Source organism: Streptomyces sp. NPDC001153, from assembly GCF_053598315.1.
The window spans coordinates 226,045-282,006 of the sequence record NZ_JBSFJZ010000001.1 but is presented as its reverse complement, the minus strand read 5'-3'; the positions used below and the strand labels follow the sequence as shown (position 1 = coordinate 282,006).

Sequence of the window (55,962 nt, the reverse complement as noted above, 5' to 3'; positions counted from 1 at the left end):
ACACGCCCGCGGACCTCGGGCGCGAACAGACCTACCGCGACCGGCCCCGTCACGGCCCAGAACAGCGCCTGGGCGAGCGCGGTCAGCAGCCGTGCCACCAGGAGCAGCCAGTAGGAGGTGGCCAGCGCCGCGACGACGCTGGACACGACGAGCGCGGTCAGTAGTCCTGTGAGTACATGACGTCGGGGCACGGCGCGCGTGAGGTGGGCGAGCGGCAGAGATGCGAGAGCCACCGTCACGCCATAGCCGGTGACCAGGAGACCCACCACTGGCACTGACACCCGAAGGCTTGCGGAGATGAGTTCCAGCAGGCCGATCGGCAGGCTTTCCGCCGTGTTGAAGGTGAAGGCGGCCAGCATCAGGGCCACGAGCACCGCTGATCTGTGCCATGGAGCCGACTGCCTGGTGAGCGTGTGGACCCACCCTGCCGTCGCTCGTTGCTCCTCCTCGGTGGCGCCGTCCATGGGATTCACCTCACCGGGCACGCGGGTCCCGTGGCAACCGAATTCATCTGCCGCAGTGCGCTCACATGATCAAGCGTGGCCTTCAGCACCGTTGGGCCCGTTGTGAGAGCACGCGCCCGGATCATCTGCCGCGGGCTCGTGGGGGTCGCGGCCAGGTCTCGCTCGAGCTCCGGCACAGGGCGCGTGCCATCGCTGACGCTGACCGGCGTTCCTCCTCCTGAGCCCGGCATCCCCGCAGCTCTCGATGGCCCGCGTGCCCGTAGGCGGATGTGGCCGTGCTCGTATTCCGCCCGGCTCGATCAGTGCGGCGCCGCCGCGGGCCCCGGCGCCATGTCCTGCGTACCGATGACGGAGAGTAGTTCCAGCTGCGCGGCGGCTTCGGTGCCGGGCGGGGCGGTGAACCACAGCAGGCGCTGGCGTCCGTCCTCGCTGAACAGGCTGTTGCAGTCCACCGCGATGACACCGAGGGCCGGATGGACGATGCGCTTGTGGTCCGACCGGCGCAGGCCGACATCATGGGTGTCCCACAGCGCGGCGAACTCCGCGCTACGCCGCCGCAACACACCCACAAGACCGTCCACTTCGGCATCGCGGCCGCGCCGGGCGGCAACCGCCCGCAGGTCGGCGACGAACACCCGGGAATGGTGCGGGTGTTCGTCCGGCGGGTAGATCGTGCGGGAAGCGGGATCGGTGAACCAGCGGTGGATGAAGCTCGCCTTGGCCCCGCGCCCGGTCGGCTGCCGGCCCACGAGCGCGATGGCCGCCTCGTTCTGTACGAGGGTCTCGTGCAGGTCGGTGATGATCTGCGCGGGAGTCGCCGCGAGCCGGTCGAGGAGCGCCAGCAGCCCCGGCGTGATGTGCGCGGTCAGGCCGCTCGCGGCCGGGGGCACGGGACGCTCGGCGAGGTGGAACAGATGGTCGCGCTCGTCGCCACCGAGGCGCAGCGCACGGGCGAGGGCGGCCAGGACCTGCGCCGACGGCTGAGTGCCGCGCCCGCGCTCCAGCTCGGTGTAGTAGTCCGCCGACAGGCCCGCGAGCTGAGCCACCTCCTCCCGCCGCAGTCCGGGTACCCGGCGCCGGGGCCCGGCGGGCAGACCGACATCGCCCGGCCGGATCCGCGCGCGCCGGGACTTGAGGAACGCGGCGAGTTCGGAAAGGTCCATGCCCGCATCGTGCCGTGTACGACGCGTGCGAACCAGGGGGCGGCAACCCCAGGGTGTGCACAGCCTGGCTGCCGTCCGCAGACCGGGTGATGGTGGAAGGGAGGGCGGCGAGCGCACGACGCCGCGGCCCACCCGTCCGAACCCTGGCAGGAGCGAACCCGATGCCGTACGCGAACTTCAAGGTCCCCGCAGGCACCCTCACCGAGCAGCAGAAGGCGCAGATCATCGCCCGCACCACCGACCTGTACACCGAGATCTACGGCGAACGTGCCCGCGCCACCACACTGGTGCTCGTCGAGGAGGTGCCCGACGGCGGCTGGGGCATCGGCAGCCACGTCCTGACCGCCGCCGAGATCCAGCAGCCGCCCGCCGGCTGACCGCACCTCCATCGGCGCCGGCCCGGCCGGCGCATCCGTAGCCCGATGGGCGACGCAGGCGGCCACTACCCAACCGCGGGAGCGAAAGGCAGGACGAGACGCACCGACGCGACGTTCTGATGCGGGCAACGGGCCCTGCCGGCCGCACCCGCCGTGCCGGCCCCCGCCCATCCCGGACCCGGGATCCCACGGCGTCTTCCCCGACACCGAGGCATACGACACCACGCGCGACCGCTGGCAGATCCGCGTCGACCTGGAACACACCACGGGACGTGGATACCTGCGTGGCCTGCCGCATGCGGACATCATCCGGCAGGCGGGGTGAGTACGGTACGGTCGAACGGCCCGCCATGCGCGGCGGCGTACTCGACGGCGTCGTTGACAGCGTCGAGCGGGAAGGTCCGCACCCGTTCGGCACCGAGATCGAGCGCGCCCGAGGCGATGAGCCGGATCATGCCGACGTTCGCGGCGCGGGGGAACACCCACTGCCCGCGCACAGTCACCGAGTTACGCATGATCCACGGGTAGGGAAGGGCGAGGTCGGCGCCGCCGAGCATGCCGACGCCGCCCATGAGGACGACGCGGCCGTACTCGCGGACGGTCATGGCTGCCGCGCGCACCGTCGAGGTGGGCGCTGCGGGTGGGAGCAGGTCGAGCACGATGTCGATCGGGCCCTGGGCTGCGGCGGACATGGCCGCACGGTCGGCGTCCTCGTCGCCGGTCAGTTCGACCGGGCGCACACGCGAGCCGAACCGGTCGGTGAGGAGGTCGAGCACGGCGCGGTTGCGGCCCGGCGCGATCACCCGGCCCGCCCCCATCGCAAGGGCCACGGCGACCGCGGTGCTGCCGAGGTTGCCGGTGGCCCCGCTGACGAGCAGCGTCTCGCCGGCTTCCAGCCCGCCTGCCAGCAGTCCTCCGTAGGGGATGGCGTACACCCCGAGCGAGGACCAGCGCGCCGGGTCGTCCTCCGCTTCTGCCGGCAGGGGGTGCACGTTCTCCGTGGGTACTCGCATGAGCTCGGCGAACGCCCCGTCGTGCAGGTGCCGGGCGAGCCTGGCGCCGCCGTCGCCGCGGGAGCTCCAGCCCTGCAGCGCGATGTCGGGGGTCAGCGCATCGTCGCGAGAGCGGACCGTGCAGTCGCACCACACCAGGTCGCCGACGCGCAACCGGGTGGCGTCCGGGCCGACACTGACGATCCGGCCCACGCCACCGGTACCGGGGACCACCGGGGGTTCGAGCGGGTAGTTCCGCCGGCCGCCGAAGACCTCCTCGGCGTACGGGAGGACGCCAGCCGCCAGGACCTCGACCACCACCTCACCACCGCCCGCCACGGGATCGGGCAACTCCCGCACGGTGAGCGGGGCACCGAACTCTGTCAGGACTGCTGCTCGCATCTGCTGCCTCCTTGATCGTCCGTCTTGAGGCTAAGAGCGCGAGGGGCATGCGCCAAGCGACGATCTGGCATCTGTGGTATGCGTAGTGCGCATGGACTTCTCCAGTTCGGCTCTACGGGTTCTGCGGCAGGTCGCCGAGTCGGGGAGCTTCACCGCGGCGGCCTCTCAGCTCGGCTACACCCAGTCGGCGGTCTCACGCCAGGCGGCGGCCCTCGAACGGAGTGCGGGCGCCGTTCTGTTCGAGCGCCGCTTCGACGGGGTGCACCTCACCCTCGCCGGCCTGACCCTGCTCCGGCACGCCCGCACGATCCTCGACTCCGTCGCGGCGGCCGAGCACGAGCTCACCGGCACCGCCGCACAGACGGAACCGGTACGGCTGGGAATCTTCCCCAGCGCCGGGGCAGTGATCCTGCCGGGTCTGCTCACACGTCTCGCGACGGCCGGCCCGACCGTCACGGTCACGACACGTGAGGGCACCACACCCAGCCTGCTCCGGGCTCTGCGGGCAGGCTCGATCGACATCGCCTTGCTGACGTCCCGCCCGCCGCACCGACCGTCGGACGGCGAGTCCCCCCGGCTGCACATCGAAACCGTGGAGGACACCGAACTGCTCGTGGCAGCTCCGGCCACCGGCTCGTTCGCCGGTCGCACCGAGGTGCACGTCGACGAACTCGTCGACGCCCCCTGGATCGCCGCCCCGTCATCGAGTGCCGAGCCTCTGCTCGGCGTCTGGCCCGGCCTGCCCGGACGGCCGCGCATCGTCCACACCACGAGGGACTGGCTGTCGAAACTGCAGCTGGTCGCCGGCGGTTTCGGCGTGACCACTGTCCCGTCCCGTATGTCGCCGGTGCTGCCGCACGGCGTGACCCTGCTGCACGTGGCCGGCGTCCCCACCGAGGTCCGGCGGATTCTCGTGGCACGGCTTCCCGGCCGCCCCGGCCCGGGAATCCCGGCTGTCATCCGAGCGATCACCTCGGCCCGCTGACCCGTCGCCGGAGCCCACCGACGCCGTCAGCCTCAGGTGTTCCATGGCCCTGTCCATGCCCGTCACCAGGATTGCGGAACGGCGTCCCGGATCGGCCTCCTGGCGGCCGTCGCCGTCACCGACCCGGGTGGATGCCCGAGGGCAGGCGGCGACAGAGGCGGCCCGGTCCCACGGGCGCGACCGCCGATGCCCCCTGTCTCCGTACCCGGCTCCCGGCCGCCTGCTCCCTGAGGGCGCGGGCCAACGGATCCACCGAGCGTTGTGCGTGTATGGCCAACATCACACTCACCGGCATACCTACTGGTCGGTACCCTGCGGCGAAGCCGTGAACGAACAGGAGGCGTGATGTCTGCGACCAACCGCCAGATCCGTCTGGCAGCCCGCCCCGTGGGCGAGGTCAAACCCGGGGACTGGCAGGAGTGTTCAGGGTCCGTCGACGAGCCGGGCCCGGGCCGGTTCGCGGGCCGGACGCGCGTCATCTCCCTGGACCCGGCGATGCGGGGCTGGCTGGACGACCGTCCCTCCTACCTGCCGCCGGTGGGCATCGGCGAGGTGATGCGTGCCGGATCGGTCATCGAGGTGACCGCGTCCAACCACCCCGACTTCCAGCCGGGCGATCACGTGGTCGGCATGTTCGGCGTCCAGGAGTACGTGGTCTCGGACGGCAAGGGGGCCATGAAGGTCGACACCTCCCTCGCCCCGCCCTCGACGTATCTCGGCGCGCTGGGCATGCCCGGCATGACCGCCTACTTCGGTCTGCTGGACGTCGGCGCACTGAAGGAAGGCGAGACCGTCGTGGTGTCGGGGGCGGCCGGGGCGGTCGGCAGTATCGCCGGCCAGATCGCGAAGGCCAAGGGCTGCCGGGTCGTCGGCATAGCCGGAGGGCCGGAGAAGTGCGCCATGCTCATCGACGAACTGGGATTCGACGCGGCGATCGACTACCGCGCCGAGGACGTCAGGAAGGCGCTGCGCCGGCAGGCCCCCGACGGCATCGACGTCTACTTCGACAATGTCGGAGGGGACGTCCTCGATGCGGCCCTGACGCGACTGGCGATGCACGCACGAGTCGTGGTCTGCGGTGCGATCAGTCAGTACAACAACGCCACGCCGGTCAAGGGCCCGTCCAACTACCTCTCACTGCTGGTGCGCCGCGCCCGCATGGAGGGCTTCGTCGTCTTCGACTACGCCCAGCGCTACGCGCAGGCTGCCCAGGACATCTCCGCCTGGATCGGCACCGGCCGCATCAAGGTGAAGGAACACGTGGTGAGGGGGAGCGTAGGCGACTTCCCCGAGACTTTGCAGATGCTCTTCCGCGGGGACAACGTCGGCAAGCTCGTCCTGGAGCTGGCATGACCACCGTCGAGAGGGACACCGCAGTCCGGCCGGGGCAGACGCACGGCGCGGTGCTCCGGGGCAAGGTCGCCATCGTGACCGGCGGTGCCAGTGGACTGGGCCGGGCCACCGCACTGACGCTGGCGGAGGCGGGGGCGCGCGTGGTGGTCGCGGACCTCGACGTGCGGGGCGGCCGAGAGGTGGCCGACATGGTGGGCGGTCATTTCCGCGCCTGTGACGTCTCCGACCCGGACGCGAACCGTGCGCTGGTGGACTTCACCCAGGAGCACTGCGGCGGCGTCGACATCGCGTTGCTCAACGCCGGGGTGGCGACCGGATGCGGCCTCGGTGAGGACTTCGACCTGGCACGCTACCGTCGCGCGATGGGAGCCAACCTCGACGGCGTGGTCTTCGGCACCCATGCGGTGCTGCCGGCACTGCGGGCCCGCGGTGGAGGGGTGATCGTGGCGACCGCGTCGCTGGCGGGTCTGGCGGCCGTACCGCTCGATCCCCTGTACGCGGCCAACAAGCATGCGGTCGTAGGACTTGCTCGCTCCCTGGGGCCGGCTCTCGCACCGGAGAACGTGCGCTTCAACGCCGTCTGCCCCGGGTTCGCCGAGTCGCGGATCATCGATCCGCTGCGCGACGTGCTCTCCGAGCAGAGACTGCCGATCATCCCGGCCCAGGTCGTGGCGGACACGGTGCTGCGGATCGTCACCGGCGACGGCACGGGGGAGTGCTGGTTCATCCAGCCCGGCCGCGACCCGGAGCCGTTCCGTTTCCGTACCGTCCCCGGTCCACGGAAGCTCGTCGGCACATGAGGGCGGGAGTCCGCAGGGACTTGTGCGCACCCCGCAGCCACCTCTGAGACAGCGCCGAGGGCCCGGACCACCGACAGGTTCGGGCCTCGGCCTGGCCGGGTACACCCTCAGGCGTTTCCGGAGGGGTTTTGGTGGTCTTCCCCCTGCCCGGCCGCCGCAGTGGTGTGCTTCACGTCCGCGACACACTCCGGTGCGCGCTCAGCCCCGCCAGCGCGGTCAGCACGGTGTCGTTGGCCTTCCGGGTGCCGACGGTGAGCCGGAGTCCCTCGCCGGGGTAGTGGCGTGCCTGGACACCGGCGTCGGTGAGCGCTGCTGCGCCCTCGCCGACCGGATCGGGCGTGGCGAGCCATACGGAATTGGCGTGGCCGGGGGACACGGACCAGCCGAGGGACACGAGTTCACCCCGGAGCCGCTCGCGTTCGGCCACGATGGTGTCCACGCGCTCGCGTAGCTGGCTCTCGGCCCGCAGTGAGGCCTTCACCGCCGCCGTTGCCACCGCGTTGATCCCGAAGGGCAGCTGCTGCCGCCGGATCCGTGCCACCAGGCCGGAGGCGCCGAGTGCGTAGCCGACCCGCAGGGCGGCGAGGCCGTAGGCCTTGGAGAAGGTGCGCAGCACCAGCAGGTTGGGATGTGCGTCCAGGAATGTGAGCGTGTCCGGCAGGTCGCTGTCACGGGCGAACTCGATGTACGCCTCGTCGAGGAGCACGATGACGTGTCGGGGGACCCGACGCAGGAACGCCGCCAGTGCGCCGGCGGTGACGAGGCTTCCGGTGGGGTTGTGCGGATTGCACAGCACCACGACGCGGGTGCGCTGGTCGAGCGCCGCGAGCAGGGCACCCAGATCCTGGTGTCCGTCCGGCGACAGGGGCACGGGGACCGCTCGGGCGCCGACCATGGTGGCCAGGAGCGGGTAGGCGTCGAACGTGCGCCAGGCGTAGGCCACGGTGTCGCCGGGCCGGACCACTGCCCGGAGCAACTGCAGGGCCACGCCGACCGATCCGCTGCCGACCGCGACGCGGTCGGCGGGCACCCGGCACCACGCGGCGATCCGTTCGGTGAGGTCGTCGGGGTGGAACTGCGGGTAGCGGTGGGCCTGTGCCACGGCCCGTCGCATCGCCTCACGCACCGAGGGCAGCGGGGGATACGGACTCTCGTTCAGGGCAAGCCGGTGCAGCACGGGGATGTCCATGGCTCAGTCCCGTCCCCCGTGCCAGCGAACGGCGACGGCACCGGCGAAGTCGCCCGCGTGGGCGAATCCCCCGAGCACGATCAGGTCGCCGTCCGTCACCTGCCCCGAACGGATCGCGCGGTCCAGGGTGACCGGGATCGCCGCTCCGAACAGGTTCCCGTAGACATCGAAGGTGTCCAGGTGCCGCTCGGCCGGCAGTTGCAGCGCCTCTCGCCAGTTCCGCAGGAAGGTGCGGTTGGGCTGGTTGGTGATGAGGGCGTCGATGTCGGTGCTCGCCACGCCGAGCCGCCGGCACAGGTCCGTGACCACCTCGGGGACGAGACGGTTCCCGCGTGCCAGGACCTTGGCGACGCTTGCGTCGGAGAACCCGATCCGCAGCTGGGACGATCCCGGCTCCCAGTACTTGCGACCGTCGTCGACCGCCACGGTCATGTCACCGGCGTACGCGCCGATGTGGCGGGTCTCCACGTCGAGGACCGGCGACCGTGCCGACCTCGTCACGTACCCCACCCCGCACCCGTCGCCCGGGATCGCCGCCTGGGCGAGCTTGCGCACCTCGGACTGGGTGAACCACTGCCCGGCGGCACTCTGCGCATTGCATATCAGCGCGGTCCTCGCGTCGGTGGTGGTGAGGATCTGCCGGGCCAGCTTCACCATGTACACGAAGGACGCGCAGCCCGCGTTGGCCACGTCGACGAGCCACTCCGGGTTCAGGCCCAGCCGCCGGGCCACCTCGGTTCCGGCGCCCACGAACGGCAGGTCCGGCAACTGGCTGTGCACCAACAGCACGTCGACGCCCCGGATCTCCACCGCGCCGTGCCGTTCGATCAGGGGCTGTACGGCGCGCTCGACCATGTCCGCGTTGGTCTCGTCCCTGGCCACGTGGTGCCGTAACGGCGGGACCCTGAACATGGGATGGTTGCGGAGCTTGTCCTCGGCTCCGGGGAAGTCCGTGTAGAACTCCGCGGGAACCGGCTCGCCGGGCAGGTAACTCGCGACGTCGGTGAGGCTGACCGTGGTCACCGCGCCACCGCCCGCGCCGGAGCCGAACCGACCGGCAGGCCGCGCCGGTGGCGGTGTTCCAGGATCGCCTTGAGGTTGTGCATCTCCACGGTGTGCCCTGCGTAGAAGAGGTCCCAGTAGTCGCCCACCCAGGGCCGGTCCGGACGGGGAGCCAGGTCGGGGCGCGGGTTGGCGTCGTAGTAGGGGTGCCGGCAGTTGGTCCAGGTGATCACCGAGCCCGGCTTGTCGAGCACCAGCTGCGCCGGGACGACCCGCATCAGGTAGATCATCCACAGCTTCTCGCCCTGGTCCCAGGAGCAGTGGTAGTCCACGGTCATGGCCTCGGGGTTCGCCAGCACCCTGCAGTAGATCCTGGTGTCGTCCTCCAGCCGGTCGTGACCGACCCACAGCCCCGGGGTGCCGGTGGGCGCGAAGTCCCGCAGGCTGCAGGTCCACTCCTCCAGGTGGTGCCCCTGGCGCAGGTAGTCGTAGGCCTGCTCCGGGGGGCAGTCGACGTACTCGTGGATGGTGCAGTACTGCCCGTAGACCTGGTGGTGGGGATAGACCGCGTGGGTCAGCTCCATGCAGTGGGCGGTCAGTTCCTCCTTGCCGGCGTTCTCGATCCGGACCAGGCCGGGGATGTCAGCCAACATGGACGACTCCTCGCTCATCTGAACTCTCCTTGTTCTCATGGCCTTTGGGGACTTCGGTGAAGGACTGGAAGGGCAGGAACGGGGGGATCTCCCGCGGGTCGCAGTCCACCGCGACGAACGCCGGGCCGCCGCGCGCGTTGCCGCGCAGCAGTGCCGTGCGCAGCTGCGCCGCGTCGGCGGCTCCCGTGGCCTCCAGGGAAGGGAAGGCGGCGGCCACTCCCGCGGCGAGGTCGCTCCGGGCGAACAGGTCGTCGCTGCGGACGCCGCCCTGGAGGAACTCCTCCCGCACAGCGCACATGGCGTGGGCGTTGTTGTTGAAGATCACGAACGTCACGGGTGCGTCGTACTCCACGGCCGTGTGCACTTCCATCCCGTGCATGAAGAAGGCCCCGTCGCCCGCGAGGACGTAGGTGCGTCGGCCGGTGGCGAGCGCGGCGCCGATGCCGGCGCCGAAGGTGTAGCCCATGCCGCCCATGCCGACCGCCACCACGAAGCGGCCGTGGCGCGGTGCCGGGAGGAGATGGATCGCGCTGGCGCCTGCGTTGCCGGCGTCCACGAAGACGTGTGCGTCCTGGGGGAGTGCCGCCGCCACCGCGGCGACCGCCTGGGCGTGGGGGACGGTCCGCTCCCGGGCGTGGAGGAGCGGACCCGGCAGGGGTGTGGGAAGGGGGCCGGTGTGCGGCGGGCAGGGGCGGGGGCGCGACGGCAGCCGGAGGGTCACCGCGCGCAGCGTGTCCCGCAGGTTCCCACCCAGGGCGGTGCCTGCCACGAACGGTGGCTCGGGACCGAGGGACACGACTTCGGTGGTGGCGAGGGCCCGGTCGAGGCCGCCGCGTGCCAGGAGCGGCAGCCGGGTACCGACCAGCAGGCACAGGTCGGCCCGGCGCAGACATTCCTCGACGTTGGCGTGGCCCATCACCCCGGCCACGCCCGCGAAGCGTGGATCACGGTTGTCGAAGACGTCCTTGGCGTCCGGGGTGACCGCCACCCATGCCCCGAGGCGCCGGGCCAGTTCGGCCAGTTCCCCACGCGCGTCGGCGGCGGCGACATCCTCACCGGCGATGACGAGGACGCGACCGGCCCCGCGAAGGGTGTCCGAAACGGCCCTGACGGCGGCTGCGTCGAACCGTGCCGCGGATGCCGTCGCGGGACCGCCCGGTGCCGGAGCCGTGTCGCGGACGGGCACCCGGATCCGTGCCTGCTGCACGTCCTTGGGCAGCAACAGCACGGCCGGCCCCCGTGGATCGGCCTGCGCGGCCGCGACGGCCCGGGGCAGCAACTCCCTGAGCGAGTCCGGGTCATCGACCCGGGCGCAGAACCGGGACAGGGGCGCGAAGACCTCCCGCGCGTCGAAGGAGCCCGCCCTGCCGCTGGAGTCCTGGAAGGCCCCGTGCCCTTCCTGGCCGGTCGGCGGCTGGCCCACCAGGGCCAGCACGGGCACCCGGGAGGCGTACGCCTCCGCCAGGCCCGGTACGAGATTCATCGCCCCACCGCCCGAGGTGGCGGCAACGACGCCGAGGCGCCCGGTGGTCCGTGCGTATCCGTCGGCCATGGTGACGGCGGAGAACTCGTGTTTGGCGACGACGCCGCGTACGGCGCCGCCGCGGTGCACTGCGTCGAACAGGTCCTCGATGTTCGCGCCGCCGACGCCGAACACGTGGGTGACGCCGGCCCTGGCGAGTTCCCGGGCCAGACAGTCGACCAGGCGAACCGTTTCCGCCTCGCGTAATCCCGGGGTCTCGGTCGTCATGCGGGGCTCCCTTCCCGCTCGTGGTGCCGGTCGATGAAGCCGCACGGTGAGATCACCTGGAAGCGGTGCCGGTATTCCCGGGGAGTGAGCCCCAGGGTTCGTCCGAAGGAGCGGAAGAACGTCTCGGTGGTGGCGAATCCGCAGCGGCCGGCTATCTGGCCGATCGTCAGGTCCGTGGTCTCCAGCAGTTCGCGGGCGCGGGCGATACGCGTCCGCTCGACGTACTGGCCGGGTGTCGTGCCCACCTCGCGCCGGAAGACCCGGGCGAAGTTGCGCTGGCTCATGTTGGCCTGCCGCGCGATCTCGCCCACGGGCAGCGGACTGTCCAGGTTGTCCAGGATCCACTCCTGTGCTGCCCGGATCGGCGGATGGTCGGCCAACTGGGCGTCGAGGACGGCGCTGTACTGGGACTGCCCTCCGTGCCGCTTGAGGAACAGCACCAGAAACCGTGCCGTCTCCAGAGCGAGCGCCGAACCGTGATCGGCCTCCACCAGAGCCAGCGCCATGTCGATGCCCGTCGACACCCCCGCGGAGGTCACGAAGGGGCCGTCCCAGACGAAGATCGGCTCGGCGTCCACCGTCACATCCGGATAGCGGCACGCCATCGCCTCGCTGTACGCCCAGTGCGTGGTGGCGCGTCTGCCGTCGAGGAGACCCGCCTCGGCCAGCAGAAAGGAACCGCCGCACACGGAGGCGACTCTGCGCGACCGGGCCGCTGCCCGGCCGATCCAGGAGACGAGCGCCTGGTCCCGGAGTGCCTCGTTGAGACTCCATCCGCCCGGCACGAGGAGCGTGTCGATCGGGCCCTGCCCCGCCTCCAGGGGCGAGGCCTCCACCACCATGCCCGAACTCATGCGCACCAGTGGTGCGTCGGCGGAGATGAATTCGGTCCGGTAGGGGGTGCCCGAGGCACCCAGGAGCCGGTTCGCCGTATCGAACACTTCTATCGGTCCTGTGATGTCCAGGGCCATCGCGCCCGCGTACACCACCACAACAACACGTCGTTCCAACACGGTCACAGCCTGTATCGGATGCCGTACTGGCTGCAATGACAGATTAGTGACGTATCCGGCCAACAAGCGGCGTCGCACGGGTACGCAGGGCGCTGGTGAGGCGGTTCGCGCACCGGGCGGGCGGCGATGGGTGAGGCAGGTCACAGGTCGGTGGTGCGGCGCCGCCGTCGCCGGGCGATGGCCGATCCCGGCGGAGCCGTCTTCGGCACCCCCGCGCGGCCCGCGCGGTGGAGGCGCCGTTCTCCACCTTCCGTTCAGGCTGGACCCGGGCAGCGGTGCCGCGGCGAATGCCGGCGGACTCGTCAGGGCACCGCCGACTGCCGGCCCGATGGCAGCCGGCAGCGGGATCATCCGCTTCGCAGCTTTCCTGCACGACGACTGACTGCCCATCGCACACCACTGCCCTTCACCACTGCCCTTCGGGAGGCCATTTCCTCTCCTTCCGGCCGTCGTTCAGGAAGGCATGGGCACCCCACCGATCCTCGTCCTCGGAGCCACCGGCTCCTCGCGCCGCCGCGTCGCCGCGCACCTGCGGGCGCTGGGCGCGCCGGTCAGGTCCGCGTCCCGGCACAGCGCCACCCGTTTCCGGACGCTGACCGAGGACGGGCACGCCGGCCGGTCGTACGAGCTGACGGGACCGCAGGCACTGTCCTTCGCCGAGGTGTGCTCCGTCATCGAGGACGTCACCGGCCACCCGATGAGGTTTCACGGAAGCGAGGACGCCTACCGCGCCGCACAGACCTCCCTCGGCCGGTCCGGGCAGGCGATCGAGCGGGACATCGCCTCCTACGCCGCGCTCCGCGGCCTGGGGGACACCGAGCCCCTGGACACGGTGCCCCGCCTGATCGGGCGCCCCGCCCGCACCTTCCGGCAGTACGTCACCGCGGCGGTGGCCGACGGCAGTTGGCCGCGCTCCGGGGACACCACCGGAACGCCCTGAGGCCCATCCCCGCAGCACTGGCCTCGTCACAGGCCTCGAAGTCCGCGTCAGGGGCGGAGAGCAGCCAGATCCGTGCCGGGCAGGTGGATCCAGCCCTCCTGACGGGCGGCCGCGCGTTCCTCCGCGGAGCGCGGCCACAGCGTGTCCCCGACCAGGACGGCGCGGGCGACCAGGGCGCAGACCAGGGCGTCGAGATGGTCGTGGCTGTCGACGCACCGCGCACGCACGGCCTCGGGAAGAGCCGGGCCCAGACCCGTCTCGAGGGAGCGGACGATGTGCTCCCGGACGGCGCGAGCCCCTGGCGTGGGGGCCTTGTAACTGGCGCTGAGGCGGATCCCCCAGCGCCGCAGCGCGGCGGCGGGATACACCTCGGCGACCGGCCCGGACCCGTCCCTGGGCACGGGGACGCCCGATGCCGCGAGCTCATCGATGAGGTAGGCCGCACGCAGCGCCACGACCCCCAGCAGGTCGGTGGACACCGACAGCGGCGGCCGCAGTGACGTCGCCTTCCAGGTCAGGTCGTCGGTCAGCCGGAACCGCAGGGCGTCCAGACCGGGCCGCCCGTCGGCACGGTCCTCGAACCGGACCGGGGGCGGCAGCCGCACCCCCTGGTGGTGGGCCTGAACCGTCGCCACGAAGTGGGACGGCCAGCCGAGGGGACAGTCGAGGCCGGTCTTGTCGGCCGCCCGGACCACAGCGAGCAACTGCTCGTCCGCGTCGGGCACGACGAACTCCACCGCCAGGCCGTCACCGGGTCCCCAGACCACCCGGCACACGGCCGTGCGCCGTGCACGGGCGGCCAGATCGACGCCGACCGTCACCACCTGTCGTCGTACCACGCCCGTCACGTGCCCCAGATCCTCCGGTACGCCTCCCGGTAGCCCGAGGGGTCCCAGGCCGTCGCCCCCTTGCTGTTGTGCTCCGTGGAGATGTGGACGGGCGCGACATAACCGCTGGCCGGACGGCCGGAGAAGGCGCGGTTGAACTCGTCGAGGATCTGCCAGCCCTGCAGCGACAGCGGTTCGGGGACGGTGGCCGCCTGGTACTGCCCGCTGTCGATGCGCTGGAAGGCGGACGGGTCGCCGTCGCCGGCGCCGATGTTGAAGGGCGGCCCGGAGCCTTTCGTCCCGGCCGCGCGGAAGGCGGGGGCGGCGTCGGCGAAGTACAGGTCGTTGATCGCGACGGAGTCGGTCCAACGGCTCCCGAAGCGGGCGAGCAGGAACGAGACCTCCCTGGGGGTACGGCTGCTCGCGTCCGGGATCGGGATGTTCTCGTACGTCAGCAGCCGCACGCCCGAACAGGCCGCCAGCGCCTTCCTGATCAGCTCGGACTTGTGCTTGGCGAAGGGGATCGAGGCATCGGTGAACAGGACCACCCCGGCATGGCCGTGGGAGCGCGCGATGACCCACTGCGCGCTGATCGAGGCGACGTCGCCGACGTCGGTGGTGACGTTGGAGAACAGCCTGGGGTGGCCGCTGGGGCCGGGGGACGCGACCGCGTGCCAGCCGACGAGCGGGATGCGTGCCGCGGTCGCCCGCGCGAGCTGCTGCGAGGTCGAGTCGGGGTCGAAGCCGCCGATGACGATGCCCGAGGGTCTGAGCGCCACGGCGTCGCTCAGCGCCGCCTGGATGCCCGCGGGGGTGCCCTCGCCGTCGATCACCCGGACCTTCCAGCCGATGACCCTCGCGGCCTCCTTCACGCCCTGTGCGACGCCGGCGACTCCGGGGTTGGTCATGGTCTGTGCGACGTAGACGATCGTCTTGCCGTGCACCGCGGCGGGGCCACTGGTCGGCCCGTTCCAGGGGACGTCGGTCTTCTCCGCCCGGGTGACGGCGGCCTGGGCCTCGGCCTGCACCGCGGGGCAGCCGCTCGGGCCCGTGGCGGCGGCCCCGGGGCCGTTCGACGAGCCGCGTTCGCAGCCGGCGAGGGCGGTCGCCGCCACCAGCAGGGCGAGGGAGACCGATCGCGCCGTGACGACGCCGGGGACGGCCTTGCGGTTGCGGTGCACGAGAGCTCCTCGCGGCGGGGTGAGCGGAGGGGAGGACGGCTCAAGGGGGTGGGGTCGGCGCGTCACGGGGCGCGGCGGCCCCGGTCCGCAGGCGGCGGGCGGAGTACCCGGCCAGGCCGACGGCGAGCAGGAGGGTGCCGCCGTAGAACAGGGGGATCGTCCAGAAGTCGGCGCCCATCTGGCCGATGCCGGTGAGGCCGACGGCGAGCACGGCGACGGCGACGAGCGTGCCCAGGGCGTTGGGGCGGCCGGGTCTGATCGCGGTGGATCCGAGGAGGGCGCCGACGAAGGCGGGCAGCAGATAGTCGAGTCCGACGCTGGGATTGCCGATCTGCTGCTGGGCCGCGAGCAGCACACCCGCGAAGCCGACGATCAGTCCCGACGCACCGAACGCGTAGACGGTGTACGTGCGGGTCGGGATGCCGACGAGGTCGGCGGCGCGCGGGTTGGAGCCCACGACGTAGAGGCACCGGCCGAGCGGCAGCCGCTCCAGCACCAGCCAGAGGGCGACCGCGAGGGCGAGCACGTAGAAGGCGGGAACCGGGAGGCCGAGGAACCTGGAGTCGTACAGATCGGTGAAGGCCGCCGGGAGACCCTGCGGGCCGGGGACGATCCGGCCGCCGCCCGTGACCCAGCCGGTCACGGCGTACATCATGCTGCCGGTCCCGAGGGTGGCGATGAAGGAGTCGATCCGGCCGAACTCGACGACGACACCGTTGAGGACGCCCACGACCAGCCCTCCGGCGACCACCGCGAGGCAGGCCCACGGCCAGGGCCACCGCTCGTTGACGACGAGCTGCATCACCATGACGTGCGCCAGACCGAGGCCGTAGCCGAGGGAGAGGTCGAACGCGCCGGTCACGATGGGGACCATGGCGGCCAGCGCGAGGACGGCGGGGATCGACTGGTTGGACAGGATCGAGTCGACCGTGTCCCGCGTGGGAAACGTACGCGGCAGGGCGAGCGAGAAGACCAGGAAGAGCACAGCGGTGAGGGCCAGCAGGCCGTAGGCGCCGAGGAGGTGTCCGAAGGGGCGCCGTCGGTACGGCCGCGACGGGGACGCGGAGGAAGGGGGCGGGGCGGTCATGAGTCCGTCGCGGTTCCGGGAGGGGGCATCGCCGATGCCGCCCGGGTGAGCCCGGCGACCGTGAGGGCCGGACCGCTCAGCTCCGCCGTCACCGACCCGCGCACGAACACCAGGGCGCGCCGGCACACGCCCGCGACCTCCTCGAAGTCCGTGGAGACGAGCAGCACCGCGAGGCCGCCGGCCAGCACCTCGTCGAGCAGACGGTAGACGGCGGCCTTGGCGCCGATGTCCACGCTCGCGGTCGGCTCCTCGAGGATCAGCAGGCGCAGGCCCACCCGGAGCCACCGGCCGATCATGACCTTCTGCTGGTTCCCCCCGGACAGCGTGCCGATGGGAGCCTCGCTGTCGCGGGGACGCACCGAGAACCGTTCGATCAGCTCGGCCGCCTCGGCGCGTTCGCGGCGCGGGGCGATCCACTGCAGCGCCGGCCTGCCTCCGGCACGCGGGTTGGCCAGGAGGTTCTCCCGTACGGTCAGCTCGGCGGCGCACCCCTCCCGCTGTCTGTCACCGGGCACGAAGCCCACACCGAGGCGGACGGCGTCGGCGACCGTGCGGGGGCGGTACGGCCGGCCGCCGAGGAGCACTCGGCCGCCGAGCAGGGGACGGGCACCGGCGAGGGCCCGGCCCAGGTCCATGTGCCCGGCGCCCGAGAGGCCCACCAGGCCCACGACCTCCCCGGCCCCGAGTTCCAGGCCGACCGGTCGCGTGCCGGCGGTCCGTACGCCGTCGAGCGTCAGGACGGCCGGGCCGCGGGCGGGGACGGCGGCGGGGCGGTAGCGGGCCGGTTCCTCGCCGACGATGTCACGGACCAGCCGGGCCGGGCCGTGGTCCGCGAGGGTGCCGTGGCTGACGAGACGGCCGTCGCGCAGGACGGCGAAGGCGTCGGCGACCTCGTACACCTCGTCCAGGCGGTGGCTGACGTAGAGGAGGCCGTGCCCCTGGTCGCGCAGGGCGTGCAGGACGCGGAAGAGCCGGGCGCAGTCCGTGGCGGGCAGGCGGGCGGTCGGCTCGTCGAGGACGACGAGTTCCGCCCGGGCGGCCAGGGCTCGGGCGATGGCGACCAGCGAGCGCTCGGCGGGGGAGAGCCGGGCGACCGGCGTTGCGGGGTCGAGGTGTCCGGCGACGAGCCGCAGGGCTTCGGCGCAGCGCTCCCGGGTGCGCCGCCAGGAGATCAGTCCGGCGCGACGGTGGTATCCGATGCTCAGGGCGATGTTCTCGGCGACCGTCATCCATTCCACGAGACCGAGGTCCTGGTGGATGAAGGACATGGCGCGGGAGGCGGCATGACTGCCGAGTGGCTGCCCGTCCACCGTGACCTGTCCCGCGTCGGCGTGGTGGACGCCGGCGAGCACCTTGATGAGGGTGGACTTTCCGGCTCCGTTGGGGCCGAGGAGGGCGAGGACGCTGCCCGCGTGGACGTCGAGGTCGACCCCGTCCAGCGCGAGGGTCCCGCCGAACCGCTTGGCGAGCCCACGGATGCGCACCAGGGGTTCCGCAGAGGTGTCGGGAGGGTCGTGCACGGACATCTCCGGAGGTCGGCCTGGCGAGTTCTTCCCGACTGTCGCCACTGAACGGTCGCCACCGATCCTAGGGGGACGATCTATGGCATATCGGATGATTTCGGACATTCACTGCTTTCCGTGACTCCAACGGGCCAGCGGCGCCGCCGGTCTCAGACGCCGTCGAGGCCGCACTCGGCCCAGATGACCTTGCCCTGGGGCAGGTAGCGCGTCCCCCAGCTCCGGGCCAGCTGGGCGACGAGGAACAGGCCCCGGCCGCCCTCGTCGGTGCTGGCCGCCCGGCGCAGGTGCGGGGCGGTGTTGCTGGTGTCGGAGACCTCGCAGATCAGGGTGCGGTGGTGGAGCAGCCGTACGCGGATGGGTCCGCAGCCGTGGCGGATGGCGTTGGTGACCAGCTCGCTGAGTATCAGCTCCGCGGCGAAGGCGGCTTCGTCGAGTCCCCAGTCGGCCAGCCGGCGCAGGGCGCCTGCGCGGACTTCGCTGACGCGGGCCGGGTCGGGCTGCAGGTCCCAGGTGGCGATCCGGTCGGGGGCCAGGGCGCGGGTGCGGGCCACGAGCAGGGCGATGTCGTCGCAGGGGTGGGCGGGCGCCACGCTGTTCAGGACGGCCTGGCAGGTCTCCTCGGGCGCGTGTTCCGGGTGGGCCAGGGCCTCGCGCAACTGGTCGAGGGCCCCGTCGAGGTCGCGGTACCGGTCCCTGATGAGCCCGTCGGTGTAGAGGACCAGCCGGCTGCCCTCGGGGAGGTCGGTCTCGACCGCTTCGAAGGGCAGGCCCCCCAGGCCGAGCGGAGGCCCGGCGGGCAGCTCCGCCAAGGACACCGTGCCGTCGGGGCGGACCAGCGCGGGGGGAGGGTGCCCGGCGCGGGCCATGGTGCACCGCTGTGTGGTCGGGTCGTAGATGGCGTACACGCAGGTCGCGCCGATGATGTCCGCTCCGTCGGGGTCCTCCCGGTCCAGGCGTCCCACCAGGTTGTCGAGGTGGGTGAGGACCTCGTCCGGGGGGAAGTCGAGTTCGGCGAAGCTGCGTGCCGCGGTGCGCAGCCGGCCCATGGTGGCGGCGGAGAGCATGCCGTGGCCGACGACGTCCCCGACCATGAGGCCGATACGGGTGCCGGAGAGGGGGATGACGTCGTACCAGTCCCCGCCCACGTCGGATTCGGCGGGCAGATAGCGGTGGGCGACCTCGACGGCGTCCTGGTCGGGCAGCCCGTGCGGGAGCAGGCTGCGCTGCAGGGCCAGGACCATGGTGCGTTCGCGTGTGTAGCGCCGGGCGTTGTCGATGGACAGGGCGGCCCGGGCGGCGAGTTCCTGGGCCAGTGAACGGTCGTCGTCGTCGAAGGGGGCCGGGTCCCGGCCGCGGTAGAAGGCGGCGACGCCCAGGACGACCCCGCGGGCCACCAGCGGGACCGCGACGAGGGAGTGGACGTGGGTCAGCAGCTCCTCGGTGTGCTCGGGGTCGTGGGCGAGCCAGCCCGCGGCGACCTTCAGGTCCGGTTCCAGCACCGCCTCCCCGCCGGTCAGGGAGCGCAGCTGTGGCGTGGCCGGACCGTAGTCGACCTGCTTGCCGACCGGATGGAAGGGGCAGTCGTCGCGGATGCCGTGGACCACCGTGCGGCGCAGGTCGCCGTGCGGGTCGGCGGCCTCCTCGCCGTGCAGTACGGCCTCGGGCAGGTCGATCGTGACGTAGTCGGCGAGTCGCGGCACCGCCGTCTCCGCGAGTTCCTGGGCGGTGCGGCGCACGTCCAGAGTGGTGCCTATGTGCGTGCTGGCCTCGGACAGCAGCTCCAGGCGGCGTCGTGCGGCGAGAGCGTGCCGTCCCACCTCCGGCTCGCCCACGAGCAGCAGCCCTCTCGACGGGGGCGCGGAGGCAGGGCGAGCGTCCTCCGCTCCGACCGGTGCGACACTCCTGCCGCCCGCGGCGACGTGACCGGGTGCGGCGAGGGAGACGGCCCCCGACGTCAGGACGACAGGGGAGGCGGCGGGCTCGCCGGGGAAGCCCGGCGACTCGTCGAGACGCCGTGGGGAGACGAGCAGATTTCGCGGCGCGGCGCCGGGCAGGACGGCCTCGATGGCCACTCCCTCCACCCCGGTGGCACTCGTCATCGGGCGGCTCAGCAGTGTGACACTCCGGCCGTCGGACAGGGCGACATGGACAGCGGCCCGCTGCCCGCAGGAGATCAACTCGGTGGCCTTCTCCATGAGGACCGCACGGTCACGGGGATGCTGTCCGAGGGAAAGGTCGTCCAGCCCCATGGTGCGGTGCCGGCCGGCGGCGGCTTCGGCCTCGGTGTCCAGGTACGTCCGCAGCAGAGCACGCTCGCGTGCGGAACTGTGGCTGAGCAGCCGCCGTTCGATGGCTCGCGCCGCCTTGCGTATCACGGTGGCCAGCGCGGGGTCGTCGAAGCTGCGTGGATAGCCGAAGCACAGGACGCCCTCGATACGGCCGCTGAGCGGGTCGCGGACCGGGAGCGCGCGGCAGGCACTGCCCTGGGAGCGCTCGGCGAAGTGCTCGGCGCCGTAGACCCGGATGAGCTGCCGTTCCGCCAGCGCGAGACCGATGCCGTTGGTGCCGGCGACCTGCTCGGCGAACACGAACCCCGGCACGCGCTGGATCGCCGGGAGGCTTCTGGCCAGGGACGGCTCTCCGAATCGGCGCAGGAGGACCGTTCCGCTCGCGTCGGCGACAGAGATGTTCATGTGACTGCCGGCGAACCTGTACTGCAGCCGGTCGAGCACCGGCACGGCCGCGCGGATGATCCGTGCCTCCGTGTCGAAATCCTCCCGGAAGGGCAGGTCGGACTGGTCCGGCGAGAGCCCCAGGGACCGGCAGCGCTGCCACGAATGAGAGATGGCCGTACGCACGCCCGCTTCGACCGCCCCACCCTCCAGAAAACGCTCACGCGAACGAACGGGTCCCGTGCCGCCTGTCGCACGCCCCGCCGGAGTCGGTGCCCCGTCGAACCGAACCACGCTGCGCCTCACTCGCGATAGTCCGCTTTCCGGAACGAATCTGACATAGATGAGAATACGGAAATCAGGGGCAAGATTCACGGTCAGGGAGAATCTGATCCTTCATGCGCATGACTCATCGGTTCGTTCGTCACAGGACCGCCACCGGGTTCACGGGCGAGCCGGTCCCGCCCGGCACGTTCAGCGGCGCCACGACCAGCAGGAACTCATACCGACCGGCCTCCGCGGCCGCCGCGGAGAGGGCTTCCAGATCGAGGTTGTCCAGCAGCGGCACCCCCATCGCGGCCACGGCCAGGACATGGACCGGCGAGTGCACGCCCTCCACGGGCGAGGGCCGTACGTCACTGTCGCCGTCCCCACCGAGCAGCGCGACACCACGCTCCGCCAGCAGCGGTACGGCGTCCACGTGGAAGCCCGCGCTCGCCGTGTCCGGGTCCCAGGCGCCGAGCTCCGTGCGGCGGCGGACGTGCCCGGACCGCAGCAGCACCGCGTCACCCTCGGTGATCGTCACACCGAGCGCCCGCTCCGCGGCGGTGATGTCCCGTGCGTGCACCGCCTGCCCCGGCTCCAGCCAGCGCATCCCGAGGACGGCGGGGAGGTCGAGGAGCACACCCCGTGTGACGAGCGGTCCGAGCGCCGACACCGCTCCGAAGCGGGCACCCGCGGTGCCGACGACGTCGCGGGCGGTCCGGCCGTCGTAGAGCTGTCCCCGGTAGGCGATGTGGCACAGTGCGTCGAGGTGCGTGACGCCCTTGCCGTGGTAGTCGGCGGCGATGAAGTCCTTGTGGGTGGAGGGTTCCGGGCTCTCCACGTCACCGAGATCGGTCATGTGGTGCAGAGCGGGCCTGCGGTTGTCGGGGCCGGGCCGGGTGTTCCAGGGCAGCGCCAGCGGGACGACCACCCCGGACCGCACGCCGGCCGTGGCCCGCCGTACATGGTTCGCGGTCACACGGTTCCAGGCACCGCGGTCGGCCGGCATCCAGCGCCCCCACGTGCGGACCGCCTCGAAGAGCACGTCGAACTCCCGGCGGGACACAGCGGGCCCGTTGCCGGTCAGGGATGATCCGGGCTCTGGGGCATCGGCGGACTTCGCCGTCATCGGTACTCACCTGCACTCACCTGTGCTCACCGTTGTCCGGGCGTGACGCGGAGGAGCGAGCCCGGCGCTCGTGATCAACTCCAGCTTTGCACAGCGGCCGCGCCGCTCGGTCGTGCTCGGCCGCCGGTCTGGGACGACCATGGATAAAGGCAGCACGCTCGCCGGTGGGCCAGGAGCCCAGGCGCCGAGCGGAGGGACAAGGAACCATGGGCACGACGGACTCCTCCCGAGCAGGCCCCGGCCGGTCGGTGGCCGGTTCCGCCGCGCCGCCCAGCGGCCTGCTCGACCTGCTCAGCGTCGCCGCGGTGGTGCTGAACCCACTGGGCCAGGTGGTCTTCTGGAGTCCGAAGGCCGAGGAACTGTTCGGCTACACCCCGGCGGAAGCGCTGGGGCAGTACGCCGCTGAGCTGACGGTCCACGAGGAACACCGGGACGAGGTGGTCAAGCTCTTCGCCGAGGTCATGGAGTCCGGCGCCGACTGGGCCGGGGCCTTCCCGATCCGGCACAAGGACGGCAGCACGCGACTGGTGGAGTTCCGCAACATGCGGCTGCTGGACGACCTCGGTGACACCTACGCCCTGGGCCTTGCGGCCGACCAGGCGGCCGTGGAGCGGGTCGAGCGAGATGCCTCCCTGGCCATGCGCCTGGTGTCCCAGTCCCCGGTCGGGCTGGCCATTCTGGACCCGGACCTGCGCTACCTCGCCGTGAATCCCGCCCTGGAACGCATCACCGGTCAGTCCGCCGCCGAACGTCTCGGCCGGACGGCCGGCGAGGTCCTGACCTACCTGGACACGGATCCCGAGGCCCGCCTGCGCCGCGTCCTGGAGACGGGCGAGTCGGTCGTGGACCGCGACATCGTCTGTCATCCCCCCGCCGACCCGGACCACGAGCACGCCTGGTCCGTCTCGTACTACCGGCTGGAGGACTCCGGTGGGCGGGTGCTGGGCCTGGCCTACTCCGTCATCGACGTCACCGAGCGGCATCGCGCCGCTGCCGAGGCCGCACAGGCCCGGCAACGGCTGGCCCTGATCGCCGGCGCTTCCGCCTGCCTGGGAACCACCCTCGATCTGGAAACCACGGCGCGCGAGCTCGCCGACATCGTCGTACCGGTCCTGGCCGACGTGGCAGCCGTGGACATACTCGACAGCGCCCTCGACGGCCGGACCGCGCCCCATGAGGGCCCGGCCCTCTTCCGCGCCGTCGCCGTCAGCGCGGCCCACCCCACCGAGGCCGTCCACGCGGCCGACCCGCCCGGGGAAGTCGCCGCCTACGACAGCGACCGCCTGATCACCCAGTGCGTGCGTACCCGCCAACCGGTCTTGCTGCCCCACACCACCCGTCGGGACCTCGGGCGCATCGCCCGCCACGGCGAGGCCGCCTCCCTCCTCGCGACGGCCGGGGTGCACTCCTACCTGGCCGTGCCGCTCATGGCCCGGGGCGAAGTCCTGGGCGCCCTCGACCTCAAACGTACCCGGAACCCCGCACCGTTCGATGACGACGACGCGCTCCTCGCCTGCGAGTTGGCCGCTCGAGCCGCGGTCTGCATCGACAACGCCCGCGGATACCAGGCCCAGCGTCACACGGCCCTCACCCTCCAGCGCAGTCTGCTTCCCGAGCCGCCAACCCACCTGCCGGGCCTGGACGTTGCCTGCCGCTACCAGCCTGCCGGTGCCACGTACGAGATCGGCGGCGACTGGTACGACGCGATACCCCTGCAGGGGGACAAGACCGCCCTGGTCGTCGGCGATGTCATGGGCAGCGGTATCAAGGCCGCCGCCACCATGGGGCAACTCCGCAGTGCCGTCCGTGCCTTCGCCGAAGTCGACCTCGCCCCCGCCGAGGCCCTTCGTCACCTCGACCACCTGACCGAGGGGGTCGAGCAGACCATCACCACCTGCATCTACTGCGTCTACGACCCTCACCAGGGCCAGTGCCGGATATCCCTCGCCGGCCACCTGCCCCCGGCCCTGCTGCGCGCCGGCCGTCCCGCACGGCTTCTCGACCTTCCCACCGGGGCACCGCTGGGCGTCGGCGGGGTCGCCTTCGAGGCCACCACCATCCCCTTCCGTCCCGGCGACGAACTGGCCCTCTACACCGACGGCCTGGTCGAAACCCGGAGCGACCCCATCGACACCCGCCTGGACGCCCTGCTCGACGCCCTCACCGCGACGCGGGGCCACGATCTGGAAGCCACCTGCGACCGCATCCTGGAGGTTCTCCGGCCGCCCGGAGGTGAGGACGACGTCGCCCTGCTCATCGCCCGAGCCCAGACCTGATGTCGACGCACAGCCCCGGAGGGGGCGAGGAACGTGGCGGGGCCCGGGAGTCGTATCCAGCTCCCGGGCCCCTGGGGATGCCACCCAATTGCGCACGCCGGCGGCGTTTAAGAGGACGGATCAGTCATCATGCCGTCGTGTTCTTCCTTTGAACTACCGCACCGTGCGAGAGGTGCAGGCGAGAGTCGAACTCGCATCCGACGGCGGTCGTCCGGCCCCGTCGATCCGGCGATCGGCGGCGATGCTGAGACTGGAGCGAGAGTCTGAGACTGATCACGGCTGCCTCTGCCATGTTGGGCTACCCCGGCCCGGCGTGGGCGTTGTGCCGGGGGAAGGACTCGAACCTTCACTGTCACCGTGTCTTCAGGCTGAACTTCAGTGTCAGCTTGCGCTCATCACGCGGACCAGGCCTCAATCGGGCCCGCGCCTGTTGCGCACCCCCGCGCTCGCACGCGGGGGCGATCGTGGATGCTACCCGTGCCGGCGTCAGCCGAGCAGGTAGCCGAACACCGCGTCGCCGACCCGCTGGTCGGTGACCTCGGTGCCGTTGGCCTCCTCGCGGGCGAACTTCACCGCCTGCTGGAGCTTCTCGACCCGCTCCACCAGCTCGTTCACGCGCCGCGCCGGAAGCGCTCCGGAGAACTTCACGGTCGTCCAGTACCCGATGGGCACGTCCTCGTAGTACACCTCGACCTGCGCCGGGTGCTTGTCGGTCGCCTCCGCCTTGACATGGTTGCGGGGGACCTTCCTGGTGCGGATCGTGCGCACCGGGTCCGTCTTCCACCAGTCCGTGGACGGGTCGTGCGACCAGGACTCGGCGGCGTCGAGGGTGGGGAGCTTCCTGACGAACGTGTGCAGGTCGGTGAGCTGCTTCTCCAGGAAGAGGAGATAGCTGACCGGGACGTCGGCGACGATCGTCCGGCCGTCGACCGTGACGTCCGCGCGGGCCGCGCAGTTCGCCCAGTCCTTGGTGGCGGTCACGTCGAACAGCCGGGTGAGCGACGCGGACATCTCCCGCAGCACGTCCTCGGCCTGCACCTGTACCCGCGTGGACTCGGGCGGCAGCTGCTCGCCCTCCTCGTCCTTCGGCTGGTACGTACGCGAGATGCCGGCCAGCAGCGCCGGCTTCTGCACCTTGTGGTGCGCCGCGGTGATGTCCTGGAGCGACTTGCTCTTGACACCCTTCTCGACAGCGATGATCTGGTTCAGTTTCGCCACTTCGGCTCCCCCTTCGAACAGGCAGGAACGTACCCCACCGGCTCGAACACGCGCACCGGCTTTTACAGGTCCGCGCCGGTGCGTGGTGCGAGGTGGAAGTCGAAGGCGAGGGTCCCGGGATCCAGGGCCGTCGCCCCGCCGTCGACGGTGAGCACCGCACCGTTGACATAGGACGCCGCAGGGGAGATCAACCAGCCGATGGTCTCGGCGACTTCACGCGGCTCGCCCGGCCGGCCCATGGGCAGCGGCCTGGTCGCCTCCGCGTAGGCGGCCTCCACACCGCCGTCCTCCAGGCCCGCTTCCCGGGCGAAACGCGCCATGCGCCGGTCGGCCATCTCGGTCCTCACCCAGCTGGGGCACACGACGTTGGCGCGCACCCCCGCGCGCCCGTAGTCGACGGCCACGGAACGGCACAGCGACAGCAGGGCGGCCTTGGACACGGCGTACGGGGCGTTGCCCGGGCCGTTGAGCAGGGCGGATACCGACGCGACCGCCACGACCGCGCCACGCGCCCGGACCAGATGGGGGATCGCGGCGCGCAGGAGCAGCATCGGACCGGTGACGTTGGTGCGCATCACCTCGTCCCAGTCCGCCGGCGACAGGTCCCCGACGGTGCCGCCGCGTCCGATCCCCGCGTTGAGCACGACGCCGTCCAGTCGCCCGTGGGCGTCGAGGGCCGCACCGACGAGGCCCTCGGCGGCGTCGGGGTCGCCCACGTCGGACGGATACGCCAGTGCGCCGGTCTCCCGCTCCAGCCGCCGCAGCGGTTCCACCCGGCGCCCGCAGGCCACCACGTGGTGCCCCTGCTCGCGCAGCAACCGGGCGGTGGCCTCGCCGATGCCGGAGCCGGCGCCGGTCACGATGACAACTCGCTTGTCCATCACAGGGGTTCGGCTTTCTGTTCCGGGAGCACGCGGGGAAACCGATCGTAGAGGGGTCCGTACGCCCGGCCTCCCGCCACCGGCGATCTTGAGACAGGGGGGTTCGTCCGGTCCGGCCCGCCCGTCGCCCGGGCGCCGAGGACCGGTCAGTGCGGGCCGAGTGACCCCGGCCGGCCGCTCAGACGTACGGCCTCGAGGGCGATGTAGAGCTCGGCGGCGGACCCCGCGTCGGTGGTCCGGCGGCCGGTCAGTTCCGCGATGCGGTGGAGGCGGTACAGGACCGTGTTCCGGTGGCAGTGCAGCCGCCCGGCCGCCGCGGTCGTCGATCCGCCGCAGGCGAACCAGGCGTGCAGGGTCTCCAGCAGGGTCGCCTGTTCCCGCGGGGGCAGGGCGAGCAGGGGGCCGAGGACCGCCCGGGCGACCTCCTGCGCCATGTCGGGGGAGGCGGCCGCCAGGAGCGACACCGGCGCGCTGCCGTACAGATGGGTGCCGCCGGTTCCGTGCGGCAGGCACTGTAGGGCCAGTTGGGCCTGCCGCCAGGCCGTGGGCGCCTTCACGGGCGAGGTGAAGGCGCGGCTGACCCCGACCCGGGACAGGGCGATGTCCGACAGCCGGCCGACCGCTTGCGCGATGGCCTGTTCGTTGGGGAGGGACAGCAGGCCCACCCAGGCCCCTATCGGCTGAATCCACTCGGAGCCGATTCCGGCGGCACGCAGGCGGCCGCGCACGCTGGGCAGCGGCTCGGCCCCGTCGTGGACCTCGGCACAGACCACCAGGAAGGGGCCCTGCCGGTCGAGGTCCAGCACGCGTGCGATCTCCCATGCGCTCGCACTGGTGCCGGCCCTGCCGTCGAGCAGGGTGGTGAGCATCATGCTCCGGGTCGTGGTGTCGCGACGCGACTGTTCCTCGACGGCGGCCCGGTAGGCGTCGGCGGCCGCACTGGAGTAGTCGTCGACGGCCGCCCAGATGTCGGAGGCCATGTGCAGCAGCTGGACGGTGCTCTGCTCGTCCACGGCGGTCGCGAGGAGCCGGTCCCAGACGAAGCGGCCGGCCAGCCGGTAGGCGTGCAGGAGCGCGGCCAGCGGGATGCCCTGTGCGGCCTTCAGCCGCCCGGCGGCGCGGGGCGCCTCGAGCGTCGTGGGCCGCCCCTGCAGTGCCGCGAACAGCGTGGACAGGTTGTCGCGCACCATGGCACGCAACTGTTCCCGGCCGGTCGGCGTGCTCTCGGCGTACGCGTGCTCGCCTCCGAGGATCTCGCCGGTGAGGTCCTCGGCGAGCCGGTCCACCTCGGTCAGCAGGCGGCCGGCCAGGTCGACGACCCGGTCGGTGGCCCTCAGCTGCGTCGTCACGGGCGCAGTGTAGTCCGGCGGAACTGTGCACCGGCACAGTCCCGCGGCGCCTTTTCGCGCCCCCCGCCCATGGCCGGAACCGGTGGCGAGCGGTGGAATCGCCGACGGCGTGTCTCATCGCGGTCGCGCGGATCGGGCATGTGCACAAGTCGTGGCGGACCGAAGGAGATCGTATGGACGGCGCACCCGGAACGGCCGGAATGGGACGGCGGCGATTCCTCGGGTATGTGCTGGCCGCCTCGACGCTGACGGTGGCCGCCGAACTCGGTGAGGCCGTGCTCGCGCCGGACCGGGCGTCGGCCGTCGTGCCCTCCGTGCCGGGTCCGGCGGAGATCTACGACCTCAACGACATGCTCACCGATGCGGCACTGCCGACGGCGAACCTGATCACCATCCGGATCGACGGCGACGGCACGGCCTCCTTCGCGCTGCCCCGGGCGGAGGTCGGGCAGGGCATCACGACGTCCAGTGCCATGCTGATCGCCGAGGAACTGGACCTGCCGCTGGAGCGGATCCGGGTCACGCTCGCGGACGCGCGGCCGGAACTGCTGTTCAACCAGCTCACCGGTGGCTCCAACACCACGATCTCGACCTACACACCGATCCGGGTGGCCGCAGCGGTGGCGCGGGGCAGGCTGCTCAGGGCGGCGGCCCTGGAACTCGGTGAGGCCCTGGACACCCTGACCGCCAGGGCCGGGGTCATCACCTCGTCGGCCACCGGCCGCAGCCTCACGTACGGCGAACTCGCCGAAAAAGCAGCCGCAGTGACGACGAGTCAGGTCGCCACCGTGCTCAAGGAGGCCGCTGACTTCCAGGTCATCGGCACCGCGCAGCGGCGTATCGACGCACAGGAAGCGGTGACGGGCCGCAAGCAGTTCGCCATGGACCTGCACATCCCGGGCGCCCTGCCGGCGATGGTGTGCCGGCCGCCGACGATCAACGGCACCGTGCGCTCCGTGGAGAACCTCGCCGAGGTGCGGGCGATGCCCGGTGTCACGGACGTCGTGGTCGTCTCCACCGGAGTCGCCGTCCGCGGCCGTACCTTCGGTCAGTGCATCGACGCCGTGCGCGCGCTGAAGGTCTCCTGGGGCCCCGGAACGGCCGACGCGCAGAGCGACGACACCATCCGCGACGAACTCCGCAGGGCCGAACTCCCGCTTCCGGCACTGGACCTGCTGACCAGGTCGGTCGACGCCCGGTTCACCTTCCACTTCGCGAGCAACAGCGCGCTGGAGACCAACTGTGCCGTCGCCGACGTACGAGACGACTCGGCCGAGATCTGGGGAAGCCTGAAGTCCCCGGTCGTCGCCCAGGAGCAGATCGCGCTGCAGCTGGGGCTGCCGGTCTCCGCGGTGAAGGTCCATGTCACCGACGGCGGCGGCTCCTTCGGGCGGAAGCTCTTCCACGACGCCGCGGCTGAGGCCGCCGAGGTCTCGAAGGCGATGGGCAAGCCGGTCAGGCTGATGTGGCACCGCACCGACGACTTCCGGCAGGGCCGCACCCACCCGATGGCCACCTCGCGGGTGCGCGCCACGTACGCGCTCGGCCAGGTGCTCACCTACGACCAGCGGCACACCTCCGTCGCCACCGACTTCGGCCACGGAGTCGGCGAGATCATCACCGCGGCGGCCGCGCGGCTGCCCGTGGGTGATCTGACCTTCTCCGAGACGATCTTCGCGCTCAGCCAGCAGACGCCGTACGACTTCGGTGTCGTCACCCAGTCGCTCGGCGAGACCGACAAGGGCTTCAACACCGGTTCCATGCGCAACATCTACTCGCCCAATGTGCGCTGTGCGCAGGAGCTGGTCGTGGACGAGCTGGCCAGGCGTATGGGCAGGGACCCGTACCGGTTCCGCAGGGAGTTCCTCAAGGACGAGCGGGCGCGGGCCGTCCTGGACAAGGTGGCCGACGTCGGGAACTGGGGCCGGAGCATGCCCGCCGGGACGGCGCAGGGCATCGCGGTCCATCCCGAGTACCACGCCTGTGTCGCCGTCCTCGCCGAGATCGACTGCCGGCCGGAGACCACCGGCCGCACGGTCCGCGACGCCTGCACCGGCCCCCGCGTCACCAAGGTCGTGTGCGCCGTCGACGTGGGCCTGGCGGTCAACCCGCGAGGCCTCGAGGCGCAGATGATGGGCGGCATCATGGACGGCATCGCCATCACCCTCAGCTCCGGCCTCCACCTCGCAGGCGGTCACTTCCTGGAAGGCAGTTGGGACAACTACTTCTACACCCGGCAGTGGAACACCCCGCCGGAGCTGGAGATCGTCGTCATGCCGCCGACCACCGGGGAGCCCGGCGGCGCGGGCGAGCTGGCCGTCGCGGGTGCGGCCGCCGCCGTGGCCTGCGCCTACGGCCGGGCCACCGGGAGCATGCCGACCAGCTTCCCGGTCAACCACACCGGGCCGCTCGGCTTCGAGCCGCTGCCCACCACGCCGCCGATCCCCGCGTCCCCCACCGACGGACTCGACCGCGCCCACTAGGAGATCACGTGCCCGAACACACCTTCATCCTCAACGGCCGGCGGGTGACCGTCGACATCGAGGACGACGTCCGGCTGCTGTGGGTGCTCAGAGACGTCCTCGGTGTCACCGGACCGAAGTACGGCTGCGGTCTCGGCGTCTGCCAGGCCTGCACCAGTCACATCAACGGCAAGGCGTTCAACCCGTGTTCGGTGCCTGTGAAGGACATCGGCGCCGATGACGAGATCACCACCATCGAGGGCCTGCCCGGCACCGTCGGCAAGGACCTGCACCCCATGCAGGAGGCCTGGCTGGAGTACGACGTCGCCCAGTGCGGATACTGCCAGCCCGGCCAGATCATGACCGCCGTCGCCAAGGTCCGCCAGGCCCGGGAGGAGGGCCGGGAGATCACCGAGGCCGACCTCGACGAGATCCGCAACGTGTGCCGGTGCGGCACCTATCACCGCATACGGCAGGCGATCATGGCGGGAGCGCAGAAGTACTGAGCGGCTGACCGGCCGCGACGGTGCTGTGTGCCGCCGGTGGGCTTCAGTCGCATCGCGTTCGAAGACCTCGCGCGCCGCGGGTTTCACCGCGCCAGGTCGAGGGAGCCGAGGAAGCGCAGGAGCGCGGCGTTGACCTCCTCGGGGCGCTCCTGCTGGACCCAGTGGCCGGCGCCCTCCAGGACGACGTGCTCGCGCAGGTCGGTCAGGACGTCACCGAGGTGCTGTGCGGGCATGAACATCGCGACAGGATCCCTGGAGCCGGTGAGGAAGAAGGACGGCTGCGTGATGGGGCGGCCCTCCAGCTCCCGGGTCAGCGCCCAGTTGCGGTCCATGTTGCGGTAGTAGTTGAGGCCACCCGTGAAGCCGGTCTCCTCGAACGTCTTGACGTAGTAGGCCAGCTCGGCCTCGCCGAGCCACGGCGGTGGCGGGAGTTCCGCCTCGTCGCGCGACGCCCACTCGGCGGAGTAGATGTCCCGTGCGACGAGCGTCCTGCGGACGTTCCGCGCCAGCGCCTCGTCCGCGACTCCGGGCTCCTGGAACCACACCATGTAGAAGTCGTCGCCCAGGCGCGAACGGAGGATCGGCAGCGGCGGGGCGGGGGAGCGGGGGGTGACGGGGACGCTCAGGCCGGCCACGGCACGCACCCGTTCGGGGTGCAGCCAGGCCATGTGCCATACGACGTTCGCTCCCCAGTCGTGTCCCACGAAGACCGCGTCCTCGGCGTCGGCGTCGTCCAGGAGGCCCGCGAGATCCCCGCACAGGCTCAGCACGTCGTACGCCTCGACATCCCGTGGGCGTGAGCTTCCTCCGTAACCGCGCATGTCGGGCGCGAGGACCCGGTGTCCGGCCTCGGCCAGGGCGAAGACCTGATGCCGCCAGGAGAAGGCGAGCTCGGGAAACCCGTGGCACAGCACGACCGGCGGTGTGCCGGGCCGGTGCCGGCCATGCTCGAAGACGCGCAGAGTGATGCCGTTCGTCGCGACGTCACGCGACGTCAGACGCTCCCAGTCCGCGAGGGAGACCTTCGTCGTCATACGCCACCGCACCGCCCATCGGCTGATCCACCGGGCGAACACCTGCCACCCGGCGGGGAGTTGTCCGTATCGGACCCGAGTGCAGAGCACGCTAGCGCACCTGGGGTCCCACCTGGGCTGCGGCGCGCTTGTTGTGGACGTACGGGATCTTCGACATGGTGCTGCTCGGAGGACCTGCGCGGAGTGAGGGCCGCGGTCGTGGCAGGCGCGGGCTTCACCGTGCTGCCCCGCTGTCCGTGCGCCGGTGAACCGGCCTCCGGAGCCCCCGTCCCGCCGCACGAACCCGACGACCCTCCGATCGGCACACGTCGTCGCTCAGTGTGCGCGCTCTTCGCGCGGGCCGTTCTCGGCGGCCGTGGGCAGGGGGCGAGGGGCGCTCCCGCCGGAGGTCTCCTCGGGAACCGGAACCGGCTGCCGGTAGCGCGTGGAGGTGTCGATCCTCGGTGCGGTCCGGCCGAGCCGTCGAGCCGTGGCCCTCGCCGCGTCGTCGTCCGGCATGGACACGGCGAGGAGCCGGAAGGGAGCCGAGGGCCGCAGCTCCACGACGACGACGGGTCGGCCGGGCCGCAGGGCCACGAAGTCCGTGCCGCCGGCGTGCCCGCGCGTCCCGATGGACCAGGCGCCGGGAATCCAGGTGCCGCGCTGCCGGACCCCGCGCAGGGCGCGCCACCAGTCGGGTTCGACCGTCACCCGGCACACCGCCGTCAGCGGCACCCGCACGTCACCGCGGCGGGCGGCCGCCCTGTGCCACCACGACAGGTGTACGACCACGTCGTCCCCGTCGACGAGAATGCGTGCCATCGCTCAGCTCCTCCGTTCCATACTCCCCGTTCCGCACCCGGGCCGGGAGCCGCGGACACGCCGGCGCGTGTCCCGTGTCACGGCGTGCAGCCCGGGTACCCGGCCGGGGCGCCGGAGGGAGGTGCCTCGTGCCCGTCCGGTCGTGCGAGTGAGAGCAGGCGCACCTTCCGGACGCGAGCCGTCGTACGACCGCACGCCGTGGCCCGGTGACGAGCACGGCGGAGGTGTGGAAGGAGTCGACTGGGCATGCGGTTTCATGATCGCGTCCACGCCGGCCGGGAGCTGGCCGAGCGGCTGCGCATCCGGCAGGAGGCGGGGGCGCTGACGCATCCGGTCGTGCTGGCGCTGCCGCGCGGCGGGGTGACGGTGGCCCGCGAGGTGGCGCGGGCGCTGGAGGCACCACTCGACGTGGTGGTCGCGCGCAAGATCGGCGCGCCGTTCCAGGAGGAGCTGGGCGTCGGGGCGCTCGCCGGTGACGATCCTCCGCTGTTCGACAAGCGGACCCTGGACGAACTCGGTCTGACCGAGGAGGCCCTGGACGACGTGGTGGAGCGGGAGCGGGCGGAGCTGCACCGCCGGGAGCAGCGGTACCGGGAGGGCCGGCCGCCGCCCGAGCTGCGGGACCGTACCGTGATCGTGGTGGACGACGGGGTGGCCACCGGGGCGACCGCCCGGGCGGCGCTGCGCTGGCTGCGCCGGCAGTCGCCGGAGCGGCTGGTGCTGGCGGTACCCGTGTGCTCGCCGCAGGCGGCCGAACTGCTGCGTGGCGAGGCCGACGAGGTGCTCTGCCTGCAGCGGCCGACCGTCTTCCTGGCCGTAGGGGAGTGGTACGAGGACTTCGAGCAGCTGACGGACGACGACGTGCTCGCCGCGCTGCACGGTCAGTGACCGCGGGGGCGCCGGGCCGGAGCGGAGGCCGCGATGGAGTTGGTCGAGGAACGTTCCTTCCGCTACCGCATCGAGCCGCACGCGGGCATGCGGGTGCCCGGGGTCGTGTTCGCGTCCCGCGAGCTGCTCCGGGATGCCGAGCAGTCCCTGGAGCAGGTCGTGCACGTGGCCACGCTGCCCGGCATCGTCGCCGCCTCGTACGCCATGCCGGACATCCACTGGGGGTACGGCTTCCCCATCGGCGGTGTCGCCGCCACCGACGTGGACGACGGCGGGGTGGTCTCGCCGGGCGGCGTCGGCTTCGACATCTCCTGCGGGGTGCGGCTGCTGGCCGCCGACTGCGACGGCGACGCGCTCCGGCCCGCCCTGACCGCGGTGATGGACGGCCTGGACCGGGCGATTCCGCGTGGGGCCGGTCCCGGCGGCGTGTGGCGCCTCACCGGCCCCGGAGAGCTGGAGCGGCTGCTGGACGGCGGCTCCCGCTACGCCGTGGAACAGGGCCACGGGGAGGAACGCGACCTGCTGCGCTGCGAGGACGGCGGCGCGGTGGCCGACGCGGACGTGACACAGGTCGGGCAGCGCGCCCGGGAGCGGGGCCTCGGCCAGGTGGGCAGCCTCGGCTCGGCCAACCACTTCCTGGAGGTGCAGCAGGTCGCCGAGGTGTACGACGGCCCGGCCGCGGCCGCCTTCGGGATCGGCCAGGGCCAGGTGTGCGTGATGATCCACTGCGGCTCGCGCGGGCTGGGGCACCAGATCTGCACCGACCATGTGCGGCTCATGGACCGCGCCATGGCCCGCTACGGCATCTCCGTGCCCGACCGGCAGCTCGCCTGCACGCCGGTGGACTCGCCCGAGGGGCAGGACTATCTCGGGGCCATGGCCGCTGCCGCCAACTACGGCCGGGCGAACCGGCAGTTGCTGTCCGACGCGGCGCGTGGCGTGTTCCGGCGCACCGCCGGTACGGGACTGACGCTGGTGTACGACGTCTCCCACAACCTCGCCAAGATCGAGACGCACCAGGTCGACGGTGAGCGGCGGCGGCTGTGCGTGCACCGCAAGGGCGCCACCCGTGCCTTCCCGCCCGGGCATCCCGAACTACCCGAGGACATAAGGGAGTTCGGGCAGCCGGTGCTGATCCCCGGCACCCTCGGGACGGCCTCGTACGTGCTCGCCGGCGTGGACCGGGGCGATGCCTTCCACTCCACCTGCCACGGTGCGGGCCGCACCATGAGCCGTCATCAGGCCGCGCGCAGCATCACCGGCAGCGAGCTGCGGGCACGGCTGCGGCACGCCGGCATCGCCGCGCGCCCGAAGTCCTGGCGCGGCCTGACGGAGGAGACGCCGGAGGCGTACAAGGACGTCGACGCCGTCGTCGCCGCCAGCGAGGGGGCGGGGCTGTGCCGGAAGGTCGCCCGGCTGGTGCCGCTCGGAGTGGTGAAGGGCTGACGGTCCGTGGCCGGCGGGTGGTGGACGGGGTGCGCGTGCGCGGTCACACGTCCACGATCACCGTGCAGGACCATCCGTACGCGTCCGGACCGATGTGCAGGTCCTGCCAGGAGACACCCTTGGGCGCGGCACCGATGACGGCGACGTCCCCGAGGTCGGCGAGCGACAGCCGTACCGCCAGTCCACCGTCGTCGGTGGGCTCCGCTTCCACGTCGACGGGGATCCGGCCCGCCACCTCGAGCCGGTAGACCACCTCGTCCAGCAGCGCGACCAGCAGGTCCGCATCGTCGCCGGGGGCCAGACGGACCCGTTCCAGCGTGGTGGGGTGCGCCTCGGACACATCGGCGAAGGCCTCGACCATGGCGCCTACGGCCTCGGTCAGGCACTGTTCCCGGGTGGAGCCCCAGGCCTGCAGACGGGTGTCGGCCGTGTGCGGCATCGCGCGGTGACCGTTCTCGCCCTCGCGCCGTGCGCGCAGCTCGTCGCTGATGTCACCCACCATGGCCGCCGTGATCCCTTCTGCGACTCCCCCCTCGGGTTCCATCGTCACTCGCCGGGCTCGGCGGCGCCACGTCTGCTCCGCGCCGACCGGTGCGGGCAGCGGGTGCGGCCGCCGTCCGCCGGGAAACCGTGCGCGGCGGACACCGCACGAGCCGGTTTGCCCGCGCCGTCCCGGGCTACGCGGGCGGCGAGGCCGTACGCCTCACCATCTCGGATCCGGGAGGTGCCCGATGACACGGCGGATACGTGACGTGATGTCGCCCGGCGCGGTGGCGGTGGAGCCGATGACCACGGTGGAACGGGCGGCGCTCCTCATGCGGGAGCACGACATCGGTGACGTGCTGGTCGCCTACGACTGCGATCTGTTCGGAGTGCTCACCGACCGCGACATCGTGGTGCGCACGCTCGCGGCAGGGCTGGACCCGCACACCACCACGGCCGGCACGGTGTGCAGCCGCCCGCCGGTGCTGACCGTGACACCCGAGGACACCACGGACCACGCCGTCGAGCTGATGCGCACGCACGGCCTGCGCCGGCTCCCCGTCGTGGAGCACGGCGGCTGCCCGGTCGGTTTCGTCAGCCTCGGTGACCTGGCGGCCGTGGAGGACCCTCACTCGGCACTGGCGGACATCAGCAGGGCGGAACCCAACCACTGATCGACAGCATGGCGGCGGTGACGGATCGGTCCCGACGGCAGCGGCCGGCCGGTCAGGGGGCGAGTACCCGGGCCCGGCAGGCCGTCGGGGTGCCCCAGGAGGTGCGCAGTGCGCGGGCCTTGCGGATCCACAGGGACAGGTCCAGTTCCTCGGTGTAGCCGAGGGCGCCGTGCAGGTGCAGGGCGGTGCGTGCCGCTGTGTACGCGGCCTCGCAGGCGGTGACCTTCGCCGCGGCGATCTCGCGCCCGCACCCGGGGTCACCCCGCTCCAGCGCCAACGCGGCCGCGTGGACCAGCGGTTGGGCGAACTCCAGGGCGATCAGCGTGTCGGCCAGCCGGTGCTTGACCGCCTGGAAGGAGCCGATGGCGGCCCCGAACTGCCTGCGCGTGCGGGCGTGGTCGACGGTCCGGTCCAGCAGGGCGCGGCCCAGCCCGAGGGCCTGTGCGGCGGTGGACAGCGCCGCGACCTCGGCGGCGTGCGCGGCCGCGGCGGCGACGGCCGGCCCCTGGGCCAGCACGGTGCCGCCGAGCGGTCGGGCCGGCCGCCGGGCCGGGTCGAGCGAGTGCTGTACGGGGCCGTGCGCCTCGGCCAGGCGCAGGGTGCCGTCCTCGACGACGAACACCGCGTCGGCGGCGTCCGCGTCCAGTGCGTAGGGACGGTCGGGGGACAGCAGGCACACCGAGGCGACGACCTTGCCGGCGGCGATCCCCGGCAGCCACGCCGCGGCCGTCGTCGCGTCGTGAAGCCGGTCCAGGAGGGCCGCCGCCGCGACCGTCTCCACCAGCGGGCCGGGCACCGCGTGCCGACCCAACTCCGTGAAGGCCACGGCGCGTTCGACCGGCAGCGCGCCCAGGCCGTCGTAACGCTCCGGTATCCCGAGCGCGAACACCCCCGCCTCGGCCAGCCTGTGCCACAGCGCCCGGCCGGGTCCGGTGTCACCGGCGGCCCAGGACCGTACGACGTCCGGCGTGCGCGCCGCCGTCAGCAGGGCGTCCAGTGAACGGGCGAAATCGCGCTGCTCGGCGTCGAGGAGGAAGCGCATCACCGGCGTCCCTTCGGCAGGCCGAGCAGCCGCTCGGCGATGATGTCGCGCTGGATCTCGTTGGTCCCCGCGTAGACGGGCCCGGCCAGGGAGAAGACGTAGCCCTCGGACCAGCCGCCGTGCGCGGGCGCCTCGTCGGCGTCGTCGGCGAGGTCGCCGTAGGGGCCGAGGAGGTCGAGGGCGGTCTCGTGCAGGGCGATGTCCAGCTCGGACCAGAACACCTTGTTGAGGCTGGACTCCGCCCCGATCGAGCCTCCCGCCGCCAGGCGTGAGGCGGCCGCGTAGGCGAACAGCTGGTAGGCGCGGGCGCCGATGACCGCGTCGGCGACCCGGTCGCGCAGCGCGGTGTCGGACGGGTCGGCGGCGGAGCGCCACAGCGCGGTGAGGCGGTCGGCGGCGGCCGTGAACCGGCCGGGGCTGCGCAGGGTGAGCCCGCGCTCGTTGCCCGCCGTGCTCATCGCCACCCGCCAGCCCTGGCCGGGCTCGCCGATGACGTCCGCGTGGGGCACGAACACCTCGTCGAGGAAGATCTCGGCGAAGGCGGGCTTGCCGTCGAGCCGCGCGATCGGCCGTACCGTCACCCCCTCCGCGTCCAGCGGGAACATCAGGTACGTCAGCCCGTGGTGCGGCCGGTCGGCGTCCGGGTCGCTGCGGAACAGTCCGAAGGCGCGGTCGGCGAACGCCGCCCGCGACGACCAGGTCTTCTGGCCGCTCAAGCGCCAGCCGCCCTCGGTGCGTACGGCCGTGGAGCGCAGTGAGGCGAGGTCGGAGCCCGACTCCGGCTCGGACCAGGCCTGCGCCCAGATCACCTCGCCGCTCGCCATGGGCGGCAGGACGCGGGCGCACTGCTCCGGTGTGCCGTGCTCGAAGAGGGTGGGCGCGAGCAGGTTGATGCCGTTCTGGCTGACCCGGCCGGGCGCACCGGCCGCGTAGTACTCCTCCTCGAAGATCAGCCACCGCAGCACCGGGGCATCCCGGCCGCCGTACTCCTCGGGCCAGGAGACCACCGACCAGCGGTCGGCGAACAGGGTGCGCTCCCACTCCCGGTGGGCCGCGAACCCCTCCGCCGTCTCCAGCGAGGGCAGTGGAGTGCCGGGCACATGGTCGGCGAGCCAGGCGCGGGCCTCGGCGCGGAAGGCGTCGTCCGCGGCGGAGAAGTCGAGGTCCATCAGCTGCTCTCCTCCCTGGTGGAGTTCTGGGCGACGGGCTCCGTGGGCGCGGTGCGGGCAGCGGGCATCCGCCCTCCTTCCCTAACAAGTGTTTGGTAGGTTAACGTACGGCCCGTCAGCCGTCGAGGGCCGACCGGAGCCCTCGTCGCCGAACGCGAACTCGGCCTGCCGAAGGAGGCCCGTCCGTGACCACGCCCCCGCCGCCGTACGTTCCCGGCCACGCCCTCCTTCAGGGCCGTACCGCCGTGGTCACCGCCGCCGCGGGCGCCGGCATCGGGGGAGCGACCGCGCGCCGGCTGCTGGAGGAAGGCGCCCGCGTCGTGCTCTCCGACGCCCACGCCCGCAGGCTCAAGGAGTCGGAGGCCGCGCTGGCCGCCGAGTTCGGGGCGGACCGCGTCGCGGCACTGCCCTGCGACGTCACCGAAGAGGAACAGGTCGGCGCGCTCTTCGACTTCGTGGAGGAGCGGCACGGGCGCCTGGACGTCGTCGTCAACAACGCCGGACTCGGCGGGACCGCCGACCTGGTCGAGATGACCGACGAGCAGTGGGACAGGGTCCTCGACGTCACCCTGGGCGGCACCTTCCGCTGCACCCGCGCGGCGCTGCGCCGGATGAAGGCGGCGGGCGCCGGGGGCGTCGTCGTCAACAACGCCTCGGTGATCGGCTGGCGGGCGCAGCGGGGCCAGGCGCACTACGCCGCTGCCAAGGCCGGGGTCATGGCCCTCACCCGCTGCGCCGCCCTGGAGGCCGCGGAGTACGGGGTGCGGGTGAACGCCGTGTCGCCCAGCCTCGCCATGCATCCGCACCTGGTGAAGGTGACCACGCCGGACCTCCTGGAGGAACTGACCGCCCGCGAGGCCTTCGGCCGCTGGGCCGAGCCGTGGGAGGTGGCCAATGTCATCGTCTTCCTGGCCAGCGACTACTCCTCGTACCTGACCGGGGAGGTCCTGTCCGTCAGCAGCCAGCACGCCTGAGCCCCGCGGGCGCCCCGGCCGGAAGGTACGGGTACCCGGTGAGCCGGCCGGGTTTGCACTGACACCGCAGACATCACCGATCCCCAAGGAGTGGCCATGGCCGAGGCATACATCGTCGAAGCGGTCCGCACCCCGGTCGGCAGGCGCGGCGGCGGGCTCGCGGCCGTCCACCCGGCCGATCTCGGCGCCCATGTGCTGACGGCGCTGATGGAGCGCTCGGGTGTCGACCCGGCTGCCGTCGAGGACGTCGTCCTCGGCTGTGTGGACACCGTCGGACCGCAGGCCGGCGACATCGCCCGCACCTGCTGGCTGGCCGCCGGGCTGCCCGAGGAGGTGCCGGGCGTGACGGTGGACCGCCAGTGCGGTTCCTCCCAGCAGGCCCTGCACTTCGCCGCGCAGGGCGTGCTCTCGGGCACCCAGGACCTGGTGGTCGCGGGCGGCGTGCAGAACATGTCGATGATCCCGATCGCCTTCGCCACCCGCCAGGCCGCCGAGCCCCTCGGGCTCACCCAGGGCCCCTACGCCGGTTCCGAGGGCTGGCGGGCCCGCTACGGCGACCGGCCGGTCAACCAGTTCACCGGCGCGGAGATGATCGCCGGTAAGTGGGGCATCTCCCGCCGCGACATGGAGGAGTTCGCGCTGCGTTCCCACCAGCGGGCCGTCCGCGCCATCGACGAGGGCCGCTTCGACCGTGAACTCGTCCCCTACGGCGAGGTGACCCGCGACGAGGGTCCCCGGCGCGACACCACCCTGGAGAAGATGGCGGGCCTGAAGCCGGTGGTCGAGGGCGGCCGGCTGACCGCCGCCGTCTCCTCCCAGGTCTCCGACGGCGCCTCCGCCGTGCTGATCGCGAGCGAACGAGCCGTACGGGAGCACGGTCTGACACCCCGCGCCCGCGTCCACCACCTCTCGGTGCGCGGCGAGGACCCCATCCGGATGCTGTCCGCGCCGATCCCGGCCACGGCGTACGCCCTGAAGAAGGCCGGGATGACCCTGGACGACATCGACCTCGTGGAGATCAACGAGGCCTTCGCCCCGGTGGTGCTCGCCTGGCTGAAGGAGACCGGCGCCGACCCGGAGAAGGTCAACGTCAACGGCGGCGCCATCGCCCTCGGCCACCCGCTGGGCGCCACCGGCACCAAGCTCATGACCACGCTCCTGCACGAACTGGAACGCACCGGCGGACGCTACGGCCTGCAGACCATGTGCGAGGGCGGCGGCCAGGCCAACGTCACCATCGTCGAGCGGCTCTGACGCCGAGGAGTCGTCTACTCGGGCCGGGGCAGTCCGCGGAGCGTGGCCCGGGCCTCCGCCATGACCCGGTCGACGAGCTCTGCGCAGGACGGGAGATCGTCGATCAGACCGGCGACCTGACCTGAGGCCATCACACCGAGGTCGGTCCTGCCCTCGACCATCGACGCCCTGAGCAGCATGGGGGTGTTGGCGGCCAGCAGGACCTGACTCCACGTCAACTCCTTGCCGTGCCGCATGGCCAGACCGTCGCGGACCATCCGCGCCCAGCTCATGCCCGACAGCGCTTTGAAGGACGCCGCGTGCCGTACGGCGCGCAGCAGCGCGCCGGCCCGGCCGGAGCGTTCGAGGGAGTCGACCAGCTCGGTGCGCAGCATCCGGTGGGGGAGTCCGTCGACCTTGGTCGTGACGGTGACGTCGTCCACCGTGGCCGCCAGGTAGCGGGCCTTGACCGCGTCGGGGACCGTGCTGTCGGAAGTGAGCAGGAAGCGGGTGCCCATGGCGATCCCGGCGGCACCGTGGGCGAGCGCGGCGACCAGGCCGCGGCCGTCGTGGAAGCCGCCGGCCGCGACGACCGGGATGCCGACCGCGTCGACCACCTGGGGGAGCAGGACGGTGGTGGCGACCTTCCCGGTGTGCCCCCCGCCCTCCCCGCCCTGCACCACCACCGCGTCGGCGCCCCACGCGGCGACCTTCTCGGCGTGCCGCCGGGAACCGATGGACGGGATGACGACCACGCCGGCGTCCTTCAGCCGGGCGATCAGCTCCCGGGAGGGCGCGAGCGCGAACGAGGCGACCCGCACCCCCTCCTCGATGATGATCCGCACCCGCTCGGCGGCGTCCGAGGCGTCCGCCCGCAGATTGACCCCGAAGGGCGCGCCGGTACGGGACTTGACCTCGCGGACGGCAGCGCGCAACTGCTCGGTCGTCATGGTGGCCGAGGCGAGGATCCCGAGCGCGCCCGCGTCGGCGGTGGCCGACACCAGACGGGGGCCGGCCACCCAGCCCATGCCGGTCTGCACGATGGGGTGCCGCACACCGACGAGCTCGGTCAGCGGGGTGGCGATCGTGATGTCGCTCACGCGGGCACCTCGCGCTCGCGCAGCGCCGTCGGGTCGATGACCTCGCGGATCAGCCGCAGTTCTCCGGGGGTGGGGTCCCGGGTGTACGGCACCTCGTCCGGGACCGTGAGCGCGAAGCCGGTGGCCTCGGCGACCTGGCCGACCGTGACCCCGGGGTGCAGTGAGCGCAGCCGCATCGTCCGGTCGGGCGTCCGGAAGTCGAGGACGCCCAGGTCGCTCACGACCTCCGCGATGCGGTGGTACCGGGACGCGGAGGGACCGGCCGCCGCGGCACGGTCGTGGCCCACACCGCACACCATGTCCACCCGCTCGACGAACACCCGCTTCGAGTGCCGTGGCACCCAGTAACTGGTCGGATTGTTGAGGGTGTTGGCGGGGGCGCCGCGCACGCCCAGCAGCTGGCGGGTGGGGCGGGCCCAGTCGCCGATGCAGGAGATGTTCTGGTTGCCGTACCGGTCGAGCTGGCTCGCGCCCATCATCACGTGCCGCCGCCCGGTCGCGACCAGCGCCAGGTGCTGCCGGAACGGCAGCCAGCCCTCGACCACCCCGGCCCTGGCACCGACCGCCGGGACGTCACCGATCAGCAGCGCCTCGCCGTCGGTCAGCAGCAGGTCGGGGGAGAACGTCAGCTTCGCCAGCCGGGCCCCGATCGTCGGGACGGTGCCCATCGGGCTCGCCAGTATCTCCCCCGCGTCCCGCCAGACCTCGGCGCAGGCCACCACGCAGTACTCGGCGCGCGTCGCCTCCGTCGTCGTACGGGTGTCACTCATGCGCCTGCCTCCTCCTCGTGGAACGCCGCCACCGCGGCCTGGTACGCCTCCTCGTCCCCGGACAGGAACCGCCCGGCGAAGGCCCGCCAGGTCTCCGGGTCGCGGGCGGCCCGCGCGTAGGCCCGCTGGAACGCCTCGTCACGGTCGTGGTCGGGGACGCAGGAGGTGAAGTGGGCGCCGTTCGGTGTCTCCACGACACCGTTCACGAAGGCGCGCTTGACCAGCAGGGTCTGCGGCCCGGCGTCCTTGAGCAGGTCGGCGCTGTCCACGATCCGCTCGCAGGAGACGTAGGCGGCGTCGGCGGCCTCGCAGAACAGGTCGTCGAAGTAGGGATCGGGGCCGAGGTACTGGGCGTTGCCGTGCACGTCCGCCCGGTTGAGGTGCACCAGCGCGGCGTCCAGGCGCAGGGCCGGGACGGCGACGAGCTCCTCGCCGTCCTCGTACGGCGAACGCACCGTCCGCAGGCCGGGGTTGACCCTCATCACGTCGGATCCGAGACCGGCCCGGACCGGCATGAAGGGCAGCCGGTGCGCGGCCGCCGTCAGTCCCCACATGAACATGGCCTCGTCCAGCTCCACCAGTTCCAGCGCGCCCCGCTGCCGGGCCGCCGTGAAATGCGGCTCGAGGGGGATGGAGTCGAGGGTGGCGAAGGCCGCGACCAGCGTGCGGATCCTGCCCGCGGCGGCGAGCAGGCCGACGTCCGGGCCGCCGTAGGAGACGACGGTCAGGTCGGTGACGTCCGAGCGCAGCAGCGCCCGCACCAGTGCCATCGGCTTGCGCCGCGAACCCCAGCCGCCGATGCCGATCGTCATGCCGCTGTCCAGCCGGCCGACGACCTCCTCGGCGGTCATCGTCTTGTCCCTGCTCACGACTGCTGCTCCCGGTCCGTGCCGATGGCTTCGCGGCCCTTGCCGAAGGTGTCGCGGACCCGGTCGGCGACACCGCTGAGGTTGGCCTCGAAGGTGAAGCCCTGCTCGAAGCGGTAGCTGCGGCGCACGTCGACCGGGTCGATGCCGTTGATCGCCGCCTTGGCCAGGCGGATCAGGGACCCGTCCTTGGCGGCGATCTCCCGGGCCAACTCCCGTGCGGCCGTGTGGAGTTGTTCGCGCGGGACCACCCGCCACACCGAGCCGTGCCGGTGCAGCTCCTCGGCGGAGACGGTGCGCGAGGTGTAGTACAGGGTCCGCATCAGGTGCTGGGGCACCAGCCGGGCGAGATGGGTGGCCGCGCCGAGGGCGCCACGGTCCAGCTCGGGCAGGCCGAAGACGGCGTCGTCGGCGGCGACGATCGCGTCGGCGTTCCCGGCCAGCCCGATGCCGCCGCCCAGACAGAAGCCCTGTACGGCGGCGACCACCGGGACCTCGCAGTCGTACACGGCGGCGAACGCCTCGGAGCAGCCGCGGTTGGCGCCGAGGAGGGCCTCGTGCCCGGCCGTGCGCTGCATCTCCTTGATGTCGACACCCGCGTTGAAGCCGCGGCCCTCGGCGGTGAGCACCACGCACCGGACCTTCGGGTCGGCGCCGGCGGCGCGCACACAGGCGGCCAGTTCGTACCAGCCGCGCACGGGAAGGGCGTTGACCGGCGGGAAGTCCACGGTGACGACGGCGACGCCTTCTTCGGGGACGGAGGTGGAGACACCCATGAGCAGATCAGCTACCTTTCCACCAAACGTTTGTTAGGCGAGAAGGTAGCAGCGGAGTGCGCGCTGCGGGAGGTGTCCTTTGGCGGCGGTCATCGATCTCACCGGACGCGTCACGGTGGTCACCGGCGGAACCCGGGGCGTCGGCGCCGGCATCGCCCGGGCATTCCTCGAGGCCGGCGCGGACGTCGTGACCTGCGCGCGCCGGCCCCCGGACGAGCCGCTCGAAGCGGCCGGCCGCACGGCCCGCTTCCTCTCCGTCGACCTGCGCGACGCCGACGCGGTCGGCGCCTTCTTCGCGCGTGTGCGGGGCGAGTACGGACGCCTCGACACCCTCGTCAACAACGCCGGAGGCACCCCCTTCCGGGTGCTCGGCGAGGGCGGAGCGGGACGGCACGCCCGGGTCCTGGAGCTGAACCTCCTGGCGCCCCTCACCGCCTCACTCGCCGCCTACGAGGTGATGCGCGGTCAGCAGGGCGGCGGATCGATCGTGATGATCGGCAGCGTCAGCGGGACCCGACCCTCACCCGGCACCGCGGCGTACGGCGCGGCCAAGGCCGGCCTGGACCACCTCGCCCGCTCCATGGCCGTGGAATGGGCGCCGCGGGTGCGGGTGAACACGGTCGTCCCGGGCATGGTCCGCACCGAACTGTCGCACCTGCACTACGGGGACGAGGACGGCATCGCCGCCGTCGGCCGCACCGTCCCGCTCGGCCGACTCGCCGCGCCCGCCGACATCGGCGACGCCTGTGTCTTCCTCGCCTCCGACCGGGCCTCCTACATCAGCGGGGCGAGCCTGCACGTCCATGGCGGAGGAGAGCGCCCCGCCTTCCTCGACGCGGCAAGTGTCAACAAGTGACGGGCTCTTGGACACCCACGAGAGGACTCTTCCCATGACCGGACTGTGCACCGGACGCGTGGCCGTGATCACCGGTGCGGGCCGCGGCCTGGGCCGCGCCCACGCCCTCGCCTTCGCCGCAGAGGGAGCCAAGGTCGTCGTCAACGACCTCGGCGTGGGCCTCGACGGCACCGGCGGGACCGCCGGACCGGCTCAGCAGGTCGTCGACGAGATCCGCGCGCTCGGCGGTGAGGCGGTCGCGCACGGAGGCGACATCGCCACCGCCGAGGGCGCCGCCTCCCTCGTCGCCACCGCGCTGGACACCTACGGCCGCCTGGACACGCTGGTCAACAACGCCGGATTCCTGCGGGACCGCATGCTCGTCAACCTCGACGAGGACGCCTGGGACGCGGTCGTGCGCGTCCACCTCAAGGGCCACTTCCTGCCGCTGAGGCACGCCGCCGCGCACTGGCGTGCCGAGTCGAAGGCGGGCCGCGTGCCCGAGGCCCGGGTGATCAACACCAGCTCCGGAGCCGGGCTGTCGGGCAGCGTGGGCCAGGGCAACTACTCCACCGCCAAGGCCGGGATCGTCGGCCTGACCCTCGTCGCCGCCGCCGAACTGGGCCGCTACGGCGTCCAGGTCAACGCCATCGCCCCGGCCGCCCGGACCCGGATGACCGAGCGGACCTTCGCCGGGACCATGGCCGCCCCCGAGGACGGCGGCTTCGACGCGATGGCCCCCGAGAACGTCTCCCCGCTCGTGGTCTGGCTCGGCTCCGCCGCCTGCACGGGGGTCACGGGCCGGGTCTTCGAGTCCGAGGGCGGCCGCATCACCGTCATGGAGGGCTGGCGCCCGGGCCCCACCGCCGACAAGGGCGCCCGCTGGACCCCGGCGGAGGCGGGCGAGGCAACCCTGAAACTGCTCGCCGAGGCGGAGACGCCGCAGCCGGTCCATGGCGCACGGTAACTCCCGAGGGGTTGTCAGCGGCCCGCACCGGTACGGGAGATCCCGCGGCGCCACCGGTGCGTGCGGTCCGTGGTCCCGGTTCGGCGTCGGCATGAGTACCTGGCCGCGGGGTACCGGGCCCCCTCGGCACCGGGAAGTCGGCGCCGTAAGGGCCGTGACCAGCTGGACGGCCGAGGAGGCGGCACCGCTGTCGTCGGCAGCCACCACGACGAGCGTCGGTAGGCCGTCATCGGCCAGTACGTCGTGCGGCGCGCCGCCCCTCCTGGAGGGCGCGCCGCACGCGTGGTGGGCCCGGGCGCGCCTAGCCGAGGGTGAAGTCGTCGGCGTGGACGTCGGACTGGCCGTACCAGCCGTGGACGTAGACGGTGACGGTTCCGCTGCTGCCCGTGGTGAAGGTGACGGTCAGCTGGTTCCAGCTCGTGCTGTTCGACCACGTGCCGGCGGTGGCGCCGCCGCTGACCCCGATGTAGGCGTAGGGGCCCTGCACCCAACCGGTGAGCGTGTAGGTGTGGTTGGGGGACAGGGTGACGGTCTGGTCGCATTCGCCGGTGCTGCTGGAGCTCGGGGTGACCTGGAGGGCGTGGCTGCCGCTGTGGACCGGGCTGGAGACCACCGAGCTGCCGCCCGTGCAGGTCCAGGGGCTCGGGCTGCCGGTTTCGAAGCCGGCGTTGGTCAGTGAGCCCCCGCCGCCACCTCCGCCTCCGCCGCCACCGGAGGTGACGGTGAGCGTGTAGGTCGCGCTGTGGCTGCCTCCCGCCGCGGTCCCGGTGACCGTGATCGGGTAGGTGCCCGCGGCGACGGAGGAGCCGACCGTCGCCGTCAGCGTCGAGGTGCCGCCGGACGTCACGGAGCCGGGGCTGAAGGAGACGCCGACGCCGGAGGGCGCGCCGGAGGCGGAGAGGCTGACGGACTCGGCGCTGCCGGAGGTGACGGCCGTGGCGACGGTCGCGGTCGCGGAACCACCCTGGGCGACCGAGGCGGAGCCCGGTGACAGGGACAGGGAGAAGTCGCTCGTCGTGCCTCCGCCCCCACCGCCCGAGCTGCCCTCGTACGGCACGAAAGCGTCCGTGAAGGCGAGGCTGTTCTGGCTGATCTCGCTGCACGTGGGCAGCGAGTTGGCGCTCCCGCTGCACGGCTGGTCCCGGGTGACGGCCCAGAAGGCGAGCCGTCCGACGCCGTTCTGCGCGGCGAAGTTCTCCACGGTGCGGGCGTCGGCCAGGGTGAACGTCGAGCCGTCGTCGTTCTTGCCGATCATCGGGGTGATCCCGAGGTTGGCGTAGGTGTAACCGGAGTCGACGGACTGCATCTGCGCCAGCGTGGCCCTGGCCGCGTCGACCGCGCCCTGGCCCATCTCGGTGCCCGTGCCCGCGTAGTAGTCCATGGCCATGATGTTGACCACGTCGATCCTGATGCCCGCGTTCTTGGCGGCCTTGAGGATGTTGACGCCGTCGTTGGTCAGGCCGCTGGTCAGTACCGGCAGGGTCATGGAGAACTGCAGGCCGGGGTTGGACGCCTTGAGGTCCTTCATCGCCTGCATCTGGCGGGCCGCTGCCGCGGTGTCCGCGACGGCGGCGCCCTCGACGTCGAAGTCGAGTCGGGTGACGCCGTAGTCGTTGACGAGCGCCTGGTATCCGGCGTCGATGCTGCTCTGGGTGGAGCAGGTCCAGGCGAGCGGCTCGCCGCTCGCCCCGCCGGAGGAGATGATGACGGACGCGCCCTCGGACTTCGCCCTGGCCATCTCGGGGTCGGTGTAGGAGTCGTTGCCGATGGGGAGGGTGTCGCCCCAGATCTGGTTGCAGCCTTCGCCGAGCACGAACGCCGCGGTGTAGGCCTTGAGTTGGTGTCCGGTGATGGCGGTGTCGAGGAGTCCCTCCTGACTGTTGGACATGTCGACGTAGGGAGCCACGGAGTAGACGCTGCTCGCCGCCGCCGCGGCGCTGTCGGCCGGTGCCAGAGCCACGGCGGCGCCGGTGGCCGCGAGCGCGAGCGCGCAGGCGGAAGACGCAAGTCTTGCCAGGTGCATGACAGTGCCCCTTCTGGGGATGCCTCGGGCGTGGAGTGGTGGGGTGGTGCCGTGCGAGCCGAGTTGGTACATACCAAAGCGCCGGTGGGTCTCCTCGTCAAGAGGACTAGACCAACTCGGTCCCACCGGATTTCCGAGGCCCGGCTGTGTACGGAGTGCGGGGCGAGGGCTGGTCGCGCGCGGGCGGTATTAGGCTGGGGGACCGTGTAACCGGCACGTCGAGTGACCGCGCCGGGCTCGAGCTTCAGGGAGTGACCGATGACCGTGGGAACCGAGCGGGCCGTCCTGGCAGGCGGTTGTTTCTGGGGCATGCAGGATCTGGTCCGCAAACAGCCGGGCGTGGTGTCCACGCGCGTCGGCTACAGCGGCGGCGACACGCCGAACGCCACGTACCGCGACCACGGCGACCACGCCGAGGCCATCGAGATCCTCTTCGATCCCACGGTGACGAGCTACCGCGACATCCTGGAGTTCTTCTTCCAGATCCACGACCCGACCACGCGCGACCGCCAGGGCAACGACATCGGGCGCAGCTACCGGTCCGCCATCTTCTACGGCGACGAGGAACAGCACCGTGTCGCCGTGGACACGATCGCGGACGTCGAGGCGAGCGGGCTGTGGCCGGGGAAGGTGGTCACGGAGGTGGAGCCCGTGGGCGACTTCTGGGAGGCGGAGCCCGAGCACCAGGACTACCTGGAGCGCTACCCCAACGGCTACACCTGCCACTTCCCGCGACCGAACTGGAAGCTGCCGAAGCGGCAGTCGTCCACGACGGACTGAGCCGGGGCGGGGCGACACCGAGGGCGAGCGCGAGCCCGCCCCACGGGGGACATGTCTTCGTGGCTTTCCGACTTGCAGACAAGGACACGTTCGCGGCACTGCGGGACCGGCTCGCCGATGCGGCCCGCGACGGGGACTGGCGGACCGCTTCGGGAGGTGCTCGACGAGCATCCGGCCCGGATCAACTCCGCGCGCCTGGAGGGCCGTGGCGGTGACGCGCCCCTGCACCGGGCCGCATGGCACGGCGCGTCCGCCGACACGGTCGGGCGGCTGCTGGAGTACGGCGGCTGGCGGACACTGAGGGCTGCCGACGGCACCCGTGCCGTGGACATCGCAGCCCAACGCCGGCACCAGAACCTCACCGCTCTACTCCGCCCGGACCTCGGACACCCCCTGCCACCCGGCGAGACCGCCCGGCTCCAGGAACACCTGCACCGCCTCATCCGGCGCCGAGCGGGCCTGGACAGCTCAGCGGTCGCGGGCTGACCGTGGACAGCTGGATCCGTGTCGTCGGCGGCTCGGAGCGGACCGATCGGGTCACCGTCGGCGGGGTGTGGTTCCAGGAGGGGGCAGCTCTGACCCGCCGAGCCGAGCGACCGGCATGACCTGTCCGCATCCGGGGGTGGTGTGGATCACTGGGCGGGCGGCGCACCACTGCCGTGGTGGTCGGCGTGCCCAGGGCTCCCCGGATCGCCGTGTGCGGTTCGTCTCCGGAGCTCAGGTCGGCTGATGCCCGTCCTCGGGAGCCGGAGGCAGCGCGAGGTGGGCCAGGTCGTCCGGCCGGGGTGTGGTCACCGGCCACAGGGGAGCGGCTTCCCCGTCCGCGAGCGCGGCAGGCGCGTCGGTGAGGTTCATCCGCTCGCGCAGCCGGCCGTAGAAGTCCATCGGGCCCAGCCGGACCGCCTTCAGCCGGCGCGGTGCGGCGTACACGCCGATCCAGTCACCGGGGCTCAGTACACCGCGCAGCTGGCCGTCGATGCTGACGGCGGCCTGGCCCGACCGTTCGAGGATCCTGAGCGCGATGGCCTCGTCGGGGGCGGCCACGACCGAGCGGTTGAACACCATGTGCGGGGCGACCGGCGTGAAGACCAGGCCCTCCGCACGCGGCGAGACCACCGGGCCGCCCGCGGCGAAGCTGTACGCGGTGGAGCCCGTGGGCGTGGCCACCAGCAGCGCGTCGGCGGAGTAGCTGGCCAGGAGCCGGCCGGCCAGATAGACGCCGACCGACACCTGCCGGTCCCTGGCGAGCTTCTCCACGACGACGTCGTTGAGCGCGGTGACGTCGAGCGCGACGCCCCATTCACCACCGACCTCGCACTCCGCCCGCACCCGGGGCGGCGGCAGCATGGGCCCACGGCCGTACCGCACCAGCGCCTCCATCTGCGCGGGCACCTCCAGCCGGCAGGACGCCCGCATGGTGAGGAGCATCCGGCTCTCCACGGTGATCCGCTCGGAGCGGACCGCGTCCAGCGCCGCGCGCACCGCCGAGGCCGGGACCTCGGTGAGGAAGCCGACGCGCCCGAGGTCGACGCCGAGGACCAGGGCGTCGTTCGCGGCCGCCAGCCGGGCGCCGCGCAGAAAGGTGCCGTCCCCGCCGAGGGTGACGATGAGGTCGGGATCGCCCGCCGCGTCGACCTCTTCCCGGGCACTGTGCCGCGCCCCTTCCTGCCACACGTCGATGTCGGCGCATCTCACGGCGTGCTCCGTGCACCACTCGCGCACCACGCGCGCGGTGGCCAAGGCCTCGGCGCGGCCGCCGTGCACCACCAGGCCGATACGGTTCACCGTCATACCCACCTCCCAGCCGGCTGCTCCCGCCCGCCATCCTCACCGCGGACCGCTCCGCCGCCGCACGCGCCACGCCGCCGGAAGACGTCGATGAACGCGCTTGCCGAGGTCGGCGCGCAGGATGTCGTACAGGGCGCGCAGCAGGGGCGAGGAGGGGGTGTGCTCCGGAACGAGGCGGAAGAAGGACGAACCCCCCCGGAACCCGACGGCCCCGCCCCCGTGACCAGCGGCGATCTCCCTCATCCTGCCCGTCGTTGTAAAGACGGCGAAACGGCGGAGTAATGGCGCGGCGCGACCCTTCCCTGCAACGCCCCGGGATCCACCGGGGTGGACCGCAGGAAGAGGGAGCAGCCGTGACGGAGACCGTCGACCAGCAGGCGCCACCGGCCCCGCCGTCCTCGCCGGGCGGCCGGACGTACAACGGGTGGGCCCGGAAGGACACCCTGGAGGACTACTCGCTGCGCTACGCGCCCAAGTCCTTCCGCCGCTGGACGCCGTACGTCGTGGCCACCACGGCCCTCGGCGGCATCGCCTATCTCGCGGACTTCGCCATCGGCGGCTCGATCGCCGTCTCCCACGGCTTCTCCAGCGCCATGGTGGCGATCCTGACCGCGGCGGTGGTCATCTTCCTCACCGGCATCCCGATCTCGTACTACTCGGCGAAGTACTCCATCGACATGGACCTGCTGACCCGGGGCGCCGGATTCGGCTATCTGGGCTCGACGCTGACCTCGGTGATCTACGCGAGCTTCACCTTCATCTTCTTCGCCCTCGAAGGCTCGATCATGGCGCAGGCCCTCGAACTGGGCCTGCACATACCGCTGCCCGTGGGCTACCTCGTCTGCTCGCTGATCATCCTGCCGCTCGTCGTGTACGGCATGACCGCGCTGTCGAAGATGCAGGTGTGGACCCAGCCCGTCTGGCTGGTGCTGATGGTCGCGCCGTTCGTGTCCATCGCGATCCAGGAGCCGGGAAAATTCGCGGAGTTCACGCACTTCGCGGGTGACTCGCCCACCGGATCGAGCATCAGCGTGCTCGGGGTCGGGGCGGGCGCGGGCGTCGCCCTGTCACTGATCGCGCAGATCGGGGAGCAGGTCGACTATCTGCGCTTCATGCCCGACCGGACGGCCGGCAACGGCCGGCAGTGGTGGGCCGCGGTCCTCGGCGCCGGACCCGGCTGGGTGGTGCTGGGCGCGCTCAAGCAGATCGGCGGCGCCTTCCTCGCCTTCTTCATCGCGTCAAGCGTGGGACTGGCCAAGGCCAACGAGCCGATCCAGCAGTACGTCCACGGGTTCGGGACCTTCGCCGCGCCCGTCGCCCTGGGACTGGCCACGTTCTTCGTCATCCTGTCCCAGATAAAGATCAACTCGACGAACGCGTACTCCGGTTCGCTGTCCTGGTCGAACTTCTTCTCCCGGCTGACCCACCGTCACCCCGGCCGCGTCGTCTACATCTTCCTCAACGTCGGCATCGCCCTCGCCCTGATGGAGGGCGGCGTCTTCGGCTTCCTCAACACCGTCCTCGGGTTCTACTCCAACGTGGCGATCGCCTGGATCGGCGCGGTCGTCGCCGACCTGGTCGTCAACAAGCCGCTGAAGCTCAGCCCGTCGTACATCGAGTTCAAGCGGGCCCATCTCCACCACTTCAACCCGGTCGGTTTCGGCTCCATGCTGATCGCGTCGGCGGTGTCCATCGCCGCGTACTTCGACGCCTTCGGCGCCTACGGCAAGGCGTTCTCGCCCTTCGTCGCGCTGTTCCTGGCCATGGTGCTCTCGCCGCTGTTCGCCGTGCTGACCAAGGGCAGGTACTACATCGCCCGCGCGGACGCCCTGGACGAGCCGCTGCTCGGACCCGACGGGCTGCCCTCGGCGGCCACCCTGACCTGCTCGGTGTGCGCGACCGGCTTCGAACGGCCCGACATGGCCGGCTGCCCCTTCCACGGGGGCGCGATCTGTTCGCTGTGCTGCAGCCTGGAGAAGGACTGCCACGACACGTGCAAGTCCGCGCAGGCTGCGGAGGGCCCGGTCGAACTGGGCGTGCCCACGGTCCGCGCCGTGGACTGAGGCAGGGCACACGACATGCGTGCGGCGGCCGGTGCCCCGGCCGCCGCACGCATGTCGCCCGGTCACTCGTTCCGGAAGACCGCCTTGCTCACCTCGGCCGGGTTCTGGAACCGCTTCTTCCCGAGGTGGTCGATCCGGTCGGTGATCTCCTTGGACGCGTGGGGCTCCCCCAGGCGGTGAGAAGGTGCTGGGTCCGTACGCCGGCGCCGCATACTGCGCGGGGACCGGTCAGGTCCCCGTCGCCCGGCAGCGGATTCATGGATTCTCCCCGGTCATGGGAGGCGGGAGGGGCGGGTACTCGGTGTCTTCGACAACCGGCACGGACGCGTGTGGGAGGCCCCGACGAGCGAGAGCACCCCGTCGCAGGCCGAGGGCGAGCGGGAGCCGGGCGTCGCGGAGGCCGAGCAGCCGCCGCGTACGACTCCGTCCCAGGCGGAGGGCGAGGACACCGCGGACGAGAACGCCGGGGAAGGCGACGAACGAGGAGGCGCCATGAGCACGGCACACACCAGCGTCCCCGAGGTGCTGGCGGCGCTGAAGGACGTGTCGTACCCGGCCGACAAGGAACGCCTGGTCACGGCCGCGCGGCAGGCGGGCGCGTCGGACGAGGTCGTCAAGGCCCTGCGCGGCATCCCCGCCGAGCAGTACACGGGCCGCGACGACGTGGCGAGGTCGGTACGGGTCGACCCGGACTCGGACCTCGGCCGCACCGCGGCACAGCGCGCGGAACAGGCACGCGAGGGTGGGAAGCCCGGCCTCTCCCAGCACCTGCGGGAGGAGCCGAGGACATCGATCCAGGAGGAGTTCGACCGCTGAACCACGAGTATCGCCGGGGCCGTTGGGCCTGGCGTCCGTCCTTGACGGCCCGGCCCCCTGTTCCTAGCGTGCGGAGTAGACACGTCTAGACAGGTAGGGCAGGTGGCTCGGCGATGACGCAAGCGCAGGACCCGCTCGGCAGCACCGACGGCAGACCCGCCGGCCGCCCGATCCAGGTGGAGACGCACGGACTCGACGTCATCGGGGACGCCGAGCGCAAGGGCACCCCGCGCACGCTCTTCTGGCCCTGGTTCGGCGCCAACGTCTCCGTCCTCGGCCTGAGCTACGGCGCCTTCGCGTTCGGCTTCGGGATCTCCTTCTGGCAGGCCCTCGCCGCCGGCGTGCTCGGCATCGTCGGCTCGTTCCTGCTGTGCGGGTTCATCGCGGTCGCCGGAAAGCGCGGCTCGGCGCCCACGATGGTGCTCAGCCGGGCGGCGTACGGAGTGCGCGGCAACCGCCTGCCCTCGGTGATCTCCTGGCTGCTCACCGTCGGCTGGGAGACCGTCCTCACCGCGCTCGCCACGATGGCCACCGCGACCGTCTTCGGCCGCCTCGGCTGGGGCGGCGGCACCGGGACCAAGGCCGTCGCCCTCGTGGTCGTGGCCGCACTGACCGTCGTCGGCGGAGTCATGGGCTTCGACCTGATCATGCGGCTGCAGACGGCGATCACCGTGATCACCGGCGTCCTCACCGTCGTCTACGTCGGTCTCGTCGCCGACCACATCCACTGGAGCACGGTCAGCGCCGTCCCGTCGGGTACCGCGCAGGAGTTCATCGGCGCGCTGGTGTTCATGATGACCGGCTTCGGCCTGGGCTGGGTGAACGCCGCCGCCGACTACTCCCGCTATCTGCCCCGGAGTTCGTCCAGCCGCTCAGTCATCGGCTGGACCACCTTCGGCGCCTCGGTGGCCCCGCTGCTCCTGCTGGTCTTCGGCCTGCTCCTGGCCGGTTCCTCGCCGGCGTTGAGCAAGGCCGTCGCGGCCGACCCGATCGGCGCGCTCACCACGATCCTGCCCACCTGGTTCCTGGTGCCGTTCGCCGTGGTCGCGGTCCTCGGCCTGGTCGGCGGCGCCGTCCTCGACATCTACTCCTCCGGTCTCGCCCTGCTCTCCGCCGGCCTGCCGGTGCCCCGCTACCTGGCCGCCTTCCTCGACGGCCTCCTGATGATCGCCGGCTCGGTGTACATCGTGTTCTTCGCCGGCGACTTCCTCGGCCAGTTCATGGGCTTCCTCACCACGCTCGGCGTCCCCATCGCCGCCTGGTGCGGCATCGTCCTCGCCGACCTCGCCCTGCGCCGCCGCGACTACGACGACGGCGACCTCTACCGCCCGCACGGCCGCTACGGGGACATCCCCCTGCCGCCCCTGCTCCTCACCCTCGCCGCCACGGCCGTCGGCTGGGGCCTGGTCACCAACACCGCGGCGAGCTGGCTCACCTGGCAGGGCTACCTTCTCGGCCCGTTCGGTCTCGGCGGCAAGACCGGGGCCTGGGCGTACGCCAACCTCGGCGTCCTGGTGGCGCTGGCGCTCGCCTTCCTCGGCCACCTGCTGACGGGCCGGGGCCGGGTCCGCGCGCAGGAGGCGCAGGCACCGAGCCCGGTGGCCGACGCGGGGGTGCTCCACCCATGACCGCCGGACACCTCGCCGTCATCGACATGCAGCGCGTCTTCGCCGACCCGGCGAGCCCCTGGGCCACCCCCCGCTACGCCGACGCGGTGGCGGGTGTGCGCAGCCTGCTGCCGGCCTTCGCCGACCGGGTCACCTTCACCCGCTTCCTGGCCCCAGGGAAACCGGCCGGGGCCTGGCGCGCCTACTACGAGGCCTGGCCCTTCGCCCTGCAGCCCCCGGACGCCGAACTCTGGCACCTGTCCGACGAGTTCGCCGGTCTGGCCGGCCATGTCATGGACGCCACCACCTTCGGCAAGTGGACCCCGGAGCTCGCCGCCCGCGTCGGCCCGGACGCCCGTCTGGTCCTGGCCGGTGTCAGCACCGAGTGCTGTGTGCTCTCCACCGCCCTGGCCGCCGCCGACGCCGGCATCGAGGTGCTGGTGGTCGCGGACGCCTGTGCGGGCGTGGACGACGACTCCCACCTCAAGGCCCTGCAGATCATGGAGCTGTACCGGCCGCTGGTCCGGGTCACCACCGTCGACGACCTCCTCGCCGAGGCCGGACCGTGACCGGCGTCCCGCTCAAGCACCAGCGGATCAGCCGGATCCTCGCCCGGGAGATCCGCGAGGGCACCCGCCGTGCCGGTGAGCGGCTGCCCGGCGAACACGCCCTCGCCGAGCGGTTCGGCGTCAGCCGTACGACCGTCCGCGCGGCCCTCGCCGAACTGTCCGAGGAGGGCCTGATCGCGACCCGCACGGGCAAGGGCTCGTACGTCGTCTTCGACGGCCGCCCGCCCGAGGACCGGCCTCGTTGGGCCCGCGCCCGCCCGGTGCGGCGCGTGGACACCACCGTGCGGACCCTCGCCGTACGCGAGACGCACGACGCGGCCCTGGCTGCCGAACTCGGCCTGGAGAAGGACGAGTTCGTGTGCGTGGAGCGGACCCGGGAGCTGGTCGCGGACGGCACGGTGGTGTCGTACGAGCGCAGCCTTCTGCCGCCGGTGCCCGGGATCCGCGAGCTGCCCTCCCGGGGCCTCGGCCGGGCCTCGCTCACCGAGGTGCTGCTGCGGGCCGGGCTGCGGCCGGACCACGGGGAGCAGCGGGTGTCCGGACGGCCGCTGGACGCCGGGGAGGCGGAGCTGCTCGGGCGCGCGCCGGGGGAGTGGTTCCTGGTGACGCGGTGGACCGGCCGGGCCGCCGACGGCTCCTTCGCCGAGTACGTCGTCACCCTGCTCGACACTGTCCACTTCGAGCTGACCCTCGCCTTCGGCTGACGCTCCCGCGTCAGGTGCGCCCCGTCCCCCGGTAGAGGTCCAGCTCCCCGTCGAGTTCCACGGCGAGCACCGTGGCGTACTCGTCCACGTCCCCCG

At 72.2% G+C, this 55,962-nt stretch carries 51 protein-coding genes and 1 pseudogene (2 of these 52 cut by a window edge); 22 read left to right on the top strand and 30 right to left on the bottom strand.

The features are described from left to right. Positions 1 to 359 carry the 5' end (the start) of an MFS transporter gene (locus ACWDEN_RS01270; protein WP_351604187.1) on the bottom strand. It extends 796 nt beyond the left edge of the window, so only the first 359 of its 1,155 coding nucleotides appear in the window; the start codon lies at positions 357 to 359; the stop codon falls past the left edge of the window. Between the two features lie 404 nt (positions 360 to 763). Beyond that, positions 764 to 1,627, bottom strand: coding sequence for a helix-turn-helix transcriptional regulator (locus ACWDEN_RS01265; protein WP_351604166.1), 864 nt, complete (start codon positions 1,625 to 1,627; stop codon positions 764 to 766). Positions 1,628 to 1,788: 161 nt separating this feature from the next. On the opposite strand from ACWDEN_RS01265, the gene ACWDEN_RS01260 reads away from it, so the two are divergent. Beyond that, on the top strand, positions 1,789 to 2,004 hold the full coding sequence (locus ACWDEN_RS01260; RefSeq protein WP_351604165.1) for a 4-oxalocrotonate tautomerase family protein: 216 nt from the start codon (positions 1,789 to 1,791) through the stop codon (positions 2,002 to 2,004). 305 nt (positions 2,005 to 2,309) lie between these two features. Here ACWDEN_RS01260 and ACWDEN_RS01255 read toward each other — a convergent pair whose 3' ends face one another. After that, complete coding sequence (locus tag ACWDEN_RS01255) at positions 2,310 to 3,398, bottom strand: alcohol dehydrogenase catalytic domain-containing protein (protein ID WP_351604164.1); 1,089 nt, start codon at positions 3,396 to 3,398, stop codon at positions 2,310 to 2,312. Between the two features lie 91 nt (positions 3,399 to 3,489). On the opposite strand from ACWDEN_RS01255, the gene ACWDEN_RS01250 reads away from it, so the two are divergent. The 3 genes from ACWDEN_RS01250 to ACWDEN_RS01240 all read left to right on the top strand — a co-directional run bounded on the left by ACWDEN_RS01250 (position 3,490) and on the right by ACWDEN_RS01240 (position 6,536). Continuing rightward, the gene (locus ACWDEN_RS01250) at positions 3,490 to 4,383 is read left to right on the top strand and encodes a LysR family transcriptional regulator (protein WP_351604163.1); all 894 of its coding nucleotides are present in this window, start codon (positions 3,490 to 3,492) and stop codon (positions 4,381 to 4,383) included. A gap of 345 nt (positions 4,384 to 4,728) precedes the next feature. Beyond that, complete coding sequence (locus tag ACWDEN_RS01245) at positions 4,729 to 5,736, top strand: NADP-dependent oxidoreductase (protein WP_351604162.1); 1,008 nt, start codon at positions 4,729 to 4,731, stop codon at positions 5,734 to 5,736. Then, positions 5,733 to 6,536, top strand: coding sequence for an SDR family NAD(P)-dependent oxidoreductase (locus ACWDEN_RS01240; protein WP_351604161.1), 804 nt, complete (start codon positions 5,733 to 5,735; stop codon positions 6,534 to 6,536). Before ACWDEN_RS01245 ends, ACWDEN_RS01240 begins: the two co-directional genes overlap by 4 nt. 169 nt (positions 6,537 to 6,705) lie before the next feature. Here the strand turns inward: ACWDEN_RS01240 and ACWDEN_RS01235 are convergent, their stop codons facing one another. The 5 genes from ACWDEN_RS01235 to ACWDEN_RS01215 are packed head-to-tail and all read right to left on the bottom strand — an operon-like array spanning position 6,706 to position 12,143. Beyond that, a complete protein-coding gene (locus ACWDEN_RS01235) occupies positions 6,706 to 7,725 on the bottom strand; it encodes a histidinol-phosphate transaminase (RefSeq protein WP_351604160.1) in 1,020 nt (339 codons plus the stop codon). 3 nt (positions 7,726 to 7,728) lie between these two features. Continuing rightward, positions 7,729 to 8,748, bottom strand: coding sequence for a 3-oxoacyl-ACP synthase III family protein (locus tag ACWDEN_RS01230; RefSeq protein ID WP_351604159.1), 1,020 nt, complete (start codon positions 8,746 to 8,748; stop codon positions 7,729 to 7,731). After that, entirely contained in the window at positions 8,745 to 9,380 is a 636-nt protein-coding gene (locus ACWDEN_RS01225) for an SRPBCC family protein (protein WP_351604158.1), read from the bottom strand. Before ACWDEN_RS01225 ends, ACWDEN_RS01230 begins: the two co-directional genes overlap by 4 nt. Then, a complete protein-coding gene (locus ACWDEN_RS01220) occupies positions 9,370 to 11,130 on the bottom strand; it encodes a thiamine pyrophosphate-binding protein (protein ID WP_351604157.1) in 1,761 nt (586 codons plus the stop codon). The genes ACWDEN_RS01225 and ACWDEN_RS01220 overlap by 11 nt, the downstream gene beginning before the upstream one ends. Then, a complete protein-coding gene (locus ACWDEN_RS01215) occupies positions 11,127 to 12,143 on the bottom strand; it encodes a GlxA family transcriptional regulator (RefSeq protein ID WP_351604156.1) in 1,017 nt (338 codons plus the stop codon). The genes ACWDEN_RS01220 and ACWDEN_RS01215 overlap by 4 nt, the downstream gene beginning before the upstream one ends. Positions 12,144 to 12,606: 463 nt before the next feature. Between ACWDEN_RS01215 and ACWDEN_RS01210 the strand changes: the two genes are divergently transcribed. Further along, a complete protein-coding gene (locus ACWDEN_RS01210) occupies positions 12,607 to 13,083 on the top strand; it encodes a hypothetical protein (protein ID WP_450856587.1) in 477 nt (158 codons plus the stop codon). 47 nt (positions 13,084 to 13,130) lie between these two features. Here the strand turns inward: ACWDEN_RS01210 and ACWDEN_RS01205 are convergent, their stop codons facing one another. The 6 genes from ACWDEN_RS01205 to ACWDEN_RS01180 all read right to left on the bottom strand — a co-directional run bounded on the left by ACWDEN_RS01205 (position 13,131) and on the right by ACWDEN_RS01180 (position 21,766). Further along, complete coding sequence (locus tag ACWDEN_RS01205) at positions 13,131 to 13,931, bottom strand: DUF429 domain-containing protein (protein ID WP_450856585.1); 801 nt, start codon at positions 13,929 to 13,931, stop codon at positions 13,131 to 13,133. Beyond that, positions 13,928 to 15,091, bottom strand: coding sequence for a substrate-binding domain-containing protein (locus tag ACWDEN_RS01200; RefSeq protein ID WP_450856583.1), 1,164 nt, complete (start codon positions 15,089 to 15,091; stop codon positions 13,928 to 13,930). The genes ACWDEN_RS01205 and ACWDEN_RS01200 overlap by 4 nt, the downstream gene beginning before the upstream one ends. Before the next feature lie 40 nt (positions 15,092 to 15,131). Further along, the gene (locus ACWDEN_RS01195; protein WP_450856581.1) at positions 15,132 to 16,178 is read right to left on the bottom strand and encodes an ABC transporter permease; all 1,047 of its coding nucleotides are present in this window, start codon (positions 16,176 to 16,178) and stop codon (positions 15,132 to 15,134) included. Next, on the bottom strand, positions 16,175 to 17,704 hold the full coding sequence (locus ACWDEN_RS01190; protein ID WP_450856579.1) for a sugar ABC transporter ATP-binding protein: 1,530 nt from the start codon (positions 17,702 to 17,704) through the stop codon (positions 16,175 to 16,177). The genes ACWDEN_RS01195 and ACWDEN_RS01190 overlap by 4 nt, the downstream gene beginning before the upstream one ends. Positions 17,705 to 17,850: 146 nt before the next feature. Then, the gene (locus tag ACWDEN_RS01185; RefSeq protein WP_351604145.1) at positions 17,851 to 20,667 is read right to left on the bottom strand and encodes a SpoIIE family protein phosphatase; all 2,817 of its coding nucleotides are present in this window, start codon (positions 20,665 to 20,667) and stop codon (positions 17,851 to 17,853) included. 130 nt (positions 20,668 to 20,797) lie between these two features. Then, complete coding sequence (locus ACWDEN_RS01180) at positions 20,798 to 21,766, bottom strand: cyclase family protein (protein WP_351604143.1); 969 nt, start codon at positions 21,764 to 21,766, stop codon at positions 20,798 to 20,800. Between the two features lie 206 nt (positions 21,767 to 21,972). On the opposite strand from ACWDEN_RS01180, the gene ACWDEN_RS01175 reads away from it, so the two are divergent. Then, the gene (locus tag ACWDEN_RS01175; RefSeq protein WP_351604141.1) at positions 21,973 to 24,042 is read left to right on the top strand and encodes a SpoIIE family protein phosphatase; all 2,070 of its coding nucleotides are present in this window, start codon (positions 21,973 to 21,975) and stop codon (positions 24,040 to 24,042) included. A gap of 486 nt (positions 24,043 to 24,528) precedes the next feature. Here ACWDEN_RS01175 and ACWDEN_RS01170 read toward each other — a convergent pair whose 3' ends face one another. From ACWDEN_RS01170 to ACWDEN_RS01160, 3 genes are all read right to left on the bottom strand, one after another. Then, a complete protein-coding gene (locus ACWDEN_RS01170) occupies positions 24,529 to 25,260 on the bottom strand; it encodes a DUF7873 family protein (protein ID WP_351604139.1) in 732 nt (243 codons plus the stop codon). Positions 25,261 to 25,322: 62 nt separating this feature from the next. Further along, a complete protein-coding gene (locus tag ACWDEN_RS01165; RefSeq protein ID WP_351604137.1) occupies positions 25,323 to 26,144 on the bottom strand; it encodes an SDR family NAD(P)-dependent oxidoreductase in 822 nt (273 codons plus the stop codon). Between the two features lie 143 nt (positions 26,145 to 26,287). Next, positions 26,288 to 27,490, bottom strand: coding sequence for a PucR family transcriptional regulator (locus tag ACWDEN_RS01160; protein ID WP_351604135.1), 1,203 nt, complete (start codon positions 27,488 to 27,490; stop codon positions 26,288 to 26,290). 173 nt (positions 27,491 to 27,663) lie between these two features. Between ACWDEN_RS01160 and ACWDEN_RS01155 the strand changes: the two genes are divergently transcribed. Further along, positions 27,664 to 29,973 carry a molybdopterin cofactor-binding domain-containing protein gene (locus ACWDEN_RS01155; RefSeq protein WP_351604133.1) on the top strand — a complete coding sequence of 770 codons (2,310 nt, stop codon included), beginning with the start codon at positions 27,664 to 27,666 and terminating at the stop codon, positions 29,971 to 29,973. An 8-nt stretch (positions 29,974 to 29,981) separates the two neighbouring features. After that, positions 29,982 to 30,458, top strand: a complete 477-nt coding sequence (locus ACWDEN_RS01150) for a (2Fe-2S)-binding protein (RefSeq protein WP_351604131.1) — start codon at positions 29,982 to 29,984, stop codon at positions 30,456 to 30,458. An 83-nt stretch (positions 30,459 to 30,541) separates the two neighbouring features. Here ACWDEN_RS01150 and ACWDEN_RS01145 read toward each other — a convergent pair whose 3' ends face one another. Then, entirely contained in the window at positions 30,542 to 31,492 is a 951-nt protein-coding gene (locus ACWDEN_RS01145; protein WP_351604130.1) for an alpha/beta fold hydrolase, read from the bottom strand. A 315-nt stretch (positions 31,493 to 31,807) separates the two neighbouring features. Continuing rightward, complete coding sequence (locus ACWDEN_RS01140; RefSeq protein ID WP_351604129.1) at positions 31,808 to 32,293, bottom strand: hypothetical protein; 486 nt, start codon at positions 32,291 to 32,293, stop codon at positions 31,808 to 31,810. Between the two features lie 246 nt (positions 32,294 to 32,539). Here ACWDEN_RS01140 and ACWDEN_RS01135 point away from each other — a divergent pair, with 246 nt between their 5' ends. Together ACWDEN_RS01135 and ACWDEN_RS01130 are read left to right on the top strand one after the other, a co-directional pair. After that, on the top strand, positions 32,540 to 33,181 hold the full coding sequence (locus ACWDEN_RS01135) for a phosphoribosyltransferase (RefSeq protein ID WP_351604128.1): 642 nt from the start codon (positions 32,540 to 32,542) through the stop codon (positions 33,179 to 33,181). A gap of 33 nt (positions 33,182 to 33,214) precedes the next feature. Next, a complete protein-coding gene (locus tag ACWDEN_RS01130; RefSeq protein ID WP_351604126.1) occupies positions 33,215 to 34,627 on the top strand; it encodes an RtcB family protein in 1,413 nt (470 codons plus the stop codon). Between the two features lie 43 nt (positions 34,628 to 34,670). Here ACWDEN_RS01130 and ACWDEN_RS01125 read toward each other — a convergent pair whose 3' ends face one another. Continuing rightward, positions 34,671 to 35,129: an archease gene (locus ACWDEN_RS01125; RefSeq protein WP_351604124.1), complete on the bottom strand. Its 459-nt coding sequence runs from the start codon at positions 35,127 to 35,129 to the stop codon at positions 34,671 to 34,673. 229 nt (positions 35,130 to 35,358) lie between these two features. Here ACWDEN_RS01125 and ACWDEN_RS01120 point away from each other — a divergent pair, with 229 nt between their 5' ends. Beyond that, positions 35,359 to 35,784, top strand: a complete 426-nt coding sequence (locus ACWDEN_RS01120; RefSeq protein ID WP_351604122.1) for a CBS domain-containing protein — start codon at positions 35,359 to 35,361, stop codon at positions 35,782 to 35,784. A gap of 52 nt (positions 35,785 to 35,836) precedes the next feature. Here the strand turns inward: ACWDEN_RS01120 and ACWDEN_RS01115 are convergent, their stop codons facing one another. Next, complete coding sequence (locus ACWDEN_RS01115) at positions 35,837 to 36,826, bottom strand: acyl-CoA dehydrogenase family protein (protein WP_351604120.1); 990 nt, start codon at positions 36,824 to 36,826, stop codon at positions 35,837 to 35,839. Beyond that, entirely contained in the window at positions 36,826 to 37,995 is a 1,170-nt protein-coding gene (locus ACWDEN_RS01110) for an acyl-CoA dehydrogenase family protein (RefSeq protein ID WP_351604118.1), read from the bottom strand. The genes ACWDEN_RS01115 and ACWDEN_RS01110 overlap by 1 nt, the downstream gene beginning before the upstream one ends. A 185-nt stretch (positions 37,996 to 38,180) precedes the next feature. Here ACWDEN_RS01110 and ACWDEN_RS01105 point away from each other — a divergent pair, with 185 nt between their 5' ends. Further along, positions 38,181 to 38,969 (top strand): SDR family oxidoreductase, encoded by a 789-nt coding sequence (locus ACWDEN_RS01105; protein ID WP_351604116.1) that lies wholly within the window; start codon positions 38,181 to 38,183, stop codon positions 38,967 to 38,969. Positions 38,970 to 39,065: 96 nt separating this feature from the next. After that, on the top strand, positions 39,066 to 40,223 hold the full coding sequence (locus ACWDEN_RS01100; RefSeq protein ID WP_351604114.1) for an acetyl-CoA C-acetyltransferase: 1,158 nt from the start codon (positions 39,066 to 39,068) through the stop codon (positions 40,221 to 40,223). Between the two features lie 14 nt (positions 40,224 to 40,237). Here the strand turns inward: ACWDEN_RS01100 and ACWDEN_RS01095 are convergent, their stop codons facing one another. From ACWDEN_RS01095 to ACWDEN_RS01080, 4 genes are read right to left on the bottom strand one after another with little or no spacing between them, the layout of a single operon-like run. Then, positions 40,238 to 41,287: an NAD(P)H-dependent flavin oxidoreductase gene (locus ACWDEN_RS01095; RefSeq protein WP_351604185.1), complete on the bottom strand. Its 1,050-nt coding sequence runs from the start codon at positions 41,285 to 41,287 to the stop codon at positions 40,238 to 40,240. An 11-nt stretch (positions 41,288 to 41,298) separates the two neighbouring features. Then, complete coding sequence (locus ACWDEN_RS01090) at positions 41,299 to 42,072, bottom strand: CoA-transferase subunit beta (protein WP_351604112.1); 774 nt, start codon at positions 42,070 to 42,072, stop codon at positions 41,299 to 41,301. Next, on the bottom strand, positions 42,069 to 42,923 hold the full coding sequence (locus ACWDEN_RS01085) for a CoA transferase subunit A (RefSeq protein ID WP_351604183.1): 855 nt from the start codon (positions 42,921 to 42,923) through the stop codon (positions 42,069 to 42,071). Before ACWDEN_RS01085 ends, ACWDEN_RS01090 begins: the two co-directional genes overlap by 4 nt. A gap of 14 nt (positions 42,924 to 42,937) precedes the next feature. Further along, positions 42,938 to 43,714: an enoyl-CoA hydratase family protein gene (locus ACWDEN_RS01080; protein WP_351604110.1), complete on the bottom strand. Its 777-nt coding sequence runs from the start codon at positions 43,712 to 43,714 to the stop codon at positions 42,938 to 42,940. Between the two features lie 79 nt (positions 43,715 to 43,793). Here ACWDEN_RS01080 and ACWDEN_RS01075 point away from each other — a divergent pair, with 79 nt between their 5' ends. Continuing rightward, entirely contained in the window at positions 43,794 to 44,570 is a 777-nt protein-coding gene (locus tag ACWDEN_RS01075) for an SDR family oxidoreductase (RefSeq protein ID WP_351604108.1), read from the top strand. Positions 44,571 to 44,604: 34 nt separating this feature from the next. Further along, positions 44,605 to 45,516, top strand: a complete 912-nt coding sequence (locus ACWDEN_RS01070) for an SDR family oxidoreductase (RefSeq protein ID WP_351604106.1) — start codon at positions 44,605 to 44,607, stop codon at positions 45,514 to 45,516. Positions 45,517 to 45,817: 301 nt separating this feature from the next. On the opposite strand, the gene ACWDEN_RS01065 is transcribed toward ACWDEN_RS01070, so the two are convergent. Further along, positions 45,818 to 47,539 (bottom strand): carbohydrate binding domain-containing protein, encoded by a 1,722-nt coding sequence (locus ACWDEN_RS01065; RefSeq protein WP_351604104.1) that lies wholly within the window; start codon positions 47,537 to 47,539, stop codon positions 45,818 to 45,820. 258 nt (positions 47,540 to 47,797) lie between these two features. Here ACWDEN_RS01065 and msrA point away from each other — a divergent pair, with 258 nt between their 5' ends. Together msrA and ACWDEN_RS01055 are read left to right on the top strand one after the other, a co-directional pair. Then, positions 47,798 to 48,319, top strand: a complete 522-nt coding sequence (gene msrA, locus ACWDEN_RS01060; RefSeq protein WP_351604102.1) for a peptide-methionine (S)-S-oxide reductase MsrA — start codon at positions 47,798 to 47,800, stop codon at positions 48,317 to 48,319. Positions 48,320 to 48,475: 156 nt separating this feature from the next. After that, positions 48,476 to 48,805, top strand: coding sequence for an ankyrin repeat domain-containing protein (locus ACWDEN_RS01055; protein ID WP_351604100.1), 330 nt, complete (start codon positions 48,476 to 48,478; stop codon positions 48,803 to 48,805). Positions 48,806 to 49,036: 231 nt separating this feature from the next. Here ACWDEN_RS01055 and ACWDEN_RS01050 read toward each other — a convergent pair whose 3' ends face one another. Next, complete coding sequence (locus ACWDEN_RS01050; RefSeq protein ID WP_351604098.1) at positions 49,037 to 50,110, bottom strand: NAD(+)/NADH kinase; 1,074 nt, start codon at positions 50,108 to 50,110, stop codon at positions 49,037 to 49,039. A 36-nt stretch (positions 50,111 to 50,146) separates the two neighbouring features. Next, complete coding sequence (locus ACWDEN_RS01045) at positions 50,147 to 50,350, bottom strand: hypothetical protein (RefSeq protein WP_351604096.1); 204 nt, start codon at positions 50,348 to 50,350, stop codon at positions 50,147 to 50,149. 110 nt (positions 50,351 to 50,460) lie between these two features. Here ACWDEN_RS01045 and ACWDEN_RS01040 point away from each other — a divergent pair, with 110 nt between their 5' ends. The 5 genes from ACWDEN_RS01040 (at position 50,461) to ACWDEN_RS01020 (ending at position 55,866) form a co-directional block, all read left to right on the top strand. Further along, positions 50,461 to 52,170: a purine-cytosine permease family protein gene (locus tag ACWDEN_RS01040; RefSeq protein WP_351604094.1), complete on the top strand. Its 1,710-nt coding sequence runs from the start codon at positions 50,461 to 50,463 to the stop codon at positions 52,168 to 52,170. 327 nt (positions 52,171 to 52,497) lie between these two features. Next, positions 52,498 to 52,986, top strand: a complete 489-nt coding sequence (locus ACWDEN_RS01035; RefSeq protein WP_450856567.1) for a DUF2795 domain-containing protein — start codon at positions 52,498 to 52,500, stop codon at positions 52,984 to 52,986. Positions 52,987 to 53,099: 113 nt separating this feature from the next. After that, positions 53,100 to 54,614 (top strand): purine-cytosine permease family protein, encoded by a 1,515-nt coding sequence (locus ACWDEN_RS01030; protein WP_351604091.1) that lies wholly within the window; start codon positions 53,100 to 53,102, stop codon positions 54,612 to 54,614. Then, positions 54,611 to 55,162, top strand: a complete 552-nt coding sequence (locus ACWDEN_RS01025; protein WP_351604088.1) for a cysteine hydrolase family protein — start codon at positions 54,611 to 54,613, stop codon at positions 55,160 to 55,162. Before ACWDEN_RS01030 ends, ACWDEN_RS01025 begins: the two co-directional genes overlap by 4 nt. Then, the gene (locus ACWDEN_RS01020; RefSeq protein ID WP_351604086.1) at positions 55,159 to 55,866 is read left to right on the top strand and encodes a GntR family transcriptional regulator; all 708 of its coding nucleotides are present in this window, start codon (positions 55,159 to 55,161) and stop codon (positions 55,864 to 55,866) included. The genes ACWDEN_RS01025 and ACWDEN_RS01020 overlap by 4 nt, the downstream gene beginning before the upstream one ends. A gap of 10 nt (positions 55,867 to 55,876) precedes the next feature. Here ACWDEN_RS01020 and ACWDEN_RS01015 read toward each other — a convergent pair. Then, positions 55,877 to 55,962: pseudogene (locus tag ACWDEN_RS01015) on the bottom strand (alpha-L-fucosidase); it runs 1,010 nt beyond the window's last position.

Excerpts from the sequence above, each read along its gene's own strand:
- ACWDEN_RS01135 (WP_351604128.1), top strand. The coding sequence starts at position 32,540 with ATGCGGTTTCATGATCGCGTCCACGCCGGCCGGGAGCTGGCCGAGCGG.
- ACWDEN_RS01115 (WP_351604120.1), bottom strand. The coding sequence starts at position 36,826 with ATGCGCTTCCTCCTCGACGCCGAGCAGCGCGATTTCGCCCGTTCACTG.
- ACWDEN_RS01125 (WP_351604124.1), bottom strand. The coding sequence starts at position 35,129 with ATGGTGGGTGACATCAGCGACGAGCTGCGCGCACGGCGCGAGGGCGAG.
- ACWDEN_RS01050 (WP_351604098.1), bottom strand. The coding sequence starts at position 50,110 with ATGACGGTGAACCGTATCGGCCTGGTGGTGCACGGCGGCCGCGCCGAG.
- ACWDEN_RS01080 (WP_351604110.1), bottom strand. The coding sequence starts at position 43,714 with ATGGGTGTCTCCACCTCCGTCCCCGAAGAAGGCGTCGCCGTCGTCACC.
- msrA (WP_351604102.1), top strand. The coding sequence starts at position 47,798 with ATGACCGTGGGAACCGAGCGGGCCGTCCTGGCAGGCGGTTGTTTCTGG.
- ACWDEN_RS01065 (WP_351604104.1), bottom strand. The coding sequence starts at position 47,539 with ATGCACCTGGCAAGACTTGCGTCTTCCGCCTGCGCGCTCGCGCTCGCG.
- ACWDEN_RS01190 (WP_450856579.1), bottom strand. The coding sequence starts at position 17,704 with ATGTCCGTGCACGACCCTCCCGACACCTCTGCGGAACCCCTGGTGCGC.
- ACWDEN_RS01085 (WP_351604183.1), bottom strand. The coding sequence starts at position 42,923 with ATGACCGCCGAGGAGGTCGTCGGCCGGCTGGACAGCGGCATGACGATC.
- ACWDEN_RS01155 (WP_351604133.1), top strand. The coding sequence starts at position 27,664 with ATGGACGGCGCACCCGGAACGGCCGGAATGGGACGGCGGCGATTCCTC.
- ACWDEN_RS01175 (WP_351604141.1), top strand. The coding sequence starts at position 21,973 with ATGGGCACGACGGACTCCTCCCGAGCAGGCCCCGGCCGGTCGGTGGCC.
- ACWDEN_RS01210 (WP_450856587.1), top strand. The coding sequence starts at position 12,607 with ATGGGCACCCCACCGATCCTCGTCCTCGGAGCCACCGGCTCCTCGCGC.
- ACWDEN_RS01255 (WP_351604164.1), bottom strand. The coding sequence starts at position 3,398 with ATGCGAGCAGCAGTCCTGACAGAGTTCGGTGCCCCGCTCACCGTGCGG.
- ACWDEN_RS01195 (WP_450856581.1), bottom strand. The coding sequence starts at position 16,178 with ATGACCGCCCCGCCCCCTTCCTCCGCGTCCCCGTCGCGGCCGTACCGA.
- ACWDEN_RS01090 (WP_351604112.1), bottom strand. The coding sequence starts at position 42,072 with ATGAGTGACACCCGTACGACGACGGAGGCGACGCGCGCCGAGTACTGC.
- ACWDEN_RS01245 (WP_351604162.1), top strand. The coding sequence starts at position 4,729 with ATGTCTGCGACCAACCGCCAGATCCGTCTGGCAGCCCGCCCCGTGGGC.
- ACWDEN_RS01130 (WP_351604126.1), top strand. The coding sequence starts at position 33,215 with ATGGAGTTGGTCGAGGAACGTTCCTTCCGCTACCGCATCGAGCCGCAC.
- ACWDEN_RS01220 (WP_351604157.1), bottom strand. The coding sequence starts at position 11,130 with ATGACGACCGAGACCCCGGGATTACGCGAGGCGGAAACGGTTCGCCTG.
- ACWDEN_RS01120 (WP_351604122.1), top strand. The coding sequence starts at position 35,359 with ATGACACGGCGGATACGTGACGTGATGTCGCCCGGCGCGGTGGCGGTG.
- ACWDEN_RS01145 (WP_351604130.1), bottom strand. The coding sequence starts at position 31,492 with ATGACGACGAAGGTCTCCCTCGCGGACTGGGAGCGTCTGACGTCGCGT.
- ACWDEN_RS01260 (WP_351604165.1), top strand. The coding sequence starts at position 1,789 with ATGCCGTACGCGAACTTCAAGGTCCCCGCAGGCACCCTCACCGAGCAG.
- ACWDEN_RS01045 (WP_351604096.1), bottom strand. The coding sequence starts at position 50,350 with ATGAGGGAGATCGCCGCTGGTCACGGGGGCGGGGCCGTCGGGTTCCGG.
- ACWDEN_RS01100 (WP_351604114.1), top strand. The coding sequence starts at position 39,066 with ATGGCCGAGGCATACATCGTCGAAGCGGTCCGCACCCCGGTCGGCAGG.
- ACWDEN_RS01225 (WP_351604158.1), bottom strand. The coding sequence starts at position 9,380 with ATGTTGGCTGACATCCCCGGCCTGGTCCGGATCGAGAACGCCGGCAAG.
- ACWDEN_RS01235 (WP_351604160.1), bottom strand. The coding sequence starts at position 7,725 with ATGGACATCCCCGTGCTGCACCGGCTTGCCCTGAACGAGAGTCCGTAT.
- ACWDEN_RS01140 (WP_351604129.1), bottom strand. The coding sequence starts at position 32,293 with ATGGCACGCATTCTCGTCGACGGGGACGACGTGGTCGTACACCTGTCG.
- ACWDEN_RS01070 (WP_351604106.1), top strand. The coding sequence starts at position 44,605 with ATGACCGGACTGTGCACCGGACGCGTGGCCGTGATCACCGGTGCGGGC.
- ACWDEN_RS01025 (WP_351604088.1), top strand. The coding sequence starts at position 54,611 with ATGACCGCCGGACACCTCGCCGTCATCGACATGCAGCGCGTCTTCGCC.
- ACWDEN_RS01030 (WP_351604091.1), top strand. The coding sequence starts at position 53,100 with ATGACGCAAGCGCAGGACCCGCTCGGCAGCACCGACGGCAGACCCGCC.
- ACWDEN_RS01110 (WP_351604118.1), bottom strand. The coding sequence starts at position 37,995 with ATGGACCTCGACTTCTCCGCCGCGGACGACGCCTTCCGCGCCGAGGCC.
- ACWDEN_RS01265 (WP_351604166.1), bottom strand. The coding sequence starts at position 1,627 with ATGGACCTTTCCGAACTCGCCGCGTTCCTCAAGTCCCGGCGCGCGCGG.
- ACWDEN_RS01240 (WP_351604161.1), top strand. The coding sequence starts at position 5,733 with ATGACCACCGTCGAGAGGGACACCGCAGTCCGGCCGGGGCAGACGCAC.
- ACWDEN_RS01180 (WP_351604143.1), bottom strand. The coding sequence starts at position 21,766 with ATGACGGCGAAGTCCGCCGATGCCCCAGAGCCCGGATCATCCCTGACC.
- ACWDEN_RS01250 (WP_351604163.1), top strand. The coding sequence starts at position 3,490 with ATGGACTTCTCCAGTTCGGCTCTACGGGTTCTGCGGCAGGTCGCCGAG.